This is a genomic window from Mycobacterium sp. DL99 (assembly GCF_004762045.1).
Lineage (GTDB): Bacteria > Actinomycetota > Actinomycetes > Mycobacteriales > Mycobacteriaceae > Mycobacterium.
Genome location: NZ_SJOM01000007.1, coordinates 1,854,339 through 1,909,157, shown reverse-complemented (window position 1 = coordinate 1,909,157; position 54,819 = coordinate 1,854,339). Strand labels below are relative to the sequence as shown.

Sequence of the window (54,819 nt, the reverse complement as noted above, 5' to 3'; positions counted from 1 at the left end):
GGTGTCACCCAATCGCGATAAAACCGGGGTACCACACGCGGGTTTCTCGGCTTTATCTGCTGCTTAGCCGACCCGCGAGGGCTGCCGGGTCCACATCCGGGCCCGCGGTGGCCCATCGACCGCACCAGTCGGTGGCGGCCAGGGCGGCGTATATCTCGCCGGTGCGCTGCTGCAGTCCACCGTCGCGTTCGTAGGCATCCTTGGCGCGGTCGGCCTCGGTGTTGGCCCGGTGCTCGGCCCGCTGTGCGGCCAGCTCCGTCGGGACGTCGAGCAGTACCTGCCAATCCGGCCTGGGAAGTCTGAGGCGGTCGAACTCGAGCTCGCGCACCCAGGCCACCGCCTCACCGTCGGCCCCCTGGTGCAGCCGGGCCGCACTGTAAGCGGCGTTCGAGGCGACATAGCGGTCCAGGATGACGACGTCGTAGGCGCCCTGCAGGTGTTCGATCTCCTCACGCGCGCCGGCCCGGTCGAGCGCGAACAGGGTGGCCATCGCGTAGATCGAATCGGCCAGGTCCCCGTGCGCCCCGTGCAGCGCCTCGGCGGCCAGGTCAGCGGGCACCGAATGGTGATAGCGCGGAAACGCCAGGCTGCCGACGGAGCGGTGATCGGCCTCGAACGCCGCTCGCAGGCCGTTGGTCAACGTACGTTTACCCGCGCCGTCGACGCCCTCGATCGCTATGAGCACAGTGGCAGCGTAATCGGTGCGGCGGGTCAGGTTTTGCCACGGTTAGGCTGCTGAGTCGGAGGCTGCTGCCGGTCGAATTCGGAAAATGGGGGGGTCAGGATGTCCAGCGACCAGACAGCGCAGTTGTTCACGATCGCCGCACAAGACGGTGGCGCTCTGCCGCGGGCGCAACTCTTCCGGGCGTTGGCCGGGAAGGAGATGTACTACGCGGCAACCGCCGTCGAAGTGGACGGCCGACGCAAGTTTTCAACCCCGCTTCGCAGACTCGATGACGGCAGTCTTGCCATGCTCGTCTACTCGTCGAAGAGGCACGCTGAGCTACCGCAACATTTCGCCGGTGCGCACTGGCCGACGCTGCTCGAAATTGCGCATGAATCGCTCCAGGCAGACTGGCTCGTGATCACCAATCTCAAGAACGAGACAGTTGCCATTTCGCGTGAGCACATGCCCGCTGTCATCGCCGATCTGAGGGGTGACGAGCTTGAAAAGGCCATCTCCTGCTCGGTTGATGCCAGACCCGAAGATTGGTTTGAATCTGCGCTGGCCGTTTTGCGCGGACGCGAGCTCTACCTCCATCTGCGAGGCAATGCGTCGCCCGGCGCGCAACAGACGATGCACACTTCTGCGGCGGCTGGGCGAAGCGGTTGGATCTTGGCTTACACAACCCGCACCCGCCCGGGTATCACGTACGGCGGCATCACCTGGGAGAGCCTTGTCGACATGACAAGGGGCACAGCGGAAATCCCGGGAGTTCAGATCGTCAACGATGCCGACGACTGGATCATTCTCGGCCGCGACGTCATCTGAGGCCGACTAATTCGGCCGCTGCTGCGGCGGAACGTAACCCGGTGTAAACCCTCGTTCCTGCACGATGAGGTTCAGGCCGCCGAGCGAGCACTCCTCGATGTCGTCGAAGGCGATGTCCGGTTTCAGGTCGGTGTGGAAGATGGGACGCCCCTCGGCGTCGTAGCCGCCGTAGCCCTTGTCGGCGTAGACGTCGACGTACTTCACGATGCCCATCGCGTCGGCGGCCCGACGCGCATATCCCTCACCACCGCCGGACCAGAGCATGATTCGCGTGTTCTTCATGCTCGCCAGGGTGATCAGCAGTGTGCGGATGCGCTCATTGGCAACGTAGGCATCGGTGATGGTGTTGTCACGCAACGTCCCGTCGATGTCGAAGGCGATGGTCACTTCCTTCATTGCCCTGAGCTCCTTCCATAAAGATAGCCATGCTTAGCATTCTTGTCCGGTGCCGTCGCTCGGTGCCCGAGATCGCCCGGCGATCTGCTCACCCCCGGCTCCACCGACCGGAGCACGTACGAGTACACCGATGAAGACGGCAACAAGGTCACGATCCCCTCGGTCGGCGAATCGATCTTCAACAGCCTCGGTCTGGACGTCAAACTCGGCGCCATCGGCATCTCGGTCAACGGCGAGGCGGTAGGCCCGATCGGGGCCCTGCAAGGCCTTGAAGACCGCCGCCGTCAACGACATCGTGAAGAAGCTGCAAGGCATCGCCCCGGAAACTGAGACCGTTGCCGACAGGGCAGCCACAGCCACGACCGTCGACAACGCAGCTTCCGACGCGGGCGCCGCGGCCACCGAACTGATCCACACCACCTCGAACAAGACGGTGGCGGTGCCACTGCCGAGTCCGGCCGACCAGACCAGCCCCGCAGGCGAGGTCACCGGAACCGACGAAAAGGCCGGGGCACAAACGGAATCAGTCGGCGATGCCGATGCGACGAAGCCGAAGTCTCAGACCGGTGCGAAGGTCCTACGGTCCGGACCGGCACGTCGCTCAACACGCAGCCCAAGCTGGTCAAGGATATCAAGGACGCGGTCAAGAACGTCCGCAACGGATTCAATGGACCCAGCACCCGCCAGTCGACCGAATCCACTTCCAGCTCAAGCAGTTCCAGCGCCGGTGCGTACGGCTCCAGCACGTCCGGTTCGGCACGGGCGGGCTCGGACAGCCCGGCCAGGAAGGACGCCGACAGCAAGAGCAAGCACGACAACAAGAAGTAACCAAGCCGGAGTCACGCCAATCCAGGGGGTGACACCACCAATCCGACGTGTGCGCCGGCCCTGGCGGCACTTCTACCATCGCCTTATGAAGCGCGAGCAGCTCACCGATTTCCTGCGGACTCGCCGTGCCCGGCTCAAGCCGGCCGACGTCGGGTTGGTGGTCGGCGGCAGGCGACGGACCCCGGGACTGCGCCGCGAGGAGGTCGCCCTGCTGGCCGGTGTCGGAACCTCCTGGTACACGTGGCTGGAGCAGGGCCGCGACATCAACGTGTCATCGAGCGTGCTGGACGCGATCAGCGCGGCCCTGCAGCTCTCGCAACCCGAACGCTCGCACCTGTATTCGCTGTCGGGGATGAATCCCCCTCCGGCCGGGGAGCACGCGACCGAAGTCACGCCCGAGCTTCTCCACCTGCTCGAGGCGTGGTCGCCGCGACCGGCGATCCTGCAGGACCGGTACTGGAATCTGCTCGCGGTCAACGAAGCGACTCGGCGGGTGTTCGGCTACGGCGACACCGATCGCAACTGCCTCGTCACGTTCTTCACCAACAGCCGGTACCGCGACATGTACGTCCACTGGGCAGCGGCCGCGCCGGGTGTGGTGTCCGCGTTCCGCGCCGACGCGGCACGGTATCCGGACGATGTCCGGTTCGCCGAGATCGTCGATGATCTCGGCGCGGTCAGCCCCGAGTTCGTCGAGCTGTGGGGACGGCACGACGTGGGTCGCCATTCACAGGCGGTCAAGGCCGTGCTGCATCCTCGGGCTGGCGAGCTGGTGTTCGACAAGACAACCCTGGCCGTCACCGATCTTCCGGGCTGGCACCTGGTGCTGTACAACCCGCGACCCGGGACCGGTACCGACGAACGGCTCGACACCCTGGTGCGGGCTCAATCGCGGAACGGCCTGGTCAATTCGGCAAGTTCGTCGAGGTAGCGCAACGCCTCGGTCTCCGCGGCGGCGGCGTCGCGAAAGAAGACGCAATGGTCGACGCCGCCCTCGGCCAACACCTCGAGCTCGCGTCGGGTCAACGGCGTGATCGTGCTCTGCCGGTCGGGCCCCAGGTAGCCACGTTGGTCGGCACCGATCAGCGTCACCGGAATCCGGTCGCGTCCCCGCTCGTCACCCCGCCGCCGAAGTTCCTGCACCCGGGTCACCAACCCCTCAGGTGTGCCAACCAGATTCGGCGCCCACTCGTCCCCGTATTCGAGTACCCGTTGCAATACGGTGGGACCGTTGCCGCCGACGAGCACCGGTACATGAGGCCGCTGGATGGGCTTGGGCCATGAGTAGATCGGGTGGAAATCGACGAACTCGCCGTGAAACTCGGCCTTCTCGGCGGTCCAGATCTCCTTCATCGCCAGCACCCGCTCGCGCATCAAGGCCAGTCGGGTCCTCGGTTCGGTGCCGTGATTGCGCATCTCCTCACGCAACCAACCGGCGCCGACGCCGAGCTGGAACCGACCGCCGGAGAGCTGGTCCACACTCGCCGCTTCCTTGGCGAGCGTGATCGGATCACGTTGCACCACCAATGCGATCCCGGTACCGAGGAGCAGTCGTTCGGTGACGACGGCCGCCGCCGCCAGTGCCACGAAGGGGTCCAACGACCGGTAGTAATCGTGCGGGGGCAGGTCACCTTCGGGCGGTACCGGCCCGGCCACCGGCAGATGAGTGTGCTCGGCAACGAAAAGTGAGTCGAATCCCCGGTCCTCAAGGGCTATCGCCAGTTTCGTGGGCGCCAGGCCCCGGTCAGTGAGGAATGTGCTGACACCGAACTTCATGCCTCCACCGTGCCGCGCGATCGCCGAGCCGAAAAGGGCTCAGTCAACCTGGGACCGCCACCACCACCCTGGGCGTCAGGGAGGTGCCCCAATGCAAAAGTCCCCGAAATCCTTGGATGACGGGGACTTTCGCATCTGCTCGCGCAGAAAGGGAAATCAGTACCGGTAGTGCTCCGGCTTGTACGGACCCTCGACGTCGACGCCGATGTACTCAGCCTGCTCCTTGGTGAGCTTGGTCAGCGAGCCACCCAGCGCCTCGACGTGGATGCGCGCCACCTTCTCATCGAGGTGCTTGGCCAGGCGGTAGACCTCGTTGTCGTACTCGTCGTTCTTGGTCCACAGCTCGATCTGGGCGATCACCTGGTTCGAGAAGCTGTTGCTCATCACGAACGACGGGTGGCCCGTGGCGTTTCCGAGGTTGAGCAGCCGGCCCTCGCTCAGCACGATGATCGACTTGCCCGAGTCGCCGAAGGTCCACTGGTCGACCTGCGGCTTGATGTTCAGCCGCACCGCACCCGACTTCTCCAGGGCCGCCATGTCGATCTCGTTGTCGAAGTGGCCGATGTTGCCCAGGATCGCGTGGTCCTTCATCGCCTTCATATGGTCGAGCAGGATGATGTCGAAGTTGCCGGTCGCGGTCACCACGATGTCGGCGTTGCCGATCGCCTCCTCGACGGTCACCACGTCGTAACCGTCCATCAGCGCCTGCAGGGCGTTGATGGGGTCGATCTCGGTGACCTGCACGCGCGCACCCTGACCGGCCAGCGATTCGGCACAGCCCTTGCCCACGTCGCCGTAGCCGCAGATCAGCACCTTCTTGCCGCCGATCAGCGCGTCGGTGCCGCGGTTGATGCCGTCGACCAGCGAGTGGCGGGTGCCGTACTTGTTGTCGAACTTGCTCTTGGTGACCGAGTCGTTGACGTTGATGGCCGGGAACGCCAGCTCACCCGCGGCGGCGAACTGGTACAGCCGCAGCACGCCGGTCGTGGTCTCCTCGGTGACACCCTTGACCGACGCCGCGATCTTGGTCCACTTGTCCTTCTCCGTCTCAAAGCGCTTGCGCACCAGGGACAGGAAGACCTTCCACTCGGCCGAGTCCTCTTCCTCGGCAGGCGGGACCACGCCGGCCTTCTCGTACTCCGCGCCGCGCAGCACGAGCATGGTGGCGTCGCCACCGTCGTCGAGGATCATGTTCGCCGGCTCACCCTCCCAGGTGAGCATCTGCTCGGCGGCCCACCAGTACTCCTCCAGCGTCTCGCCCTTCCACGCGAAGACCGGGGTGCCCTTGGGATCTTCGGGGGTGCCGTGCGGCCCGACCACCACTGCGGCGGCCGCGTGATCCTGGGTGGAGAAGATGTTGCAGGAGGCCCAGCGAACCTCGGCGCCGAGAGCCACCAGCGTCTCGATCAGCACCGCGGTCTGCACGGTCATGTGCAGCGAGCCGGAGATGCGTGCGCCCTTGAGCGGCTGCACGTCGTGGTACTCACGACGCAGTGCCATCAGGCCTGGCATCTCGTGTTCGGCCAGGCGGATCTCCTTGCGGCCGAAATCGGCCAGCGACAGGTCGGCGACCTTGAAGTCGATGCCGCCCCGGCTGTCAGCCTTCAACTCAGTCATGTAGAGCCCTCTTCCATTCGTGATTGCTTGCCAGCGCACGGGCACGCCGAAAAGCGACGCCACGTGCAGATACCTCTAGCCTGCGGGCTCGCGGGACAGGCGCTCAATGTGTTTTTGACAGCGGCGGCGCTCTGACAGCTAGGGGGTATCTATGACACCGTAGCGCTCGGCGAAGGGCGTCATGAGTCGGGCCAGGTCACCGGCCACATCGTGGTCCGCTTCGGGCGGCATCGACACGTAACTCATCGCCAGCCGCACGATCGCCCGGGCCAGCACCCCGGCGTCCTCGTCGCTGGCTTTCATCCAGCTGTTCTGGAAGGTTCCGGTCAGCCGTTGCGAGCAGCGGGAGATGATCGGCCCGCTGCCGGTGGTGATGATCTGCAGTAGGTCGGGCTTGGACGCACCGGTGAGCAACGAGATCACCAGCGGATCGGCGGCGGACTCGAGGAAGAACGCGCGGAAGCCCTCCAGAAACGCCGCGTGCACTTCGCCGACGTTGTTGGTGATGGCCCCGTCGACCGCGTCGACGAGGCGGTCCGCCAGGCGCATGGCGTATCCCTCGGCCAAGCCCTGGCGTGAACCGAACTCGTTGTAGATCGTCTGACGGCTGATACCGGCGACCTGCGCCACGTGCGACAGCGTGATGGCCGACCAGTCACGGGTCAGCAGCAGCTCGCGCATGCCATCGAGGATCGAATCCCGCAACAGCACTCGCGATGCCTCCGCGTACGGAATGCGCTGCTTTTCTCGCGGCCGACTCACACGGGCGACAATATCGCTTTCCGGGCCGCTATCGAGCGCGTCGCACGAAGCCGTCAAGGCCGTACGACCTCGACCATGTCGAAATCGGCTTTCGCCGCGCCGCAGTCCGGGCAGCTCCAGTCCTCGGGGATGTCGTCCCACCGCGTGCCCGGGGCGATGCCGTCCTCGGGCCAGCCCTTGGCCTCGTCGTACTCGAAACCGCACTGCACGCAGAGGAACAGCTTGTATGGCTCGCTCACGTCACTACTCCTATCGCCTCGAAATCGATCTTCTCCCGGACGGCACAGTCGGGGCAGCACCATTCGTCGGGCACCTCGTCCCACGGAGTTCCGGCCGGAAAGCCTTCGCGCGGAGCACCTTTGGCTTCGTCGTAGATGTAGCCACACCCGGGGCACCGGTAGGCGCTCATGCCGCGGCACCAGTGCCGGAGGCCCCGTACCGGGCCAAGACCTTCTCCCGCAGCCGCGGCTGGATGTTGACCTTGGTGATGTCGCCGTCGTAATGCTCCAGTACCCGGTGGTCCATCAGCTTGCGCCACAACGGCGGTAGATAGGTGAGCCCGATCAGCGAGGCGTACCCGCTGGGCAGATTGGGTGCGCCGTCGATGCTCCGCAGGGTCTGGTACCGGCGTGTCGGGTTGGCGTGGTGATCGCTGTGGCGCTGCAGGTGATACAGGAACAGGTTGGTCACGATGTGGTCGGAGTTCCAGCTGTGCACGGGTGCGCAGCGCTCGTAGCGGCCGCTGGACATCTTCTGTCGCAGCAGTCCGTAGTGCTCCAGGTAGTTCACCGACTCCAGCAGGCTGAAGCCGTAGATCGCCTGAATCACCATGAACGGGACCAGGCCGACGCCGAAGATCGCGATCAGTACGCCCCAGAACACGACCGACATCGCCCACGCGTTGAGGACGTCATTGGACCAGTGCCATGGTGATTTGTCCTGCCGGCGCAGCCGCTGGGCCTCCAACTCCCACGACGAGCGCAGGCTGCCGAACACGCTGCGCGGCAAGAACTCCCAGAAGGTCTCGCCGAAACGCGCCGAAGCGGGATCCTCGGGAGTCGCCACCCGCACGTGGTGCCCACGGTTGTGCTCGATGTAGAAGTGGCCGTACCAGGTCTGGGCCAGCGTGATCTTGGACAGCCAGCGCTCCAGCGAGTCGCGCTTGTGCCCCATCTCGTGCGCGGTATTGATACCCACCCCGCCGAGCACACCCACCGACAGTGCGATGCCGATCTTGGCCGGCCAGCCCAGCCCACCGTCGAACCCGAGCCAGTGCAGGTCGGACGCGGTGAACAGGTACGCGCCCATCACGACGCTCGCGTACTGGAACGGGATGTAGAGGTAGGTGCAGTACCGGTAGTACTTGTCGTTCTCCAGCTGCTCCATGACCTCATCGGGCGGGTTCTGCCCGTCGGGTCCGAACCGCAGATCCAGCAGCGGCAGCAGGACGTAGAGCAGGATCGGGCCGATCCAGAGCGGCACCTGCGCCGCGACATGCCAGCCGGCCCGATTGAGCGCCCAAACCACCGGCAGCATCACGAAGATCGCCGTCGGGGCGATCAAACCCATGAGCCACAGATGCCGCTTCTTGTCCCGCCACTGCCCGACGTCTGCGACGTCCGGTCCGTTCGAGAGTTCCGCCACCACGATGAGCCTCCTGTTGTGAGAGCTATCACTGCAATGACTTGACTATATGACGCGCGCTGTCGTCTGTCTAGACATTCAACTATCTTTTGTAAAGCGCTGCGGGTGTGCGGCGTCACAAACCGGGCAGGTGGGGTTTCTGGCTGCAGCTCGAAACTGAAGCCAGGGACAAGATCGGCGCTGGATTTGTCCCTGGCTTCAGTTTCGGTGGCTCCTAGGCCGTGCCGCTCAAACTGTGGCGACGTCCCGGCTGGCCAGGACCGAATGCCGCCGGCCGTACGCGAAGTACACCACCACGCCGATCACCATCCAGAGCAGAAACCGGATCCAGGTCAATCCGGTGAGGTTGAGCATCAACCACAGGCACGCCAGGATCGCGGCGATCGGCAACACCGGCACCCACGGCACGCGGAATCCGCGCGGCAGGTCGGGGCGAGTCCGCCGCAGCACGATGACACCGGCTGAGACCAGCACGAAGGCGAACAGCGTGCCGATGTTGACCATCTCCTCGAGCCGTCCCATCGGGAACACCGAGGCGGCGATCGCCACGAGCACACCGACGATCACGGTGATTCGGACCGGCGTCCCATGGCTGCCGGTCACGGCCAGTTTGCGCGGCAACAGACCGTCGCGCGACATCGCGAACAGCACCCGGGTCTGTCCGAGCATCAGCACGATCACCACAGTCGTGAGGCCCGCTAGCGCTCCGATCGAGATGACCTTCGCCGCCCAGTGCACACCGTTGGCTTCGAATGCCGTGGCCAGGTTCGCGTGGCCGTCAGGCGCATCCCGCAGCACGGTGTAGGACACCATGCCCGAGAGCACCACCGACACCGCGACATAGAGGACCGTGACGATGCCGAGTGAGGCCAGGATGCCGCGGGGCACGTCGCGCTGCGGATCGCGGGTCTCCTCGGCGGTGGTCGCGACGACGTCGAACCCGATGAACGCGAAGAACACGATCGAGGCGCCGGCCAGCACGCCGTACCAGCCGTAGTGGCTGCCGGCAGCCCCGGTCAACAACGAGAACAACGACTGGTCAGCCCCGCTGGCCCCCTTGCCGGCCTCGTTCGGCGGGATGAACGGGGTGTAGTTCGCGGCCTTGATATAGAACGCGCCGACGATCACCACCAACAGCACGACCGACACCTTGATGATGGTGATCACCAGACTGAAGTGCGCGGACAACTTGGTGCCGACCACCAGCAGGACCGTCACCAGCGCGATGATCACCAACGCGCCCCAGTCGACCGCCAGGCCACCGAAATCCGCTATTCCGCCGCCGAACCCGAACACCGTGCCCAGGTAGCTCGACCATCCCTTGGCCACCACCGCGGCGGCGACGGCGAACTCCAAGATCAGATCCCACCCGATGATCCACGCCGCGAATTCACCGAACGTGGCATAGGAAAAGGTGTACGCGCTGCCGGCGACGGGCACGGTCGAAGCGAACTCGGCGTAACACAAGGCGGCCAGACCGCATGCCACGGCGGCGATCACGAAGGCGATCGAGATCGCGGGTCCGGTCAGATTGCCCGCTGTGGACGCGGTGATGGTGAAGATGCCCGCGCCGATCACGACCGACACCCCGAACACCGTCAGGTCCCACCACGTGAGGTCCTTGCGGAGCCGCGTCGACGGCTCGTCGGTGTCGGCTATCGACTGCTCGACAGATTTGGTTCGCCGAAGGGCAGACATATGTGGTGTGGCCTCTCATCCTGACCTGGGTCACGCAATGTTCCCACCACGGTGGCGGCGAAACAGGTAGGACTCTCAAACTTCGCCGAACCGTGCCCTCGCCGCCCAGTGGGGTCTACGTCACACTCGGCTCCGATCGTGATACGGTCCCGCGCATGGCTGAGCTCCCCTACTTTGACCTGCTGATCGATGAGAGGCAGGACGGCGGCGAAACCGGCCAGCTGTGGGATAACCAGGTGCACTGGGGCTACTGGGAGAATCCCAAGACCGCCACGGGCACCCGGGCCGACTACAAGGCCGCCATGGAGCAGATGGACCATGTGCTGTTCGCGGCGGGAAAGGTTGCCGACGGACAGAAGCTGCTGGATGCCGGCTGCGGATTCGGCGGAACCATCCAGCAGATCAACGGCACCTACTCCAACATGGACCTCACGGGCCTGAACATCGATCCGCGCCAGCTCGCGGCCGCCGGTGCCCAAACCAAGCCGGTCAACGGCAACAAGATCGGCTGGATCGAGGCCGACGCCTGTCAGCTGCCGTTCGAGGACAACTCGTTCGACCGAGTCCTGGCCGTCGAGTGCATCTTCCATTTCCCGTCCCGTGAGAAGTTCCTCGCGGAAGCGGCGCGGGTGCTGAAGCCGGGCGGTTACCTGGCGGTGTCCGACTTCGTGCCTACCCTGATGTTCTTCGGTAAGACACCGATCTGGATGGCGATCCGCCCCCGGATCGCGAAGTCCTACGGAACGCTCGGCAATGTGCCCCTGCGGGGCTACAAGTCCATGGGCAAGCGTGCGGGCCTCGAACTCACGGCAAAGCGCAACATCCGGAAGAACACATTGCCGACGTATCCCTTCCTGCTCAAGTTCTTCCGCGAGCAGGGCTCAGCGGATGCCCAGAAGACGATGATCGTCGGCACCCGCTGGATGAAGTGGCTGTCCAAGCTCGGCCTCATCCAGTACCGGGTTTACACGTACCACAAGCCCGTCTGACAGCAGCCCGTTCGACCTGAAGCACCTTGACCAGCGGCGCCCCCTCGGGGCGCCGCTTCGTCGTTCGTGCAGTCAGGCGGTAGGCGTGCCGCGAATGATTCGGGTCCGGTTCAGAGGGTGGGCATGAACTCGGCGAGCGCCAGGATCATGAACACCACCAGTGCAAGCCCGATCAGCCCACCCGCGGGAATCATGGCCACGCACACCACAACCCACACGAAAAGCCGCGGCCATTCGAACGGTTGGTTCCCCACCACACCGCCGCGGCGTTCCCGGAGGGTGTGATAGGCCGCCCACACGCCGGCCCCAGCGGCGGCGCACGCGATGATCCGCACACCGTCCGGTGTCGCCAGCAGGGCAACGCTCGCCATGACCGCCACCGCCGTGAGGCGTGCCGTCAGGGCGGTGCGGAGCTCGGCGACCCGCGCGACCGCAGGGCTCCGGTCAGGCTCACCGCGGTACCGCGGTAGCCGTCCCTCGATACCCAACATTCGCCAGATCCACCGCGACCATGCCGTCCGCAGACCAAGGTCCTCGGCCACCCGCCGAACGTCGGCGGCCGATTCCGCCATCATCTGGCGCGACCGGGCACTCCGCCAGAACGCAGACTTGAAGACCCGTCGCGGAACCCCGAACTCCCGGGCAAAGGTGCGCGGCGGCCCGATCATCTCCCCGATCAACCACCGGAGAAAGAACGGGAACAGAATGGCGTACCACGCCTTCTTCAGGCGGGTGACCTTTTGCATTCGCTGAGCCAGAAGGTCGTCGGCAAACGAAATGTGCCGCGCTTCCTCCGCCAGGTGAATGTAGGTGATCTTGTTCAGCAACGGCGGCACATGAGCCGCGCCACGATGCTGCAGAGTCTGCTGGAAGTGCAGCGGCTGTTCACCGCACAGCACTCCGATGAAATGGATGATGTTGGCATAGCCGCCGATAAAGCCGAGGATCGGCCCGATCACCCGCGAGCCGCGCCGCATTCCGGGCACATCCTCGCCGGTGCGGTTGACGAATTCCTGGAACATCTGGATGTGATTACATTCGTCGATCAGCTCATGCAGCAGATATTGGAACACCGGCGACCGATTCGGCAATTTACCGGCGTAGTGCACCACACCGCGAATCAGCATCATCTCGAATTGCAGCGTCACCTTGAGCGTGTTCGCGGTGACCCAACGGCCCATGTCGATGCGGCGCTGCAACGGCTGTTCGGCATACCAGTCCGTCGCCGCGAGCGGAGCGCTCTCCGGGTCCAACTGCCACCGCGGATCGTCGTCCTGCAACGCATTCTCGGGGGCGTCCCAGTCGATGTCGACATGGGGATCGAAGCGTCGACGGACAGTCGCACGAGAGAGGGCCTCCACCCTGTCGAAATAGAGGTCCCCAGTTGCTGTGCCGTCCGCGTCGCTGACCGTTGTCATCGCCCCATCCGTTGATGTGTGAAGTTTCTTGCAGAGGGTATCAATCTGAGAGCCGTATCACGTCTTCAGCCACGGGATTGTGCCACGAGTTGTTGCAAGCCCGTTAGGCGGCCGGTACCAGCACTGACGATGACGTGGGCTTCATCCGCCCCCGCAGCCGACAGATGCGCTCGCGGCGACGACCGAAAGGCAGACAAAATTGACGCCGCCTCTCATTCCGATCCGGTTCACGCCGTGGTCGCAGTACCGTAGCCGTCATATGCGCAGGACTCACGAACTTTCGCCGAATCGAGCCGTTGTCGTTGGAGGGAGCATCGCCGGGCTGTGCGCGGCCCGGGTACTCGCCGACCATTTCGACCACGTCACCGTCTACGAACGCGACGAGCTGCCGGACCAGCCGGTCAATCGCAGCGCCATCCCGCAGGGCCAGCACGTCCATCTGCTGATGGCCCGTGGCGGTCAGGAACTGGAAGCGCTGTTTCCCGGATTGCTCCACGACATGGCGGCCTCCGGCGTCCCGGTGATACGCAACCGCCGCGAGTCGATCCACTTCGACGCGGCCGGCCACGTCCTGGAAACCGGACTGGACGACAAATACACCGCCTACGTTCCCAGCCGTGGTCACCTCGAATGGCAGATCCGCAAGCGGGTCAGCGCATTGGCCAGGGTTGAGATTGCGCACCGAGCCGTCGCGCATCCGCAGTACGACCCGGCGACCGAGCGGGTGACCGGCGTCGTCCTCGATGACGGTGATGTCACGCCGACCGATCTGGTCATCGACGCGTCAGGCCGCGGCAGCCGGCTTCCGGCGTGGCTGCAACAGTGGGGATTCGAGCGCCCACGCGAGGATTCGGTACAGGTGGGCGTCACCTACGCCTCGCACCGCGTGAAGATCCCCGAGGGGATGATGCCGCAGAAGATGGTCATTGTCGGCGCCACCCGAAACCGCCCGTTGGGGATGGGCATGCTTTTCCACGAGGACGGCATCTGGATGGTGACGGCATTCGGGGTGGCCAAGGCCGAACCGCCCCGTGACTTCGCGGGGGTTTGCGCGCTGGCCGACGAGCTGCTGCCGGCCGAGATCAGTGCCGCGTTGCGAGCCGGTACGCCCGTCGGCGAAATGAACCTTCACCGGTACCCGACGAGCAAGTGGCGGCGCTACGAACGGATCGGCAGATTTCCCACGGGGATCCTGCCGTTCGGTGACGCCATCGCCAGCCTCAACCCCACCTTCGGGCAGGGCGTGACGATGGCGGCACTGCAGGCCGACAACCTGCGCCGGGCGCTGGCCGGCGGAATGGACAACGTGATGTGGCGACTGGCGTTCAGCAACGCCAAGACGATTTGGCCCGTGTGGCTGATGAACGCCGCAGCGGACCATACCGAGCACGGGGCGGTGGGCGACCGCCCCTGGTGGTACCGCCCGGCGTACGAGCTGTTCAATCAATTTGTCGCAGCAGCCGAGACCGATCCCTTTGTGGCCGAATGGTTTCTGAGCAGGACCAGCCTGATCGACAGCCTCTATCTGGTGCCGCCGCCCCGCCTGGTCGGCCGTGCCATGCGCAACAACATCAAGCAATGGCTCGCCGAGCGCAGCGACCGTGAGTCCGAGGTCGACGTCGTCAACCCCTCGGCGTGACGGATTCCGGCTAGATCCCGATGGTGACGCGGAACAGTTTCGTCGGCTCGGCGGCAGTCAGCCGGATGGGGCCGTCCTCGGCCGCCACCCACGCTGCCGCGCCCCGCTCCAAGGTCAGCTTGTCGTCGTCGGCGTAGATCACCGCGGCGCCCTCCGTGCACAGCAGCAGCTGCGGCCCGTCGTGGTGGGAGTGCACGTCGATCTCGTCACCGAGGCGGTCACCTTCGACCGACAACACCGATACCGCGAACTCCTGCGCCGGCGTCCGGTAGATGGTCTCCGGCCCTTCCGTGACGGTTTCCGGACGCAGCCGCTCGTCAGGGGTCGGAGTGAAATCCAGCACCCTCAGGAGTTCGGGGACATCCACGTGCTTCGGGGTCAGCCCACCACGCAGCACGTTGTCGGAGTTGGCCATCACCTCGACACCGACACCGTGCAGATATGCGTGCAAGTTTCCGGCCGGAAGGTAGATGCCTTCCCCCGGCCGCAGGCTGATGCGGTTGAGCAGCAGGGAGGCCAGCACACCGGCGTCACCCGGATAACGCTCACCGAGCTCCAGCACGGTCTTGACCTCGGCAGCGAATTTCTTTGCCCCGGACCGGATGTAGTGGACCGCTCCATCGAGAACCGCCGGCACCAGCACGTCGAGGTCGGGCTGCGGAGCGGTGATCCAGGTGGTGAACAAGGCCCGCAACCCGTCGGCACCGGATTGATCGGACAGCAGGTTGATGAACGGGTCGAGGTCCGAGACCGCCAGTGCGCGCATCAGCTCGACCGTGCGGTCGACCGGGCGGAATCCGGCAAGCGCATCGAATTGTCCTAGGGCAACCAGCAACTCGGGCTTGTGGCTCCGGTCGCGGTAGTTGCGGACAGGTGAGGACACCGGGATGTCGAGCCGGTCCTCACGGTCGAAGCCCTCCCGGGCCTGAGCGGCGCTGGGGTGCGCCTGCAACGACAACGGCTCATCGGCAGCCAGCACCTTGACGAGGAACGGCAGTGCGTCGCCGAATCGGCCGATCGCCACACTGCCCAATTGCCCCTCGGGGTCGTCATTAATCGCCTGCAGCAACGACTCTTCACCGTGTTCGGTCTGCAGCCAGGCCGGGTCGCCCGGATGCGCCCCGAGCCAGAGTTCAGCCTCCGGATGGATTGTCGGACTGGGCCTTCCGGTGAAATCAGCGATTGCCGTGCGCGAACCCCAGGCATAGGTCCGCACCGCGCCCCGTAGCAGATGCACTTCTTATCCTCGAACCAGTTTCAAATATACGGCCGTCATCTCCACACGGACAGCCAGAATCGCCAGTTGTTGTTCCGGGCGCCCGACCGGCAGGGTCGTCCCAGCCGCTTCCGGCACGTCCTCGGCACCGATCACGGCGATGTCGTCGAAGCCGCTGACCCGTGCCCCCACCGCTTGTCGTTCGGTGTCGGTGATCAACGCGAATGTACGCATGCGGCGTGGCAGCGGTCCGTCGATCTCTTCGTCATGGAACAACGATCGGGCCGCAGGCACCCCCACTGCCCCGCTGCCCATCGCCGCAAGCACATCACTCAGCCCGGCGGCCGCCACCACTTCCCCGGCCAGGCGCAGCATCGCGGCCGCCCCGTGCCGGGCCAGCGCCAGGGTGGCCGGATTGTCGCCGGCCAGCACGACCGCGCTGTCCGACATCCGCTCGGCCAGCGTCTTCGCCGGATTGGTGAACAGCTCTCGCCCGGCGCTGTTGCGCAGCGCCTCGGCGTCGAGTTCGTCGGCCAGTGCGGCCAGATCCACACGCATACCCGGATCCACAACGTGTAGCGCGGCCAGACCTGCGGCCAGGTACCGGGCCAGCCCGAAGTCGTCGGGCACCCACAGCCGGGGCGCGAGCACTACCGCGCGCCCGGCCGCGATGTCACGCAGCGGCCCCTCATGGGGCGCCACGATCAGAACCCGGGCACCGCGGCGCACACCGGTGGCCGCCGCATTCACCAGGGCCGGATCGCCCGGGTCGTCACCGGCGACGATCACCACGTCCAGTGCGCCGAGCCACGGCGGGGCCTCGGCGGCCACCACGATGGGCGCCGAGATCGACGCGCCGAGCACGGCGGCCAGCATGGCGCCGGCACTCTCGGCCGTACCGCGGCCGGCAACCCAAATCACCGTGCGCGGTGGTTGATCGGCACGCAGCGGGTCGAGCAGACCCTCTGCCGACGCCGCGGCGGTGGCCCGAACCTGGGCGCCCGCCATTGCCGCGGCCCGCAGCAGACCGTTGCGATCGGCGGCGAGAAGTCCGTCACCGTCGCCTAAGTCGACCGTGGCGTCCACGGCGTTCACGGCACCGGCTCGCTCACCTCACGGATCTGTGCCGAAACTCTGTCGACGAGCGCGGCGACGTCCTCGGCGGCACGCGCTTCCACGTTCAGCCGGAGCAGCGGTTCGGTGTTCGACGTGCGTAGGTTGAACCAGCTGCCGTCACCGAGATCGACTGTGACACCGTCGAGGTGATCGATGGAGTGGATCGAGCCGGCAAAGGATTTGAGCACGGCGTCGACGCATGCCGGGGCATCGCTGACGGTGAAGTTGATCTCGCCGGACGCCTCGTACCGCTGGTAGTCCGCCATGAACTCCGACAGCGGACGCTCCTGCTCGCCCAGCGCGGCCAGCACGTGCAGGGCCGCGAGCATGCCGGAATCGGCACCCCAGAAGTCCCGGAAGTAGTAGTGGGCCGAGTGTTCCCCACCGAAGATGGCGCCCGTCTCGGCCATCAGACCCTTGATGTAGGAGTGCCCGACCCGGGACCGTACGGGCGTGCCGCCGCGCTCGATGACCAATTCAGGAACGGCGCGCGAGGTGATCAGGTTGTGGATCACGGTGGCGCCGATCTCGCGTTTGAGCTCACGGGCTGCCACCAGTGCGGTCACCGCCGACGGTGACACCGGACGGCCGAGTTCGTCGACCACGAAGCAGCGGTCCGCGTCCCCGTCGAACGCCAGGCCGATGTCGGCGCCGGAGGCCAAGACGTGGGCCTGCAGGTCGACGAGATTGGCCGGATTCAGCGGGTTGGCCTCGTGATTGGGGAAGCTGCCGTCGAGTTCGAAGAACAGCGGGAGCACGGTGACACCCGGGATCGGCCCGAGGACCGCGGGCGTGGTGTGACCGGCCATGCCGTTGCCCGCATCGACCGCGATGCGCAGCGGCCGCAGCGCGCTGAGATCGACCAGGGACCGCAGGAAGCTGCCGTAGTCGGACAGGACATCGCGATCGGACGTGACGCCTGCCGGGCCGTCGTGCGCCGGCACGCCGGCGATCACCTCGTCGGAGATGATCGAGAGGCCGGTGTCCTTGCCGACCGGTTTGGCCCCGGCGCGGCACAGTTTGATCCCGTTGTAGGCAGCGGGGTTGTGGCTGGCGGTGAACATCGCCCCCGGGCAGTCCAGCAGGCCCGACGCGAAATACAGCTGATCGGTGGAGGCGAGGCCGATTCTGACCACATCCAGGCCCTGGGCGGTGACACCGTCGGCGAACGCTGAGGCCAGCGTCGGCGAACTGGCCCGCATGTCGTAACCGATCACCACCTGTCCCGCACCTTCGGCGCGGACCAGCCGAGCGAATGCACCGCCGACCTCGGACACGAACGCCTCGTCGATCTGGCTGCCGACCAGTCCCCGGACGTCATAGGCCTTGATGACATCGTGAACAGCCGCCGCTGGCCTAGACATATAGCTCCTTGTGAAACGGAATCGTTGGCGCCAGCCTAACCGTCGGGCGGCGTCGATACGTTCACTACTCTTGGCCCGACCGCTGTCTAGTCAGTGGGATCCGGCAACACCCGCAGGTGGCCGCGACGACGTCCGTTGGTCTCCGCGGGACGCGCCGGTGGCACCATCACCGCGCTGGCGCCCAGACCGGTGGAGGGATCGGAGAATCCGGCCACCACCCCGCCCCGGGGAACCGCACCGGGTTGACCTTCGCGGACCGCATCGGCCAGCGCCACCAGATCGTCCTCGTCGGGATGGGTGGGCAGCGGCCCGGCGTGACGGACCAGCTCCCAACCGCGCGGCGCAGTGATGCGGCCGGCATGGCCGACGCACAAATCCCAGGAATGGGGCTCAGACACCGTGGCCAGTGGTCCGACTACCGCCGTGGAGTCGGAGTAGACAAAAGTCAGCGTCGCCACGGCATAGTGCGGGCACCCGGGCCGGCAGCAGCGACGGGGAACATTCACGCCCCAGAGATTACTTTGGACGATCGCTGTGGGCCGCCGGACACGCGCAGCCGTCGGGGCCCCGATCCCGAACCGTTACGATCATCGCCGTGGCCCAGCGCAACCCATGGCGATCGCGCCGCGGCCGCGATATGCGCGGGCCGCTACTTCCGCGCTCGGTTCCCGGCTGGCGCAGCCGGGCCGAGCGGTTCGACATGGCGGTGCTGGAGGCTTACGAACCGATCGAACGGCGGTGGGCGTCGCGGCTGCGAGAACTGGACGTCGCCGTCGATGAGATTCCGCGGATGTCCCCGAAAGACCCGGACAGTGTGCAATGGCCACCCGAGGTCATCGCCGATGGGCCGATCGCGCTGGCACGGCTGATACCTGCTGGGGTCGACGTCAGAGGGAACGCGACCCGGGCTCGAATTGTCTTGTTCCGCAAGCCCATCGAGCGCCGGGTCAAAGGATCCGATGAGCTTGCCGATCTGCTGCATGAAATCCTGGTGGCCCAAGTGGCCACCTATCTGGGAGTTGAACCGTCAGTCATCGACCCAACGATCGACGACGACTGACATCGAGCGCCGCACCCCTGCGATGAAGCGCCCTGCCGGGAAGAGCGTCAGATGATGCCGCGTTTGAGCCGGCGACGCTCCCGCTCGGACAGCCCTCCCCAAATTCCGAAACGCTCGTCATGCGCGAGCGCATATTCCAGGCATGCGTCCTTCACTTCGCATCCCTGGCAGATGCGCTTGGCCTCGCGGGTAGACCCGCCCTTCTCCGGGAAGAACGCCTCCGGGTCGGTCTGTGCGCACAGCGCACGTTCCTGCCATTGGTCGTCTTCGTTTTCCGGATCAACATCAATGTGTTCGGGTACCAAACTCAGCTGAGGACGTGCGGGCATCCCCAGCGGTGTCGGCCCGGCGTTGATGTGCGGTGCGTTGTCTACCGAGCCGAGTAGCCGGTTGTCGAACCGGACCACATGATCGAAATCGCCGCTCTCATAAGACATTATCCCCCGCCTCCTCACTCGGTCTCATAGATCCTAAGTGGAGCCCCACTATTGCGATGTGCGGTCACCCCATTCGAACAGTTGATCGAATCTCGGTCCGCGACACCGGAATCGGTCACCGACCGGGAAATGACACATATGTGATTACACACGTGTTAGCTGCCAGGGTCAAGCGCCGGGACGCGAATTCATACCATCTCGTAATGTCAAATCGGCGCGTCGCGACATCGGCGTGTCCTGCCCGTGACGACGTCGTTTCCATCCGCGCGCCCTCAGAGCTTAGGGTCGGACGTTGTGAAGATCACCGTTCTGGTCGGCGGCGTCGGAGGCGCCCGGTTTTTGCTGGGGGTACAGCACCTGTTGGGCCTCGGCCAGTTCGCCGGGAGCGACAGCAAGCATGAACTCACCGCGATCGTGAACGTGGGCGACGACGCGTGGATGCACGGCGTCCGGATCTGCCCGGACCTCGACACCTGTATGTACACCCTGGGTGGGGGCATCGATCCCGAGCGCGGCTGGGGTCACAAGGATGAGACCTGGCACGCCAAGGAAGAACTTGCCGCGTACGGCGTGCAACCTGACTGGTTCGGCCTGGGCGACCGGGACCTGGCCACCCATCTGGTCCGCACCCAGATGCTGCGCGCCGGCTACCCGCTGTCGCAGGTCACCGAGGCGCTGTGCAAGCGCTGGTCACCGGGTGCGCGGCTGTTGCCGGTCACCGACGACCGCAGCGAGACCCACGTGGTGATCACCGACCCCGAAGACGGCGAACGACGGGCGATCCACTTCCAGGAGTGGTGGGTGCGCTACCGCGCACAGGTGCCCTCACACAGCTTCGCGTTCGTCGGTGCAGAACAGGCAACCGCCGCGCCGGGCGTCACCGACGCGATCACCGAGGCCGACGTGGTGTTGCTGGCACCGTCGAATCCCGTCGTGAGCATCGGGCCGATCCTGCAGATCCCCGGTGTCCGCGGCGCGCTGCGTTCGACGAAGGCACCCGTGGTCGGCTACTCCCCCATCATCGACGGAAAACCGTTGCGCGGCATGGCAGATGAGTGTCTGTCCATCATCGGCGTGGAATCCACCTCGCAGGCCGTCGGCCAGCACTTCGGCGCCCGGTCGGGCACCGGGATCCTGGACGGCTGGCTGGTACACGAGGGCGATGACGCCGAGATCGAGGGCGTGGCTGTGCGCGCGGTACCGCTGCTGATGACCGACCCGCCGACCACCGCAGAGATGGTGCGGGCCGGTCTGGATGTGGCAGGCGTTGCGCTGTGACCACCGGGGTGAACACCGAGCACGGGTCTGCCGACCGGGTCGAGATTCTGCCGGTGCCAGGGCTTCCCGAGTTCCGACCCGGGGATGATCTGGCCGCTGCCCTCGCCGAGGCGACGCCGTGGCTGCGTGACGGGGACGTGCTGGTCATCACCAGCAAGATCGTGTCCAAGTGTGAAGGCCGCATCGTCACCGCCCCTTCCGACCCAGACGAGCGGGACACCCTGCGGCGCAAGCTCATCGACGCCGAGGCGGTCCGCGTGCTGGCACGCAAGGGCCGGACCCTGATCACCGAGAACGCCATCGGACTGGTCCAGGCCGCCGCCGGAGTCGACGGCTCCAATGTCGACTCGAACGAGTTGGCCCTGCTGCCGGTCGATCCCGACGGCAGCGCACAGGCGCTTCGCGAAAACCTGCGTGAGCGACTCGGCGTCACCGTCGCCGTCGTGATCACCGACACCATGGGCCGCGCCTGGCGCAACGGCCAGGCCGATTTCGCCATCGGCGCATCCGGGCTCACCGTGCTGCACGGTTATGCGGGCGCACGCGATCGGCACGGTAACGAACTTCTGGTCACCGAGGTGGCGGTGGCCGACGAGATCGCTGCGGCAGCCGATCTGGTGAAGGGCAAGCTCACTGCGATCCCCGTCGCGGTGGTGCGTGGGCTGGAGCTGACCGACGACGGATCGAACGCCCGCACGCTGCTGCGGTCCGGCGAGGACGATTTGTTCTGGCTCGGTACCGCCGAGGCAATCGAGATGGGGCGCAACCAAGCTCAGCTACTGCGTCGCTCAGTGCGCACGTTCTCCGACGAACCGGTCGACCACGCACTCATCGAAGCCGCCGTCAGCGAGGCACTCACCGCGCCCGCCCCGCATCACACCCGCCCGGTGCGCTTCGTCTGGGTGCAGGACGGTGCCGTGCGGACCCGGCTGCTGGACCGGATGAAGGACCGGTGGCGGGCCGATCTCACCGGGGACGGCCGGGACCCGGAGTCCGTCGAGCGCCGCGTGAACCGCGGTCAGATCCTGTACGACGCCCCGGAACTGGTGATTCCGTTCCTGGTTCCCGACGGCGCCCACAGCTATCCCGACGAGGCCCGCACCCAGGCCGAGCACACGATGTTCACCGTCGCCGTGGGTGCGGCGGTGCAGGCCCTGCTGGTGGCGCTGGCGGTACGCGACGTGGGCAGCTGCTGGATCGGCTCGACCATCTTCGCCGGTGACCTGGTGCGTGCCGAGCTCGATCTGCCTGCGGACTGGGAGCCGTTGGGCGCCATCGCGATCGGTCACGCCGCCGATCCGCAACCGCCGCGCGACCCGGTGCCCACCGACGGCCTGCTGGTCGTGAAGTGAGCGCCGAAAGCCTGCACGCCTCCGCCGTCGAGATGCTGACGCATTGGCAGACAGCCGATCCCGGCCAGGACACCCTGCGGTACGCGGTGCTGTCGTTTCTGGCCGCCCGGCCCGATGCCTGCCTGCGCGCGTGCGTACCCGGCCACATCACCGCCTCGGCACTGGTGGTCGATCACACCGGAACCCAGACGTTGCTCACCTTGCATCCCCGCTTCGGCCGCTGGTTGCAGCTCGGCGGGCACTGTGAGGAAACAGATTCCGACATTCGCTCCGCCGCACTGCGCGAGGCCACCGAGGAGTCCGGCATCACCGGGCTGACCATCGACCCGCAGTTGGCCGCGCTACACGTGCATCCGGTGACCTGCTCGCTGGGCGTGCCGACCCGCCACCTCGACATGCAGTTCGTGGTGCGGGCACCGGAAGGGGCCGAGATCGCCTGCAGCGACGAGTCTCTGGACCTGCGCTGGTGGCCGTTGGATGCGCTGCCGGAGAGCACCGACTTCGGCCTTCAACAACTCACCGACTCTGTCACCGGAACGGTCTAGTCTGGGCCGGTGAACCCGGAGCGCAGGACCATCGTCATCACCGGCGCCAGCGACGGCGTCGGTGCCGCGGCCGCCCGCCAGTTGAGCCGGCGTGGCGACAACGTCGTGGTGGTGGGCCGGTCACCCGGCAAGACTGCGGCGGTGGCCGGCGCGCTCGGCGCCGACTACCTCGTTGCCGACTTCGCCGAACTCAGCCAGGTCCGCGATCTGGCCGCCCAGTTGGTGGATCGGTATCCGCGCATCGACGTGCTGGCCAACAACGCCGGCGGCATCATGAGCGGCACCCGGCAGGCGACCGTCGACGGCTTCGAGAAGACCTTCCAGGTCAACCACCTGGCCCCGTTCCTGCTGACCACCCTGCTGCTGGATCGCCTGATCGACGCCAAGGCATCGGTGATCAACACCTCCAGCGTGGGTAACCGGCTGTTCGGCCACATAGACATCACCGACCTGAACCACGAACGCGGTTTCAAGGCGCAGAAGGCCTACGGCGACGCGAAGCTGGCCAACATCCTGTTCACCAAGGAACTGCACCGCCGCTACCACTCTGCCGGGATCTGCACGGCGGCGTTCCACCCGGGCTCGGTGGCCTCGAACTTCGGCGCGGAGGCCAACAACCCGGCCTTGGAACTGCTCTACCGCACACCGCTGAAGAAGCTCCTCCTAGTCAGCCCGGACAAGGGGGCAGATCAGTTGGTATGGCTGGCCACGTCGACCCCGGGCTCCGACTGGACGTCCGGACAGTACTACGCCCGGCGCAAGCCCGGTCGGCCGAACAAGCAGGCCAACGATCCTGTTCTGGCACAACAGCTCTGGGACCGCAGCGCGGAGATGGTCGGCGTCTAACCGGGCGCCTGCGTGCAGTACGCCCGGCGGGCGGCACGCAACGCAACCGCGGCCTGCTCCGGCGTGGCCGCGTACTGTCCTGCCATCTGGTCGATCACCGCAGATGCGGGCTGACCGGTGTAGAGCAGACGGCACATCTCCCGGCCCACCAGCAGCAACTGGTCGTCATCGCCGGGAAAGACACCTCGTGTGGCCTTGAGATAAGCGTTGTCTTCACCGGTCAGCGGTATCGGCCAGGCCGCCGCCTCCGGCGCGGTGGCTCCGAAAACCCCTCCGAGCACCAACGCCACCGCGAGCGGCGCCACCGCCTTACGTCCCAGTCCGTTCAACATGGCCCTCCCCTTTCGCCCATCGAATCTTAAGGCGCGGCAGAGGTCGGCAAATACACTTCTTGTGTCAACGCCGAGACGACGGCCTGGGATGCGGTGCCGCCAATTCTTGTCAGAAAGCGTAGTTTCGGCGCAGTTCAGACGTCGGTGGAGTACCGGATGCCGCCGTCCGGGATGTTCACCCCGGGCCACACCCTGGCACCGCGCAACAGTTCGCAGCGGGCACCGATGTCGGCCCCGTCGCCGATCACGCCGTCGCGGATCAGTGCCCGCGGGCCGATGCGGGCGCCGAAGCCGATGATCGAACGTTCAATCACCGCACCGGCTTCCACGCGCACACCATCGAAGATCACCGCGCCGTCGAGCCGTGCGCCTGCACCGATCTCGGCTCCGCGGCCCACCACGGTGCCGCCGATCAACAAGGCGCCGGGAGCGACCGCCGCACCTTCATGGACCAGGGACTCACCGCGCTGGCCGTTGAGCGCCGGCGAAGGCGCGATGCCACGGACCAGATCGGCCGATCCGCGCACGAAATCCTCGGGTGTGCCCATATCGCGCCAGTAGGAGGTGTCGACGTACCCGCACACCTTCAGCCCGTCGGCGAGAAGGCCCGGGAACACCTCACGTTCGACCGATACCGGCCGGCCCTTCGGGATCTGGTCGATGACATGCTTTTTGAACACATAGCAGCCGGCGTTGATCTGGTCGGTCGGCGGATCCTGGGTCTTCTCCAGGAATGCCGTCACGCGGCCGTCGGCATCGGTGGGCACACAACCGAACGCACGGGGGTCACTGACGCGCACCAGATGCAGCGTGAGGTCGGCCTGGTGGGTGTCATGTGACTCCAGCAGCGCACCGAGGTCGGCCGCCGACAGCACGTCACCGTTGAACACCATGGCCGTGTCGTAGCGCAGCTTGTCCGCCACGTTGGCGATGCCACCACCGGTGCCGAGAGCCTCTGTCTCGGTGACGTATTCGATCTCGAGCCCGAGATCGGAGCCATCACCGAACGCCTCCTCGAAAACCTCGGCCTTGTACGAGGTGCCCATCACCACATGATTGATCCCGGCCGCGGAGATCCGCGCCAGCAGATGGGTGAGGAACGGAACTCCGGCCGTCGGCAGCATCGGCTTGGGCGCCGAGAGCGTCAGGGGCCGAAGCCGGGTGCCTCGTCCACCGACGAGGACGACAGCGTCCACCTCCGCGGGATTGATCACGTCAGTGCCCTTTCGCATGTTTACGTCGCGAACTACCGACCACCAGGCCCGCACGTGCTGCCAGCGCGCCCCGAATCGTCCACCGTAACGGCGCCTGCCAGGGCGCCGGATACCGATCAGCCAAAAAAGTGTAGGTACTGCGGTGGTGGGCGGCCAAGTTGCGCGCCGGGTCACGGCCGGTGGAGTGGCCCTTGTCGTGCAGCACCTCGGCCGACGGCACATAGACGTTCTGCCACCCGGCCCGGGCGATCCGGTCACCGAGGTCGACGTCCTCCATATACATGAAGTAGCGCTCGTCGAACCCGCCGACGGCGTCGAAGGCCGCCCGGCGCATCAACAGGCACGAACCGGAAAGCCAACCGACTTCGCGCTCAGTGGGATCCTGGCGGTCCTGGCGGTAGGCCGCCGTCCACGGATTCGACTTCCAGAACGGGCCGACCACGGCATGCATGCCGCCGCGAACCAGGCTGGGCTGGTGCCGCGCCGACGGGTAGACCGAGCCGTCGGGGTCACGGACCAACGGCCCGAGTGCCCCGGCCTGCGGCCAGCGCCGGGCCGCGTCGAGCAGCAGATCGATCGAGTGGGGCCCCCACTGCACGTCCGGGTTGGCGACGATAAAAAATTCCGAGCACTCCGCATCCGATATCTCCTCGGCGCCGCGGTTGACCGCGCGGCCGTAACCCAGGTTGCTGCCGGTACGGAGCAGGCGCACGTTCGGGTAACGCTTTTCGGCCTGCTCGGGTGCACCGTCGGTCGAGCCGTTGTCGGCCATGATGACGGTCACCGGCCGATCGGTGGCCAACGCAAGCGAGGCCAGGAAACGGTCCAGGTGCGGGCCCGGCGAGTACGTCACCGTCACCACCACGAGCGGGCGGGCCGCATCCTCAGTCACGGCGTAGAGGGTAGCGGGCCGGACGGGCACTCTTTTCCAACCGCGGCCACCAGGGCTTCCCGCCAATCCCGCAGCGGGGTCAGGCCCGCCTCGGCGGACCGGAGCGCGGACAACACCGTGTAGGCCGGCCGCAGCGCGGGCCGCGGGTGGCGGCTGCTGTCGACCGGCCGGACCCGCTGCGGATCGGCACCGACGGCCGCGAAGGTCTCCCGCGCCTGGTCGAACCGGCTGGCCGGTCCGGCGTTGGCGGCGTGCAGCACGCCGGGCCGCACACCACCGTCGGCGATCTGCAGCAACGCCGCGACCAGGTCACCGGTGTAGGTGGGCGACCCGATCTGGTCGGCGACCACATCGACCGGGCCGTCCCCGGCCGCCAGCCGGCGCATGGTCGCCACGAAGTCGGCTCCGTCGCCCCCGCGGTACACCCAGGCGGTGCGGACGACGTAGGCATCGGGTTTGGCGGCCAGCACCGCGTGTTCCCCGGCCAGTTTGGTCTGGCCGTAGACGTTGACCGGTCCGGTCTGGTCGTCCACCTCATACGGGGTGCGACGCTGCGCGGACGCGCCGAACACGTAATCCGTGGAGATGTGCACCATGTCAGCGCCTGCCTGTGCACACACCGTGGCGAGGTTGCCCGGACCGGTGGCGTTGACGGCGTAGGCCCTGACCTGGTCGGTCTCGGCGGTATCCACCTGCGTGTATGCCGCGCAGTTGATCACCACATCGCCGGGCTCGACGAACCCTCGCACCGTGTCAACGTTGGTGATGTCACATTCGGCAGAGGTCAGGGCCAGCACGTCACGACCCTCGCCGCGTCCCTGATCAGCCAATACCCGGCCGACCATGCCGCCGGCCCCGGTGATCACAATCCGTTGCGCCATGCGCCGAGTCTGGCACGCCGGTCGCCGTTACCCGGCTCACGCCTGCGCCGCAAGTAGCCTGGGCAGGTGCCTATCCCCCTGCTTCGCTCCATCGCTGTCGCCACGGCGTCGGCCGTGGTGCTCGGAACGGGGGTGGCCTGGACCCAGATCCGCTCGTTCGAATCCGGCATCAACCACATCAGCTCGGCGGCGCTCGGCGGGGGCGGCGACGACGGCGCCATCGACATCCTGCTGGTCGGTATGGACAGCCGTACCGATGCACACGGCAACCCGCTGTCGGCCGAGGAGCTGCAGACGCTGCGCGCCGGAGACGACGTCTCGACCAACACCGACACCATCATCCTGGTGCGTATTCCGAACAACGGGAAGTCGGCCACCGCCATCTCCATCCCGCGCGATTCGTATGTCGAAGCGCCGGGCTGGGGAAAGATGAAGATCAACGGCGTGTTCGGCGACGTCAAGCTCGACCGGATGAAGCAACTCGTCGAGGTCGAGGGTGAAGATCCGGCCGTCGCCGAGCCCAAGGCCACCGAGGCCGGCCGCGAGGAGCTGATCAAGACGGTCGCCTCGTTGACCGGCGTCACCGTTGACCATTACGCCGAAATCGGGCTGCTCGGCTTCGCATTGATCACCGACGCCCTGGGCGGCGTCAACGTCTGCCTCAAAGATGCTGTCTACGAACCGCTTTCGGGCGCCGATTTTCCCGCCGGCTGGCAGAAGCTCGACGGCCCGCAGGCGCTGAGCTTCGTCCGCCAGCGCCATGATCTGCCGCGCGGCGACCTCGACCGGGTGACCCGGCAGCAGTCGGTGATGGCGTCGCTGGCCCACGATGTGATCTCCAGCAAGACGCTGTCCAGCCCGGGCACGCTGAGCCGGTTGAAGGAAGCCGTGCAGCGGTCGATGGTGATCTCAGACGGCTGGGACATCATGGATTTCGTCGAACAGCTGCAGAAGCTGGCGGGCGGCAGCGTGGCGTTCGCCACCATCCCGATCCTGCGTGAGGACGGCTGGAGCGACGACGGCATGCAGAGCGTGGTCCGGGTGGATCCCGCCGATGTCCGCCAGTGGGTGTCGGGCCTCTTGCAGGATCAGGACGCGGGCAAGACCGAACAACTCAGCTACTCGCCGGACAGCACCACTGTCGAGGTGGTCAACGGCACCGACATCAACGGCCTGGCCGCCGCGGTGTCACAGGTGCTGAGCAACAAGGGATTCGTTCCGGGCGCGACCGGCAATCACGAAGGTGTCGCGCCCGCGTCCAGCCAGGTGCTGGCCGCCAAGGCCGACGATCTCGGTGCCCAGGCGGTGTCGAAGGATCTCGGTGGGTTGCCGGTGAACGAGGATTCGTCGTTGCCGCCGGGCGCGGTGCGGGTGGTGCTCGCAGCGGATTACACCGGACCCGGCTCCGATGGCATGGATCCGTCCGCGGGCATCGTGGATCCGGCCGCGGCCACTGACACCTACAGCGACACCGGCGAACAGAGCCCGCCACCACCGCCGTCGCCGATCCTCAACGCGGGTTCGGACGATCCCAAGTGCGTGAACTGATCGTCCTCGAGTAAAACCAGGGGTTATGAGCACAGTCAGCGCCGCGGTGCTGGATCCGTTGTTGGCAGCGGATCCGGCGGGGCCACGGATCACCTATTACGACGACGCCACCGGTGAACGGATCGAGCTGTCGACGGTAACCATGGCCAACTGGGCCGCCAAGACCGCCAACCTGTTGCGCGACGAGATGGGGGCCGGCCCGGGCACGCGGGTGGCGGTGCTTCTGCCCGCGCACTGGCAGACCGCAGCGGTGTTGTTCGGGATCTGGTGGATCGGAGGTGAAGTCGTGCTCGACGGCGAAGCCGACATGGCGCTGTGCACCCGGGATCTACTCGATGACGCCGACGACGCGGTCTCCGGTGGCGAGGTCGCGGTGCTGTCGCTCGACCCGTTCGGCAAGCCCGCCCCGGATCTGCCCATCGGGGTGACCGACTACGCCACCGCGGTGCGCGTGCACGGCGACCAGATCGTGCCCGAGCGCGTTCCCGGTCCGGCCCTGGCCGGAAAAACGGTCGCCGAGGTACTGGACGCGGCCCGGAATGCCGCGGCCACACAGGGTTTCACCGACCGCGACCGGGTGCTGTCCACCGCATCGTGGGCCACCCCGGATGAGCTGATCGCGAATCTGGTCGCGGTCTTCGCCGCCGGGGCGTCACTCGTGCAGGTGGCCAATCCCGATGCGGGCGCACAGGAACGGCGTCGCACGACGGAGAAGGTCACCCGCGGCTAGCTTCTTTCGCCGACCAAATGCCCAATGGCCAGTTATTGCACGGCCTTTCGGCGAAAGTGTGCGTTAACTGGCCACTGGGCGGTGTTGGATTACTTGAGCAGGGCGCGGCTCATGACCACGCGCTGAATCTGGTTGGTGCCCTCGTAGATCTGGGTGATCTTGGCGTCACGCATCATCCGCTCGACCGGGAAGTCCACGGTGTAGCCGGCGCCGCCGAACAGCTGCACCGCATCGGTGGTGACCTCCATGGCCACGTCGGAGGCGAAGCACTTGCTCGCCGCGGAGATGAACCCGAGGTTGGTCTCGCCACGCTCGGCGCGCGCGGCAGCGTGGTAAACCATGAGGCGCGCGGCCTCCAGCTTCATCGCCATATCGGCCAGCATGAACTGCACGGCCTGGAAATCGGCGATGGCGGTACCGAACTGCTTGCGGTCCTTGGTGTAAGCGATCGCCGCGTCCAGCGCGCCCTGGGCGATACCCACGGCCTGCGCACCGATCGTCGGGCGGGTGTGATCCAGGGTCGCCAGTGCGGTCTTGAAACCGGTGCCCGGCTCGCCGATGATCCGGTCGCCCGGGATGCGGCAGTTCTCGAAGTACAGCTCGGTGGTCGGGCTGCCCTTGATGCCGAGCTTGCGCTCCTTGGGGCCGACGCTGAAGCCCTCGTCGTCCTTGTGCACGACGAACGCCGAGATGCCGTTGGCACCCTTCTCCGGATCGGTCACGGCCATCACGGTGTACCAGGTCGACTTGCCGCCGTTGGTGATCCAGCACTTGGTGCCGTTGAGGATCCAGTCATCACCGTCGGCCTTGGCGCGGGTACGCATGCCCGCCGCGTCGCTACCGGCCTCGCGCTCGGACAGCGCGTAGGAGGCCATCGCCTCACCGGAGGCGAGCGACGGCAGCACCTGCTTCTTCAGCTCGTCGGAGCCGCGCAGGATCAGGCCCATCGTGCCCAGCTTGTTGACGGCGGGGATCAGCGACGCCGAGCAGTCCACCCGGGCCACTTCCTCGATCACGATGCAGGCCGCGACCGAATCGGCGCCCTGACCGCCGTACTCCTCGGGCACGTGAACCGCGCTGAAACCCGAGGCGTTCAGCGCCTGCAGGGCCTCCTCCGGGAAGCGCGCATTCTCGTCGACGTCGGCAGCGTGCGGGGCGATTTCCTTCTCCGCCAGCGCCCGGATCGCCGCCCGAAGCTCCTGGTGCTCTTCAGGCAACTGAAACAAATCGAAAGATGGGTTACCGCCCCAGCCGGCCATGATCTTCTCCCTAGCTTTCAGCTCTCGGCTCTGTTGGATCAATCGTTGCGCGGACTGCACATCGAGTACATCGTCCTGCTACTTTTGGTACCCAGTACCATAGCATCGGCACTCAGTACCATGAAAGGTGCACTCATGCCCGACCTGCCAAGCACCCGGGAGCGCCTGGTGAGCGCGGCATTCGACCTGTTCGAGGAACGTGGGTACGAGGCCACCAGCGTCGATGACATCGCGACACGGGCGGGGGTGGGACGCACCACCGCGTTTCGTCAGTTCGGATCGAAAGAGGCGTTGATCTTTCCCGACCACGAGGCGTTGCTGCGCCGCGCCGACGAGAGGTTGTCGACGGCGCCTGCCGAATCGCTCCCCGCCGAAGTCATCGCGGTGGCAACAACGTCGGTCTTCGAGAACTATCTCGCCGAGGGCGAGCGCGCCCGTACGCGCTATCGGCTCACCCGCTCGGTACCTGCCCTGCGCGACTTCGAAACGGCCGTGGTGTCGCGCTATGTCCGGCTGTTCACCAAACACCTGCGGACCGCGCAGACCGCGGATTGGACGGCGGACCTGCGCGCCGAGCTATTCGCGAACGCCGTGGTCGCTGCGCACAACCATGTTCTGCGCCGATGGCTGCGCGGCGACTCGGCCAACCCGCGGTCGGACCTGGCCGAAGCGCTGGCCGCGACATGGCCGATCTACCGGGGCGGCGCCGGCCGCACCGCGGTTGTGGTGATGTCGACCGATGAACCGATCGAGTCCCTGACCCCCCGCATTCGCGGGCTGATCGGAGATTGACTGCACGCGCGGGCTGTTACCCGCGCGCTTCGTTCAGCCTTCGCCCAACAGGCGATCGCGCAGTGCGGCGTCCTTGGCCAACACCATGGTTTCCAGGTCTGCCTGGAATTTCACCATCCGGTCCCGCAGCGCGGTATCGGACGAACCGAGGATCCGCACGGCCAGCAGGCCCGCATTACGTGCTCCGCCAATGGAAACCGTGGCCACCGGCACTCCGGCCGGCATCTGCACGATGGACAGCAAGGAGTCCATGCCGTCGAGGCGGGCCAGTGGCACCGGAACTCCGATCACGGGGAGCGGTGTTGCAGACGCCACCATGCCGGGCAGATGTGCGGCTCCTCCCGCTCCGGCGATGATCACCTCGACACCCCGGTCCGCCGCGGTCGTGGCGTAGTCGAGCATCCGTTGCGGGGTGCGGTGTGCGGACACCACACCGACCTCGAACGGCACCTCGAACTCGGCGAGCGCGGTGGCCGCGTCGGACATCACCGACCAGTCGCTGTCGCTGCCCATGATGAGTCCGACCCTGGGGCCATTACTTTCCGGCATGTTCATCCCATCCGTCAGTCCACTCGCCGTGTGACAACCAGTGCGCTGCCCGCACCGCACGCTCACGAAGTTCGTCCATGTCCGTGCCGATGATGTTGACGTGCCCGAGCTTGCGGCCGGCCCGTTCGCCCTTGCCGTACAGGTGCACCTTCGCGTCGGGCATCCGCGCGAAGAGGTGGTGCATCCGCTCGTCCATCGACATCGTCGGCGTCTGCGGCGCCCCGAGCACGTTGGCCATCACCGCAGCGGGCGCGATCGCCGAGGTGTCGCCCAGCGGGTAGTCCAGGACCGCCCGCAGATGCTGCTCGAACTGGCTGGTGACCGCGCCGTCCATGGTCCAGTGCCCGGAATTGTGCGGACGCATGGCCAGCTCGTTGACCAGCAGCGTGCCGTCGACCGTCTCGAACAACTCCACCGCGAGCACCCCGACCACGCCCAGCTCGTTCGCCACCCGTAGGCCGAGTTCCTCTGCGGCCGAACCGAGTTCGTCGGACAGGCCGGGCGCCGGGGCGTACACCTCGACGCAGACGCCGTCGCGCTGCACGGTTTCCACCACCGGCCAGGCCGCACCCTGCCCGAACGGCGAGCGGGCCACCAGCGCGGCGAGTTCCCGGCGCATCGCGACGCGCTCCTCAGCCAGCACGGCCACCCCGTCGGCCAGGTAACCGGCCACCACCTCGCGCGCGGCAGCCAGGTCGTCGGCCATCACCACGCCCTTGCCGTCATACCCGCCGCGCACGGTCTTGATCACCACCGGACCGTCGATCTGCCGCACGAATTCCTCGACGTCGGCGACCGAGGTGATCTCGGCGAAGCGCGGCACCGGGGCACCCAGGCTCTGCAGCTTGCGCCGCATGAGCAGCTTGTCCTGGGCATGCACCAGCGCCTGCGGCGGCGGGTTGACCGTGACCCCTTCGGCCACGAGCGTCTCCAGGTGTTCGGTCGGCACGTGCTCGTGGTCGAACGTTATTGCCGTCGCCCCGTCCGCCGCCCGGCGCAGCGCATCCAGGTCGGTGTGGGAGCCGATGACGACGTCGGGAGTGACCTGCGCGGCGGATTCGTCCGGCCCGGCGGACAGCACCCGCAGGGTCTGCCCGAGCGCGATGGCCGCCTGGTGCGTCATCCTCGCGAGCTGGCCACCGCCGATCATCGCCACCACAGGTGGATTCTTGGGAGTTGTCGGCACGCCCTCTATGGTGTCATGCGCGGATTCATGTCCTCGTCGTGACCGGTGCATTGACCTGCGGTTAAAGTCCGGCATCCGCAGCGATGCGGCATCGAACGGCGCATTTACGTACACTGCCTAGCTGTGTCCTTCGCCGATGCGACAATCGCTCGATTGCCGCGATTCGTCCGTCCCTATGCCGAGCGGCATCACGAACTGATCAAGTTCGCGATCGTCGGCGCGACGACGTTTGTCATCGATTCGGCGATCTTCTTCACCCTCAAGCTCACGGTTCTTGAACCCAAGCCGGTGACCGCCAAGATCATCGCCGGCGTCGTCGCGGTCATCGCGTCCTACATCCTCAATCGGGAATGGAGCTTCCAGAACCGCGGCGGCCGCGAGCGCCACCACGAGGCCCTGCTGTTCTTCGCGTTCAGTGGCGTGGGTGTGCTGCTGTCGATGCTGCCGCTGTACTTCTCCAGCTACGTCCTGGGCCTTCGGGTTCCCGAGGTGTCGCTGACAGTGGAGAACATCGCCGACTTCATCTCGGCCTACATCGTGGGCAACCTGCTGCAGATGGCGTTCCGGTTCTGGGCATTCCGCCGCTGGGTGTTCCCCGACGAGTTCGTCGACAAGCCCGACCTGGCGCTGGAATCCACGCTCACCGGCGGCGGATTCGCCGAGGCGTTCGAGGATCATGCCGAACACAAGTCCGCCACCGTGACGCCGCTGCGCCGGCCGAGTCGCCGCGCGAAGGCGCGTCAGCTCGGTGACTCTTCGGACCCCAGGGTGTCGAAGACTTCGTGATACCGCGGGGGTGACCCCAAACGAATCGATGCGCCGGTTCATCGGCGGTCGAGCTGCGGGAAGAGTGTCTCCCGCGCCAGCAGCAAGATGGCCGCGGCGATCGGAATTGCCAGTAGTGCACCGACGATTCCGAGCAACGCCGCACCGAGCAGGACAGCGACGACGGTCACCAAGGGCGGCACCTGCACGGTCCGCCCGATGATCCGTGGCACCAGCAGGTAGTCCTCGACCAGTCGCAGCGCAACGAAGAACACGACTGTGGCGAGTGAAACGGGCACCGACACCGTCAAAGCCACCAGTGCGACGACGATGCCGGCGATCGTCGATCCGACAATCGGGATCAGGTCCAGCACCGCGACCAGCACGGCGAGCAGCAGCGGGTAGGGCACCCCAAAGGCGATCAGCCAGATGAAGGTGAGGACTGCGGTGATCACCGAGATCAGGATGTTTCCCAGTACATATCCGCCTACCTTGGCGAGAATCTCATCACCGATCAGGATCGTGCGGGGACGCCGGGAATTGGGTGCCAGCCGATAGAGCGACGCGCGGATCCGGGCGAAGTTGGCGAGGAAGTAGGCGGTGAGGACCAGCACGATCATGGCTCCGCTGACGGCGCTGAACACGAACTCCCCGGCACCGACGATCCCGCCGACGACGTTGGGAACGTTTCCGCCACCGAGCGCCTCCTGGAGCTTGTCCTGGAGGTGGAATCGACTGTTGAGCTGGTCGATGGCGGGGTAACGCTGCTGGAGGTGGTGCAAATAGTCCGGGCTGTTGTGGACGAGTGCGGTGCCCTGGGCAACCATCGGCGGAATCGCGGCAGCCAGAAACCCCGCAAGCATGCCGAAGGCCACCAGAAAGACCAGGGCCACAGCTGCCCAGCGAGGAATACGGTGTCGCACCAACCAGGACACGGCAGGTTCGAGACCGATCGCGAGAAATGCGGCGATGACGATGAGGACCAGAACCCCGCGGGCGGTGATCAGCAACTGGATCCCGCCGTAGGTGATGGCCACCCCTGCCGCGGCGACCATGCCGATCATGAATGGTGACTTGCGATTGAACCTGGGACCAGCCTCACCCAACGGATGGGCGGGTGAGCTGATCCGCGCCGCGTCTTGCTCTGCGGCGACGATCGCCTGACCCTCGGCCTCGGTGTGGGGTTGCCCGACGGCATTGTTGTGCGCCGTCGGCCCCACAGCCGTTGACGGCGAATCGCTTTCAGGTTCAAGCATCGGAACCTCCAGCACCTTGGCGAAGTGCGCGCTCAGTCCCGCATCATTCCCGTCAGTTCTTGAAGGCGTCCTTGACCTTCTCGCCGGCCTGCTTGAGGTTGCCCTTGGCCTGATCCTTATGGCCCTCGGCCTGGGTTTCCCTGTCGCCGGTTGCCTCCCCGACCTTCTCTTTGGCCTTCCCAGCCAACTCTTCGACCTTGTTCTTAGCCTTGTCGACGGCGCTCATGTGTTTCTCCCGATTGTTGCGCTGGCCATGCCGCGGATTCGCGACACGGAATGGCGCAGCGTGCGAACGATATTCGTCACGCTGCCACCACGGGATACCCATCCCGGCAATGTCTAACCACACCCTCGGGAGATCGGCGATGACCATCGCGGTTTCGCGACTGGTCAATGCGGGTATATCAGGGCCACACAAAGTTGAGCTGCTGGCGACGACGAATTGATCTTGCCCGGCCTCTTCCATCTACATCGAAACCAGGTGAACACCATGATCGTTCTCGGAGTCATCCTTCTCATCGCAGGATTTCTGCTGAAAATCTCTCTGCTGTGGACCATCGGGGTCGTCCTCCTGATCATCGGCCTGGTGCTGATGGTCATGGGAAGGGCGGGACATGCCGTCGGCGGCCGCAGTCATTACTACTAGACCGCCACCCGGGCGGCATACCCAAGTACATTGGGGAACAAGCTCATTCGCCTTGGTCAACCGGCACCCGGCACACCGTCGCGCTCGGCGACAGATGCTGCGCTATGGGTATCGAAGACCTCGATGACGACATCGCGGTCGCGGTAGCTGCCGATCGAGATGAGCCCCGGCGTCGCCGCGATGACCCTGTTGGCCTGATCACCGGTGAGCGGATAGTCAGCCACCTCGTGACGCCAGTGTGCCGCTATCACGGTTGCACCTCGGGCCAACTGCGGACACTCGCGGCGGAGCAGCCCGGCCAGCGACTCCTCCTCCAGGTAGTACGCCACTTCCGAGAGCACCAACAGGTCGAAAGGTCCTGGCGGCCAATGACCGTCGAGCGAGCCTCGCGACAGGGTGACACGATCCCGCATCCCGTCCCGGCCGCCATCGGCCCGCAGTCGCACATCGGCGATGTCCAGGGCGGCTCCCGCCACATCCATCGCGGTGACGTGATCGCAGCGCTCGGCGAGCAACGCCGTGAGAGTGCCGATCGAGCAACCCGGCTCGAAGGCATGCCGATAGCGCCGCTGCGGCAGCATCGCCAGCGTGATCGCGTACTTGCGTTGCTCATACCAGCGGGTGGCCAGTCGCCACGGGTCCGCCGAGGTCGCGTACATGCGGTCGAAGTACGAATCGGGCAGGCGCTCCGTCATCGGAACACCATCTCCCCGACCGCGAGCAGCCGAGGCAGCACGAACGGCGGCAGCACCGGGCCCGCGCCCGGTGCCTGCGGGAGGAACTGGCTGCGAAAGCATTGCGCCGCAGCTTGTTTACGCCCCACGGCGGAGGCCGTCAACGGCACCATGAGTGCCCGATCCCACGACACTGCGGAGTCACCGGGCGTGGCCCAGTGCCACATCCAGACCGGGTACTCCAACAGAACCGCCGCGGTGCGGTGCACGGCCGTGGCAGCAGCCCGTCCAACCGCCTCGTGATCGGGGTGCCCGTCACCGCGCCACGTCGTTGCACACCAGGTGCCCGGCGGGCACGCCTCGAGTATCCCGGTCAGCAGATCGGCAAGTGAGTCTTGGTGGCCGGTGAGTTCACCGTCGGGCAGTGCGAGGCTGACCGGCTCCCCCACCCCGAGAATCCTTGCGGCCTTTCTCACCTCGGTGCTTCTGGTGCGCTCCAGCCGGATACGGTCGAATGGGCTGAGATCCTCATGGGCGGCCCCGCCGTCACTGACGGACACCACCCGTACATCGATACCCCGCTCCGCCAGCAGCGCCATCGTCGCCCCGAAGCCAAGGGTCTCGTCGTCGGGATGCGGTGCGACCACCACCAGGGCAGGGCATGTCGCGAGGTCCAGCTCCCTGAAGGAGCGGTCCCAGGTCGTCCAGGCGTGACCCGGGGTGCCACCACAGCTCAGCGGCCTTGACCCGAACCTCGCGGCATTGCCGCACTGTTCAGCGGGCTCTGCGGCTGTCATCGGCGCGCCCCCGCCAGCTTCCCGAGCGCGGCGAGGTCACGCTCAGCGTGGCTCTGCCGCACATAGATCGTCAGATCCGCGACGCGACGTGCGTGCTGGGCATCCTGGCACAGCGGCGCGGGCCCGAGTGCGCGGCCAGTGCGGGTAATCGCCTCATCCACAGCGGTTTCGGCGACGGCGCGGGTTCGCCGGGCCAGTAACTGAGCGGACCCGGACCGGTCGAAAGGGTCAGCATCGGTCGCCTCGGCCGCCGCGACCAGCATCGCTTCGGCTGCAGCGATCGCGGCGTCGACAGCCCCGAGGTGGGCCAGCACGTGGGTATCAGCAGCTCCGCGGGCGACGCGTTCGTATAGGGGCGCGGCGACCGCGCGGGCAGCACCGACCCAACACGCCGCGACACCGATTGCACCGTGCCAGAAGCCGGGGCGATCCAGATAGTCGCCGGGATTACCGACGGGCACCGCACGCGCGTCGCTGAATTGGACCGAGCGGGTGTCGCTGGCCGCCATGCCGGGATTCCTCCAGGTGCTGGGCAACGGGCTCACCCCTTCGCTGCTCGTCGTCACCGCGTACAGCGCGCGTCGGCCGTCGTCGCGGCGGGCCGTCACCAACGCGTGTGTGCAGAGGCCCGCCCCCGAGCACCACGCTTTGGTGCCCGACAGCTTCACCGTGTCTGTTTCACCGTCTCCGGCGATGTGCGCATTGAGCACCGCGTCCGGATCTTCGGCAGCCCACACCGCCCACAGCTCGCCTGCCGCAGGCGGTTTCGCACCCAGCTCGTCGAGGATCGCGACGGCATCGACGTGAGCCTCCGCGAGTCGTCCGGCGACGACGTCGATCTCCGTCAGCTCCGCAAGCCGTTGCCAACGCCGCTCCGTCGCACCGGAACCCGGCAGCGGCAGGTCCAAACGGCCTGACTCCAGCCAGCTCCGAACCAAACCGGCCGTCATGCGGAACCCCTTTCGGCCGAACGAAATACCGACCGCGACACATCACGGAGGTAACCGGCGAAGCCGCCGGGCGCCCGGCCGTTTCGGCGCGCTGACGTGGTCACCGACAGGGTCGAGTCCCGTTCTATCCGGTAGCCGGCGGTCTCGAACCTTTCGACCAATTCGACGTCCTCGCCGGTGGCCAGAGGCCGGAAGCCCCCGAGTGCCCAGTATGCGTCGGCACGAAAACCCATATTCGCGCCATGGATGTGGCTGTGCCACTTGGTGCCCCGCACTCTCGACTCGTAGGAATGCACGTAGCGCCGGACCAACGCCGCGGGGTGATGCCGCCAGTCCGCCACCCGCACGACGCCCAGCACCATGGCGGCCGCCGACGCGGTCTGACGCAGCAGCCAGTCGGGGTCCACCTGGCTGTCGGCGTCGGTCGTGGCGTACCAGGCGCGGGGGTCTTCGACGTGGTTGCACAGCGCATGTGCATAGGCGAAACCGGCGGCCCGACTCGCGCCGACGTTGCCCGCCTCCACGCTGACGAAGTGGAGGTCGTGACCGAACTCGCCCGCCAGCTCTTTGCTGCCGTCGTCACAGGAATCAAGGACGACGACGGTCAGCACCGGCATCGGGCAACAGGCCGCGGCGGTGGTCACCGCACGCAGGCAGCGGGGCAAAAGCGCGGCTTCGTTGTGGGCCGGAATAACGACGATTGCCTGATCGAAAGCGGTCGCCAATTGGTTCACCCGTGCGGTCATGGCTGATAGGTAGCCATTTTCGCCGGGTTTCACACCCGGCCGCGCGAGGGCGCGTCAGCTCGGTGACTCTTCGGACCCCAGGGTGTCGAAGACTTCGTGATACAGCAGTGAATGCACCTGTTCCACGCGCGGAATGTCGTGGAATTCCAGGGGATCCTGCGACGCCGATTCGATAATCAGGGTGCCGGTGCGCAACATCCGGTCGGTCAGCCCATGGCGGAACTCGACGCTGTTGATCCGTGCGAGCGGGATGTCGATGCCCGAGCGGGTCAGTAGGCCGTGCCGGAACATCACCCGCCGGTCGGTGATGACGAAGTGCGTGGTCAACCAGTTCAGGAACGGCCAGACCGTCAGCCAGCCGACCACGATGAGCCAGATCGCGCCGATCACGATGAACAGTACGTTCTTGGCCGTTGCCTGCCAGTCCATGGTGTTGACCACGGCGGCGACGAACGCAGCTGCCGCGGTGATCAGGATCAGGACGAGTACCGCACCGATCAGACGTTTCCAGTGCGGATGCCGATGCAGCACCACCTGCTCGTCGTTGGCCAGCACATTTTCCGGGTAGCCCACGGCAGCACTCTACGGCTCGTCGGGGCGCAGGTGCGTGATGTCGCCTGCCGACACCGTGACCCGTTCGGTCCCGGTGTCGATGATCAGCCGCCCGAGCTCGTCGACGTCGACAGCCGTGCCCACCAACGTGTTGTCCCCCGGCAGGATCGCGCGGACCCTACTGCCGATGGTGACACTGCGTGCGCGGTAATCGGCGGCCAGCTTCGGATCGGAATTGCGCCAGCCGGCGAATCGGGCGGCCAGATGCCGGAGCAACGCCTGAGCCAGCGGGTTGCGGTCCACTGTGCCCGCGCCGAGCTGCGACAGTGAGGTGGCACGCGGGTCCGGGGCCTCGTCCGAGGTCATGGTCACGTTCAGGCCGAGCCCGACGACGACGACCGGCGCCGGCGATGCCACCTCTGCGAGGATGCCGGCCAGCTTTCCCCCACCGGGGCCGACCAGGACGTCGTTCGGCCATTTCAGGCCGACGCGCACGCCCGTGACCTCGGCAACGGCGTCGACGACGGCGACGCCGGTGGCCAGAGGCAGCCATCCCCAGATATCCGCGGGTGCCCCTGACGCGTCGACCCCGACCGACAACGCCAACTGCGACCGCGGCGGCGCCGACCACTGCCTGCCATGCCTGCCGCGCCCGGCGTTCTGGTACTCGGCCAACAACACCGCGCCGGCGATCTGTTCACCGGCGGCCGCGCGTGCCAGCAGGTCGGCGTTGGTGGATCCGGTTTCGTCGACGATGTCGAGTCGGTGCCAGGGCGCGCCCAACGATCCCCGCAAGGCGGCGACATCGAGCGGTGGGCGGTTCGGCTGACGATCATCCATGGGCCGTCAGCTTATTCGCATCGGTGACGGGCTACCGCTTGGCCATATTCTCGGCAACCTCCTGATGCCAGAGTTCATTGGCGTGCGTGGTGTCGACCTCTTGCTCGAAGCGATCGGTCATGTCGGGCGTGACATCGGCGACGTCGACGTAGAACTGCTCATACCACCGGCGATGGTGGTAGACCGGACCGTCCTCCTCGGTCAGCAACGGATTGTCGATCCGGGCCTTGTGCTTCCAGATCTCGACGTCCTCCATGAAGCCGTCGCCGAAGGTCCGGCTCATCGTGGCTGCGAGCTTCTCGGCCTTGTCCGCCGACAGCGCGGGATTCTGCTGGACCGCGACACCCCACTGCAGCACGAAAGAGTTGTGCGTGACCGGGTAGTGGCAGTTGATCAGGGCGATCTCGACGGTGAAGTCCGGGGCAAGATCGTTGTGCAGCCAGTTGATCATGTACGCCGGGCCGAAATACGTTGCCTCCGAACGCAGGTAGGTGCCGTCCCAGAGTTCCCTGGTGGCGTAGTCCGGACGCGGCTTGGACTCCATGAACTGGCTCGCGGTGTGGCCCTCGATGACGTTCTTGAAGTACGTCGGGTAGGCGTGGTGGATGTAGAAGAAGTGGGCCATGTCGACGTTGTTGTCGACGATCTCGCGGCAGTGCGACCCCTCGATCAGGATCGAATTCCATTGCCACGGCGACCAGATGCCGTCCTCGTAGCCCTCGATCGTGGGCGGGATCAGCTCAGCGGACCCGGTCGAGCCTTCCGGGTCGTGCCAGACCAGCAGCTGACCGTTGACCTCACGGGTGTCCCATTTGCGGGTGCGCGCCAGCCGCGGGGTGCGCTTCGCGTAGGGCACTAGCTTGCACTTTCCGTCGCCGCCCCAGCGCCAGTCGTGGAACGGGCAGGCCAGGTTGTCGTCCTTGACTGATCCCATGGACAGGTCGCCGCCCATGTGCCGGCAGTAGGAATCGAGCACATGCAGTTCGCCGGCGGAGTCGGCATAGACGACGAGCTTGGTGCCGAAGGCTTCGATGCCGTGCGGCTGCCCGTCACGGAACGTTTCAGCGAGCCCGACGCAGTGCCAGCCGCGGGCGAACCGCGTCATCTCCGCGCCGGTGTCGATTTCCCGGATGTCACTCATGAGAGCCTCCCACGTCCCTGCCTAGCATGTCTTTGACCGCCAGGTGGCTGAACAGCATGCTGGTTCCGATCGGATTTCCGCCGCCCGGATAGGCCGTGCCGCTGGGGGCGGCCATGGTGTTGCCCGCGGCATACAGACCGGTGATGACCTGACCGTCGGTGTCGAGTACCCGGGCCGCGATGTCGGTACGCAACCCGCCTTTGGTGCCGAGATCGGAGATGCCGAACGCGGCGGCGTGGAAGGGCCCCTTCTCGATCGGGACCAACGGTGACGCGCCGCCGGAGAAGGCCCGGTCGTACGCCTCGTCGCCGCGGCCGAAATCCTCGTCCGATCCGGCGGCGACGAAGGTGTTGAAGCGCGCCACGGTGGCGGCCAGGTTCGCGGCGGGGACGCCGATCTTGGCGGCCAGCTCCTCGAGGGTGTCGGCGGTGTGCCACAACCCGGCGTCGATGTAGCGCTGGGTGTCGACCATCGAGACATTCGTGGCCTTGACCGGGGGAACCTCGCCTTCCCGGTCGTCGTAGATCATCCAGTACGGCAACGTCATCGAACCGTCGGCCAGTCGCGGCAGGATCGCGCGGCCGATGCGGTCGTAGGCCGCCGACTCGTTGACGAAGCGCTGTCCGTTCTGGTCGACGAAGATGCCGCCGGTGAACCAGAGCGCGAACGCCGAGCGTCCGTCGGGATGCGTCAGGCCCGGCGACCACCAGGCCTGCTCCATCAGGTCGACGTCGGCGCCGACGGCCATCGCGGCCCGATGCGCGTGGCCCACATTCGCCGGCGGTCCCATGGTGTCGCGGGCGACACCCGGTACACCGTGTTCACGGCGCAGTTCGTCGTTGCCTTCGAAACCGCCGGCGGCGAGCAGCACGCCGCGGCGGGCCCGGATGGCCTGTCGCTCACCGTCGGTTTCGACGATCGCGCCGGTCACGGTCCCATCCTCGACGACCAACTCCACCAGCGGGGCATTGAGTCGAAGCGACGCATTCGGGTACTGCTCAATGGCTTTCAGGAACCGGGCGATCAGGGCCCGGCCGCCGATGAAGTAGTCATCGGGCTGCTCGGCGCCGAGGCGGTCGGCATCGAGCGGGCCGCGCACCAGCTCGCGCAGGTGCGGGGCCTTCTCCACCTTGAGGGGCCGGGCCGCGATGTGGCGTTGACCGTCGGTCCTGGCCTTGGGCGCCTTGCCGAAATAGTCGGGCCACGGCATCGGCGCGAACTTCAGATTGTCATCGGCCTCGAGGTATTCGATCAGTCCGGCGCCGCCGCGGACATAGGTGTCCTGCAGCTCCCGCGGGGTCCGGTCGCCGACGACGGCGTGGTAGTACTCGAGCGCGTCCTCGATGGTGTCGTCGGTGCCGGCCCGCTTGAGCACCGGGTTGCACGGGAACCACACCCCGCCGCCACCGGAATACGCTGTGGTGCCACCGAATTTATCGCTGGCCTCAACCAGGATCACCGACAGTCCCTCGCGTGCTGCGGTGTAGGCGCCGGCCACGCCGCCACCGCCGGACCCGGCGATCAGGACGTCACACTCGTCGGCCCATTTCATAGGTAACGCTGCCTCCCGTACTGCGCGAACTCTGCGTCCAGCGACTGTTTGTCATCGTCGCCCATGGCCTGATACCGGGGCATGCCGCGTCCCGCCCACCGGTACACCACCTCGTCGGTGTGCCAGCGCTCCTGCTGCAGTTCACGTTTGAGCACCTTGTTGGACCCGGTGACCGGCAGGTTCTTCGACACCCGCAGGAACCGCGGAATTCCCTTGGTTCCCAGGTCATCCTGGTCGGCCAGGTAGGACACGAATGTCGAGGCGTCGAAGTCGTCGGGGTCGGCCACCTCGATCGCGGCCATCACCTGATCGCCCGAACGCGGATCGGGCACCGCGTACACACCGGCTGCCACCACCTCCGGGTGGCGGCGCAGGACCCGCTCGATGTTGAGCGCCGAGGTGTTCTCACCGTCCACCCGGATCCAGTCGCCGCGCCTGCCGGCGAAGTAGATGAACCCGTCTTCGTCGAGGTAGCCGAGATCCCCTGTCCAGTACCAGCCGTTGCGGATGCGTTCGGCGTTGGCCTCGTCGTTCTTGTAGTAGCCCTCGAACGTGCGGGTGCCGAACTTGTCGACGATCTCCCCTACGGCGTCGTCGGGGTTGAGGACGCGGCCGTGCTCGTCGACAACCGCTGGGACACAGTCGTTCAGCGATTCGGGGTCGACGATCGCCACCCCTTGATGCGCGGGCCGGCCGAGCGCGCCGGCAGGCATGTCGGGGGCGAGCACCACTGCCCCGCCACCTTCGCTCGATCCGTAGCCCTCGAACAGTTCGGCACCGAAGCGACGACGGAACTCGTTCTGGTCATCGGGCGACGCCTCGGTGCCGAAACCGCGGACCAACGGGTTCTCGGCATCGTCGGGTTGTTCGGCGGTGGCCATCAGGTAGCCGAGCGCCTTGCCCACGTAGGTGAAGAACGTCGCGCCGAAATACCGCACGTCCGGTAGGAATCCGGAGGCCGAGAACGCGGGCGTGAGACACACCGTCGCACCCACCGACAGCGCCGGCGCCCACAGCGCCATGATCGCGTTGCCGTGGAACAGCGGCATGCAGCAGTACTCCACGTCTTCGCGCGCATGGCCGAACTTCTCCGCGGCCGCGTAGGCGATCCGGGCCAACCGGCCCTGGCTGCAGATGACGGCCTTGGAGGCACCCGTCGTCCCCGAGGTGAACAGCAGCAGCATCCGCGAGTCCTCGCCGACGCCCGGTGCCAACGCCGGGGTGACCCGAAGCGCGTCGACCGCCTCGCGGTACCCGGGAGAGTCGACCACGAGGAACCGATCGGGTTCCAGGCCGAGGTCCAGGCCACGCAGTCGCTCGGCACCTGCGGTATCGGTGACGATCAATTGGCAATCGGCATGGCGGATTTCGGCCGCCATCTCAGCGGCGCCACGGGTCGGGTTGATCCCCACGATGGTCGCGCCGACGAGTGCGGCACCGCCCAACCAGAACAGGAAGTCCGGCACGTTGTCCAGCAGGACGCCGATGTGAAAGGGGCCTTCAATTGGGCATGAGCCGCGGAGCTCCGTCGCGTACGCCCCGCGCGCGGCGGACTCCGCGACCACTTCGTCCCAGGTCCAGTCGCGGTCGCGGGTGCGCAGGCCGAGATGCTGATCGCCGACCCGGTCGAGCAGCATCTGGCCGATCGAGTCACGCACTGGGTCAGGCATGAGCTTCGGCGGCGGCGCGCTTCTGGTCGATGTACTTCTGCGGCAAGTCTTCCTGGCTCAGCCTGGTCACGCTGACCGGGCCGGTCTGGTAGGCGTCCTCACCGACGATCAGGCCGTCGGCGTCGATCGGCCAGTTGATCAGCTGACGGAACAGCAGCAGGTAGTCGCCGTCCGGATCGTCCACCTCGACGCCGATCGCCTGGGCGGCCGCACCCGGATAGATCATCTTCATCCAGCCTTCGGTCATCACCAGATCATCGTCGACGGCAAGGCGATCGATCTCGAAAACGAGGTGGTTGGCGCCGCTGGCCATGAATGCCTCGTAATAGGCGCGCACCCCCTCAGTGGTCTTGGGGCCCATATCGGAATTGGCGTACCAGAAGTGGTAGTCCGGATTGGGGCTCAGAGTCGCCATGAGCCGTTCCATATCGGGCTCGGCCTCGGCCTTCATGTGCTCGAGAACGACGCTGAGCACCTGACGGTGCCGCTCGTTGGTGGTGACGGCGAGACGTTCTTCCACGGGGACCCAGGTCTTGGTCGGATCGATGATGGCCATATCGGCCTCCTTGCTTGTTTGGGCTGCATCGCAATCTTGGCCAATGCCGTGATGCCCGTCACCCGCCATACGTCGGCCGATTTCGCCAATTCATCCGACAGTTGTCGGTCGGGTGCGGGCACCGGACGCCGAGACTGAACTGAGGGACAAAAAAGGGCCCACATTTGTCCCTGGCTTCAGTTTCGATGCGTCCACTAGAGCAGGTCCGCATCGGCCAGTTCCGCCGACGAGATCGCGATCCGCCGGACCATGAGGACCAGGGTGCCCAGAAAGCGGTCGACGGGATCCTCGAAATACCACCCCATCGCGGCCTGCACCCGCGCCAGCCGGGCCGCGACCGTGCTGTGGTGCACGTGCATTTCGGCGGCCGTCCGCCGCAGCGAGCCGTAGACGAAGAACGCCTCGGTGGTCTGCACATCGAGATCCCCGGCAGGCGTTGACGCAATCTCGTTGATACGGGCCACATCTCGATTACGTCGCACCCGGTCGATCGGAAGGTCGGCCAGCAGTTCCAGCGAGCTCAGCCGCTCATAGGCCACCACGCGCCTGCCGAATCCGGTCGACGACGCGAACCGCAGTGCGCGTACGGCCTCGTGCCATGAGGTCGAGGCACTGAATGCGCTGCCCACCGATCCGATTCCGATCCAAGGGCCCGACGCCGTGCCGATGTTCACCACGGCCGGAAACTGTTCGACGATGAGGCGCTCCAGACGATCCGAGAGCTCCCTCATGTCGAACGATCCCTGGCACACGATGGCCGTCGCGTTGCCGATCACCGCCGACCGCACCGTCGGCGCGGCCAGTTCACCGGTGATGAGGCGCACCGTCTCCCGCGGCGAATGCCCCGATGCCGCCAGCACGCACGTCGGCCTGGTCTCGTCGAGCCCCAACAACCGGATCGCCCGGGCACGGTCCTCGCGATGTTCCTTGGCCGACAGCACGACCTCGAGCAGCGCGGGATCACCCAGATGCGGAGTGCCGCTCACCCCGGTCCGCGCCGCGACCCGGCCCACCAGTCGTCGCAGCCGGTCGAGCAGCACCTCGTCCAACGGGTGCCCGGATCCGTCGCGTTCCACCCAGACGACCGTCTCGTGCTGATCCGATGCCCCCGCGGCCCCGTCTTCGATCGGATCGAGGTGTCCGGACGCGTCATAACGGACGACGGTGCCGCCCGGCCAACGGACACCCACGGGGCACCCGGCGATCAGTGCGGCAAACCGTATGGCCGCGTCGGCATTGGCCTCCTGCTCCTCCAGCGCGTCGAACTGCGCGACGAGCCGCAGCACCGATGCGGGATCGGTGCCCAGTTCGGACAGCACAAGCGGCCCGGTGGTCATGGTCGAGAGCGTAGGCCCACGGCCCGCTGCGGCGGCAGGCCACAGCACACAACGCCCACCGCAGTGACGCGCGCCACGTCCACCTCTCTTAGACCAGTCTTAGGGTTACCGATAACATCGTGACTCATGACGAGCGTTACCGAGCCGTCCGCCGAGCACCAGGTGGACATCCACACCACTGCAGGCAAGCTGGCCGATCTGAAGAGGCGGGCCGAGGAGACGCTGCATCCCGTCGGCGAAGCTGCCGTGGACAAGGTGCACGCCAAGGGCAAGCTGACCGCCCGCGAGCGCATTCTTGCCCTGCTCGATGAGGGGTCGTTCGTCGAACTCGACGCGCTCGCCAAGCATCGCAGCACCAACTTCGGCCTGGAGAGCAACCGGCCGCTGGGCGACGGCGTGATCACCGGCTACGGCACCATCGACGGCCGCGACGTCTGCATCTTCAGCCAGGACGCCACCGTGTTCGGCGGCAGCCTCGGTGAGGTCTACGGCGAGAAGATCGTCAAGGTCCAGGAGCTGGCCATCAAGACCGGCCGTCCGCTGATCGGCATCAACGACGGCGCCGGCGCCCGCATCCAGGAGGGTGTGGTCTCCCTCGGCCTGTACAGCCGGATCTTCCACAACAACATCAAGGCCTCGGGTGTCATCCCGCAGATCTCGCTGATCATGGGCGCCGCGGCCGGTGGCCACGTGTACTCCCCCGCGCTGACCGACTTCATCGTCATGGTCGACCAGACCAGTCAGATGTTCATCACCGGGCCTGACGTCATCAAGACGGTCACCGGCGAGGACGTCACCATGGAGGAGCTGGGCGGCGCCCACACCCACATGGCCAAGTCCGGCACCGCGCACTACGTCGCCTCCGGCGAGCAGGACGCCTTCGAGTACGTCCGCGATCTCCTGAGCTTCCTGCCCCCGAACAACTACGCCGAGCCGCCGCATTACCCGGTGGCCGCGGCGCAGGGCTCGATCGAGGAGACCCTGACCGACGAGGACATCGAGCTCGACACGCTGATCCCGGATTCCCCGAATCAGCCGTACGACATGCACGAGGTCATCACCCGCCTCCTCGATGACGATGAGTTCCTCGAGGTGCAGGCCGGGTATGCCGGCAACATCCTGATCGGCTTCGGCCGGGTCGACGGCCGCCCGGTGGGCATCGTGGCCAACCAGCCGACCCAGTTCGCCGGCTGCCTCGACATCAACGCCTCGGAGAAGGCCGCCCGGTTCATCCGGACCTGCGATTGCTTCAACATCCCGATCGTCCTGCTGGTCGACGTTCCCGGCTTCCTGCCCGGCACCGACCAGGAGTACAACGGCATCATCCGGCGCGGCGCCAAGCTTCTCTACGCCTATGGTGAGGCCACGGTCGCCAAGGTCACCGTCATCACCCGCAAGTCCTACGGCGGCGCGTACTGCGTGATGGGTTCCAAGGACATGGGCGCCGATGTCGTGGTGGCCTGGCCGACGGCTCAGATCGCCGTGATGGGCGCCTCGGGCGCGGTGGGCTTCGTGTACCGCTCCGAACTGCGGGACGCAGCCAAGAACGGCGAGGATGTCGACGCGCTGCGCCTGGAGCTGCAGCAGACCTACGAGGACACTCTGGTCAACCCCTACATCGCCGCTGAGCGCGGTTACGTCGACGCGGTCATCCCCCCGTCGCACACCCGTGGCTACGTGGCCAACGCCCTGCGGCTGCTGGAGCGCAAGATCATCCAGATGCCGCCGAAGAAGCACGGGAACATCCCACTGTGAGCGGGGCGAGCGAGGGAACCGTGGCGGAGCAGGCCGACGTCGCCGCCGACGAGGGCAAGGCGGACCACCAGGCACACATCAAGGTGCTGCGCGGTCAGCCCACCGACGAGGAGATGGCCGCGCTGATGGCCATCCTCGGCACCGCCGGTGGCGGCGTCGAAGGCCCCGTGGTGCGCGACCGCAACCTGTGGGGGCATCCGGTGGACAAGCTGCGCTACTCGATCTTCAGCTGGCAGCGCATCACGCTGTGGGAGCGCACCCACATGCGGCGCTAGATGACCCGGGTCGTTCTGGGTTCGGCATCGACGGGCCGGCTTGGCGTTCTACGCCAGGCCGGCCTCGATCCGTTGGTGGTGGTGTCCGGTGTCGACGAGGACGCCGTCCTCGTGTCGTTGGCCGACGCCCCACCCGAGCAGGTGGTGAGCGCACTGGCCGCCGCCAAGGCCGACGAGGTGTTCACCCATCTGCCGCCGGCGATCGCCGGAGACTGTGTCGTCATCGGCTGCGACTCGATGCTGCTTCTCGACGGGCAGCTGTGCGGCAAGCCAAAAGACGTCGATACCGCACGGCGGCAATGGCAGGCGATGTCGGGCCGGACTGCTCAGCTGCATTCGGGCCACGCGGTGCTTGTCGTGCGTGACGGAGCCGTCACCCATCGCATCGCCGATACCGGTATCACCGCAGTGCATTTCGGCTCACCGACCGACGCCGACCTGGACGCGTATCTCGAAAGCGGCGAACCGCTCGGTGTCGCAGGCGGTTTCACGATCGACGGGCTGGGTGGCTGGTTCATCGACGGCATCGACGGCGATCCGTCCAATGTGATCGGCCTGAGTCTGCCACTGCTGCGCCGGATGCTTGCCGCGGCCGGGGTGTCGATCGCCGATCTGTGGAAAAGTTCTGCGCAAGACTGATCGTTCGCCCACTTACGATGGCAGTCGTGCCAGCTTGGGTGGGGACCGCGCGACGTGGGCTGGTCGCTGTGATCGCCGCCGCGGTGATGACAATCGGCATTCCCGCGGCTCACGCGTATCCCCCCGGGTTTCCTGACCTCGACAAGTTCGTGGCAGTCGATGCCGGGCCGTTCACGCACAGCTATGACTACGGCCGGGGCGGCAAGGGCAGCACCGTGTCGTTCGGCACTCCCGATGGGGTGTACTGCAATTGGCAGCAGTCGAACGATGTCGTCAAGCACCCGGAAATCAACTGCATCGGCAATGTCCCCGGTGTTCCTTCTCATGTCGTCGACCGCGACGAACCAGGATGCACCGAAGTGCGATTCCAGGGCGACTGGGTAGGTGGGGCCGACACGTACGGATTTCTCCACAGCTATGCGAGCAGTGGCAGTTGCCCGAAAGCGGATGTCGCCCGGCCATCCACCGTGCTCAAGCCAGGCCAGAAACTGACCTCGTCGAACATCACGTGTGCGGTCGCAGAGGGCAATGTGACCGCATGTATCGATCCGGTCGTCAACCGTGGGTTCATGTTGACCCCGGCGGGAAGCTGGACGTTCTGATGTCGCGGCGGCGCGGGTTGTGGCTGGTCGTCGGCACGTTCGTGGCCGTGGTGGTCGTGGCCATTGCGGCCGGCCTCGCCGTACCGAAAATCCAGGGACACACCGACTCGATCATCACCACCCCTCCCACGAAAACCAATGATGTACCGAAGGTTTCGCGGGCTGCGCCCGCGGACGAGCCGGGTCAACTCGTGGCCTTCGGGCTCGATCGCGCGCTGGTTCCCGGATGGCAGGTCACCGCCGGATCACTGGGCCTGCCCGCAGACACCTCGATCGGTGGCCGCCCATTCGCCACCCGTGGGCATTTCGCGTACTTCCTCGCGGACTGCGCCGAGAACTGCACTGCCAAAACCTGGCTGTTCGGGATCGATACCCACTCGGGCGAAGCGCTTTTCGCGCCGGTGGAATTGCCAGATTTTCCCGGCAGCAGGTTCGGGACCTGCATGCGCAACGGTCCGGCGAGGGCCCTGTGCCTGCCGTACGGACAAGGCCATGACGGCAAGACCGGAGTGACAGTGGTCGATCTTGACCGGGGTGCGGTCAGCTTCACCGGCGATGCCGAATTCGATGGTGGCTTCGACGGTGTGGTGGCGACGGCCGCCGTGGGCGGACACCCCATCTGGCTTGCCGCGAGCGCTCCCGGCGAGGGACTGCGCGGCATCGGGGAGCACGCCGAGTTGACGTGGTTCGTGCCAGGCGATGGAGCGGAACCCAACAAGCCGCAATCGAGCGGCACCTCGGCGACAGTGGCGGTACAGCTGGCGAGTACGAAAGACCCGGCATACCGCGTGTTCTCGGTGTCCGACGGTCACGAACTCACCCCGACGCCACCTCCCGGCACCGCACTCAAGCGCGCGGTTACCTACCCGGCCGGCTTTGCCTACCAATTCGAGAGCGGTCCGACGGCTGGGGTGCTGTTCTACGACAACACCGGCCGATTGCTGGCCCGTCGAGAACTCACGGGTTACGGCGTCTACGCCATCGATTCCGTGCTGATCGCGATGGACCGGGACGTCTTTCGGGTTTTCCAGCCGGACGGAGGAGAAGTCGCGACGATCCCGGTCACGCGCAACACTCCATCGTCGTTCCGCAACGTGGGTTCGCAGCTGTACGTACCGATCTCGGACAAGCCGAATGACCATCGCTGGCAGCGTTGGGATCTGGCCACCGGGGCGAGCGGTCAGGCCTGCGGTGTGGACCTCGCAGACTACGTCGCAGGCAAGGCATCGGTCGTCCTGACAACCACGGACAGCCCCAACGGGATCAATCTCGTAGCCACCGATATGGCCACCTGTCGGGTCCTGTGGCGGCAGCCCGTCGACTACAACGGGGTTTTCCAGGTCGGTGACGCTCTGGTCGGGTACCGCTTCGATCAGCTCACCGGGCTGCGAGCACCGTAGAAGCACCCGAAAAGTTCGTTGTCACAACGCCTTCCACAGCGCCGATTCTCTTCGACTGAGGCCGGCCGACTCGATGTCGGCACCACCGTGGTGAATTCCACCGGCGCACAGTGACCAAATTGCAACCTTCTCAGAGGCGGCACGCCGCGCCGACGTCCCGAATAGTCTCAACTACGGGTTGACACTGGGCCGATGCCAGTCGAAGAAACAATGTGGGATGTTCGCGTAGCACGCGACTTCGAGACATGCGATCTGGAGCGGCTGCGCGCCGCATTCGCCGACATCATCTCCAAGCGCCTGTCGCCGGGTAAGCGACTGCTGCGTGTGGTGACCTGGTCTCAGAACGGCGGCTCGCTGTTCCGCGCCAACAATGGCGCCCGCCGCTTCGCCGTGGCCTACGAGGTGGCATTCACCGCCTAGGTGTCGATCAGCACCGGCCGTCGACCCGTCGACAGTGCCACGGCGCCAATATCCGGACCGACGGTACGCTCTTGGTGTGCCGCTGCCTGCTGATCCCAGCCCCACCCTTGCCGAGTACGCCCATCCGGAGCGCCTGGTCACTGCCGATTGGCTGGCCAGCAACCTGGGTCGGCCCGGTTTGGCCATCGTCGAGTCCGACGAGGATGTCCTTCTCTACGACACCGGCCACATCCCGGGCGCGGTCAAGATCGACTGGCATCTCGACCTCAATGACCCCAATGTGCGCGACTACATCAACGGTGAGCAGTTCGCCGAGCTGATGGACCGCAAGGGCATCAGCCGCGACGACACCGTCGTCATCTACGGCGACAAGAGCAACTGGTGGGCGGCCTACGCACTGTGGGTGTTCACCCTGTTCGGCCACCCTGACGTGCGCCTTCTCGACGGCGGGCGCGACCTGTGGGTTTCCCACGGTCGTGACACCACCCTTGAGGTGCCCACCCGGCAGTCCAGCGGCTACCCGGTGGTGGAGCGCAACGACGCCCCGATCCGCGCCTACCGGAACGACGTGCTCGACATCCTCGGGAAGCAGCCGTTGATCGACGTCCGCTCACCCCAGGAATACACGGGCGAACGCACCCACATGCCCGACTACCCGGAGGAGGGCGCGCTTCGCGGCGGGCACATCCCCACCGCGAAGTCGATCCCGTGGGCCAAGGCAGCCAAGGACAGCGGTCAGTTCCGCACCCGCGCCGAACTCGAGGAGCTCTACAGCTTCCTCAACCCTGACGACGAGACGGTGGTGTACTGCCGGATCGGTGAGCGCTCCAGCCACACCTGGTTCGTGCTGACCCACCTGCTCGGGCTGCCCGGTGTGCGCAACTACGACGGCTCATGGACCGAATGGGGCAACGCGGTTCGGGTCCCCGTGGCCGTCGGCCCGGATCCAGGTGACGCCCCGAGCGCCTCATGAGTTCGATGCCGGACTCCCTGGCGGAGGTTGTCTCCGACTTCCAGGAGGTGACCGGCCAGGACAAGTTGCAGCTGTTGTTGGAGTTCGCCACCGAGTTGCCACCCTTGCCGACTCACCTCGAGGAAGCGGCCATGGAGCCGGTTCCGGAGTGTCAGTCCCCGCTGTTTCTGGACGTCGACGCGTCCGACCGGGAGAAGGTTCGGCTTTACTTCAGCGCTCCCCCGGAGGCCCCCACAACACGCGGGTTCGCGGCGATCCTGGCCACCGGCCTGGACGGCCAGTCCGCCGATGACATCCTGGCGGTGCCCGACGACTTCTACACCGCGCTGGGCCTGGCCGCGCTGATCAGCCCGCTGCGTCTACGCGGAATGTCGGCGATGCTGACGCGGATCAAGCGGCGGCTGCGCGCGGCCTGAGCGCGCGCTCAGGGGTCTGTCCGGAGTTCCTCAGAGAGTTTGGGGACGACGTTGCCCGGCGCCGCCGGCCGGATCTCGGTTCCGTTCCGATCGACGATGGCCGAGTCGGTGACGACCGGCAGTGCCACCGAACTGTCGACGAACCGTGACGTTTCGTGAACCTCACGACCGGCGCCAGGACGGCAGCCTTCGGACTTCGCGAGGTCGCCGAGTTCTTTGGGCGCCCAGATCAATTCGGGGTTCACGACCGGTGGCGCGTCCCACGCCGGACTCGGACCCGCCGAGGTGTAGCACGGGTAACTGTCCCTGTGGTTCATGTGGCTTATCGCCTCACGCACCGATTCGCCAGGCGCCAGGTAATACACCGTGATCGTCGCGCCGCGCTCCCTCTCCTCGGCGAAATAGCCGATCACCGGCAGCTGGCCGCGGTTCTCCGGCGCGGGGGCGACAAAGGCCGCCTCAGCCGCCTGCTGCTGCTCCTGCGCTTCGCGGCGGTTCTGCCGCTGGAAGTGACTGTGAATGGTCGACGCACCCAGAAACAGCGCCAGAAGGATCACGAAAACCCCGCCCGCCCGGGTCATCCCGTAGGCAGTGTCGCTCGGTTCGTTCGCCTCCGGATCCTTGAACTTCCACGACTGGGTGACCCACCAGATGCGCTTCGGTGAGGTCGCCATGGCCCCGCCCACCAACACGCCCACGACAATGACCAATATCCCCGCGCCCACGGGCCAACGGTAATAGCGTCGGACTGTCCCCCGAGACGGGAATTTCGCACGTCAGCAGGATCGATGTGTCCACCGACAGATTTCAGCCAAAACCTACTCATCGGTAACCGATACCGGATTGGGAAGCCTCAAGGTGCGGCGCATAAACTGCCCGCGATAGATTCTTAAAGACGTTTCTTAGAGAACTGCCGAGGAGGCACCGTGGCCAACCACGCCAGCTCAAAGATCTCCAAGGTGCTGGTCGCCAATCGCGGGGAGATCGCGGTCCGGGTGATCCGGGCCGCCAAAGACGCTGGACTTGCCAGCGTGGCCGTGTATGCCGAGCCGGACGCCGATGCACCGCACGTACGGCTCGCCGATGAAGCTTTCGCCCTGGGGGGTCAGACCTCAGCCGAGTCGTACCTGGTCTTCGAGAAGATCCTGGACGCCGCCGCGAAGTCCGGCGCCAACGCCATCCACCCGGGTTACGGCTTCCTGTCGGAGAACGCCGACTTCGCCCAGGCCGTGCTCGATGCCGGACTGATCTGGATCGGGCCGAGCCCGCAGTCGATCCGCGATCTCGGTGACAAGGTCACCGCGCGCCACATCGCGGCCAAGGCACAGGCACCGCTGGTGCCGGGCACCCCGGACCCGGTCAAGGATGCCGACGAGGTCGTCGCGTTCGCCGAGGAGTACGGCGTCCCCGTCGCGATCAAGGCCGCCTTCGGCGGTGGCGGTCGCGGCATGAAGGTCGCCCGCACCCTCGAAGAGATCCCCGAGCTGTTCGAGTCGGCGACCCGTGAGGCCGTCGCCGCGTTCGGCCGTGGTGAGTGCTTCGTCGAGCGCTACCTGGACAAGCCGCGCCACGTCGAGGCCCAGGTCATCGCTGACACCCACGGCAACGTCGTGGTCGCAGGCACCCGCGACTGCTCGCTGCAGCGCCGCTTCCAGAAGCTGGTCGAGGAGGCCCCGGCCCCCTTCCTGACCGACGCGCAGCGCAAGGAGATCCACGAGTCCGCCAAGCGCATCTGCAAGGAGGCCGGCTACTACGGTGCCGGCACCGTTGAGTACCTGGTCGGCCAGGACGGCCTGATCTCCTTCCTGGAGGTCAACACCCGTCTGCAGGTGGAACACCCGGTCACCGAGGAGACCTCGGGCATCGACCTGGTGCTGCAGCAGTTCAAGATCGCCAACGGCGAAGCCCTGGACATCACCGAGGATCCGACCCCGCGCGGCCACTCGTTCGAGTTCCGCATCAACGGTGAGGATGCCGGCCGCGGCTTCCTGCCCGCCCCCG

At 66.4% G+C, this 54,819-nt stretch carries 60 protein-coding genes (1 of these 60 cut by a window edge); 23 read left to right on the top strand and 37 right to left on the bottom strand.

Annotated elements, in window-relative coordinates:
* Positions 1 to 52: 52 nt before the first annotated feature.
* Positions 53 to 685, bottom strand: coding sequence for a dTMP kinase (locus EYZ64_RS09630; protein ID WP_135453239.1), 633 nt, complete (start codon positions 683 to 685; stop codon positions 53 to 55).
* Between the two features lie 99 nt (positions 686 to 784).
* On the opposite strand from EYZ64_RS09630, the gene EYZ64_RS09625 reads away from it, so the two are divergent.
* Entirely contained in the window at positions 785 to 1,492 is a 708-nt protein-coding gene (locus EYZ64_RS09625) for a hypothetical protein (RefSeq protein WP_135453238.1), read from the top strand.
* A gap of 6 nt (positions 1,493 to 1,498) precedes the next feature.
* On the opposite strand, the gene EYZ64_RS09620 is transcribed toward EYZ64_RS09625, so the two are convergent.
* Entirely contained in the window at positions 1,499 to 1,888 is a 390-nt protein-coding gene (locus EYZ64_RS09620) for an HAD family hydrolase (protein ID WP_135453237.1), read from the bottom strand.
* Between the two features lie 33 nt (positions 1,889 to 1,921).
* Entirely contained in the window at positions 1,922 to 2,377 is a 456-nt protein-coding gene (locus tag EYZ64_RS09615; protein ID WP_135453236.1) for a hypothetical protein, read from the bottom strand.
* A 424-nt stretch (positions 2,378 to 2,801) separates the two neighbouring features.
* Here EYZ64_RS09615 and EYZ64_RS09610 point away from each other — a divergent pair, with 424 nt between their 5' ends.
* Positions 2,802 to 3,647 carry a helix-turn-helix transcriptional regulator gene (locus EYZ64_RS09610; protein WP_135453235.1) on the top strand — a complete coding sequence of 282 codons (846 nt, stop codon included), beginning with the start codon at positions 2,802 to 2,804 and terminating at the stop codon, positions 3,645 to 3,647.
* Here the strand turns inward: EYZ64_RS09610 and EYZ64_RS09605 are convergent.
* The 7 genes from EYZ64_RS09605 to EYZ64_RS09575 all read right to left on the bottom strand — a co-directional run bounded on the left by EYZ64_RS09605 (position 3,602) and on the right by EYZ64_RS09575 (position 10,213).
* Entirely contained in the window at positions 3,602 to 4,492 is an 891-nt protein-coding gene (locus tag EYZ64_RS09605) for an LLM class F420-dependent oxidoreductase (RefSeq protein ID WP_135453234.1), read from the bottom strand. The genes EYZ64_RS09610 and EYZ64_RS09605 overlap by 46 nt on opposite strands.
* A gap of 156 nt (positions 4,493 to 4,648) precedes the next feature.
* Positions 4,649 to 6,109 (bottom strand): adenosylhomocysteinase, encoded by a 1,461-nt coding sequence (gene ahcY / locus EYZ64_RS09600; RefSeq protein WP_135453233.1) that lies wholly within the window; start codon positions 6,107 to 6,109, stop codon positions 4,649 to 4,651.
* A gap of 138 nt (positions 6,110 to 6,247) precedes the next feature.
* The gene (gene alkX, locus EYZ64_RS09595) at positions 6,248 to 6,871 is read right to left on the bottom strand and encodes a TetR family transcriptional regulator AlkX (protein ID WP_135453232.1); all 624 of its coding nucleotides are present in this window, start codon (positions 6,869 to 6,871) and stop codon (positions 6,248 to 6,250) included.
* A 53-nt stretch (positions 6,872 to 6,924) separates the two neighbouring features.
* The gene (locus EYZ64_RS09590) at positions 6,925 to 7,110 is read right to left on the bottom strand and encodes a rubredoxin (RefSeq protein WP_135453231.1); all 186 of its coding nucleotides are present in this window, start codon (positions 7,108 to 7,110) and stop codon (positions 6,925 to 6,927) included.
* Positions 7,107 to 7,280: a rubredoxin gene (locus tag EYZ64_RS09585; protein WP_135453230.1), complete on the bottom strand. Its 174-nt coding sequence runs from the start codon at positions 7,278 to 7,280 to the stop codon at positions 7,107 to 7,109. The genes EYZ64_RS09590 and EYZ64_RS09585 overlap by 4 nt, the downstream gene beginning before the upstream one ends.
* A complete protein-coding gene (locus EYZ64_RS09580; protein ID WP_286175272.1) occupies positions 7,277 to 8,440 on the bottom strand; it encodes an alkane 1-monooxygenase in 1,164 nt (387 codons plus the stop codon). Before EYZ64_RS09580 ends, EYZ64_RS09585 begins: the two co-directional genes overlap by 4 nt.
* A 303-nt stretch (positions 8,441 to 8,743) precedes the next feature.
* Positions 8,744 to 10,213 (bottom strand): amino acid permease, encoded by a 1,470-nt coding sequence (locus EYZ64_RS09575; protein ID WP_135453228.1) that lies wholly within the window; start codon positions 10,211 to 10,213, stop codon positions 8,744 to 8,746.
* Positions 10,214 to 10,368: 155 nt separating this feature from the next.
* Here EYZ64_RS09575 and EYZ64_RS09570 point away from each other — a divergent pair, with 155 nt between their 5' ends.
* Complete coding sequence (locus EYZ64_RS09570) at positions 10,369 to 11,202, top strand: class I SAM-dependent methyltransferase (protein ID WP_135453227.1); 834 nt, start codon at positions 10,369 to 10,371, stop codon at positions 11,200 to 11,202.
* Positions 11,203 to 11,312: 110 nt separating this feature from the next.
* On the opposite strand, the gene EYZ64_RS09565 is transcribed toward EYZ64_RS09570, so the two are convergent.
* Positions 11,313 to 12,620: an AurF N-oxygenase family protein gene (locus EYZ64_RS09565; RefSeq protein ID WP_135453226.1), complete on the bottom strand. Its 1,308-nt coding sequence runs from the start codon at positions 12,618 to 12,620 to the stop codon at positions 11,313 to 11,315.
* 259 nt (positions 12,621 to 12,879) lie between these two features.
* Here EYZ64_RS09565 and EYZ64_RS09560 point away from each other — a divergent pair, with 259 nt between their 5' ends.
* Entirely contained in the window at positions 12,880 to 14,259 is a 1,380-nt protein-coding gene (locus EYZ64_RS09560; protein ID WP_135453225.1) for an FAD-dependent oxidoreductase, read from the top strand.
* A 10-nt stretch (positions 14,260 to 14,269) separates the two neighbouring features.
* Here EYZ64_RS09560 and manA read toward each other — a convergent pair whose 3' ends face one another.
* From manA to EYZ64_RS09540, 4 genes are all read right to left on the bottom strand, one after another.
* The gene (gene manA, locus EYZ64_RS09555; RefSeq protein ID WP_135453224.1) at positions 14,270 to 15,496 is read right to left on the bottom strand and encodes a mannose-6-phosphate isomerase, class I; all 1,227 of its coding nucleotides are present in this window, start codon (positions 15,494 to 15,496) and stop codon (positions 14,270 to 14,272) included.
* A 3-nt stretch (positions 15,497 to 15,499) separates the two neighbouring features.
* Positions 15,500 to 16,570, bottom strand: coding sequence for a TobH protein (locus EYZ64_RS09550; RefSeq protein WP_135453223.1), 1,071 nt, complete (start codon positions 16,568 to 16,570; stop codon positions 15,500 to 15,502).
* Positions 16,567 to 17,955: a phosphomannomutase/phosphoglucomutase gene (locus tag EYZ64_RS09545; protein ID WP_135453222.1), complete on the bottom strand. Its 1,389-nt coding sequence runs from the start codon at positions 17,953 to 17,955 to the stop codon at positions 16,567 to 16,569. The genes EYZ64_RS09550 and EYZ64_RS09545 overlap by 4 nt, the downstream gene beginning before the upstream one ends.
* A gap of 86 nt (positions 17,956 to 18,041) precedes the next feature.
* Positions 18,042 to 18,461, bottom strand: coding sequence for a DUF3499 domain-containing protein (locus EYZ64_RS09540; protein ID WP_135453221.1), 420 nt, complete (start codon positions 18,459 to 18,461; stop codon positions 18,042 to 18,044).
* A 131-nt stretch (positions 18,462 to 18,592) separates the two neighbouring features.
* On the opposite strand from EYZ64_RS09540, the gene EYZ64_RS09535 reads away from it, so the two are divergent.
* Positions 18,593 to 19,015 carry a metallopeptidase family protein gene (locus EYZ64_RS09535; RefSeq protein ID WP_036388738.1) on the top strand — a complete coding sequence of 141 codons (423 nt, stop codon included), beginning with the start codon at positions 18,593 to 18,595 and terminating at the stop codon, positions 19,013 to 19,015.
* Positions 19,016 to 19,062: 47 nt separating this feature from the next.
* Here the strand turns inward: EYZ64_RS09535 and EYZ64_RS09530 are convergent, their stop codons facing one another.
* Positions 19,063 to 19,452, bottom strand: a complete 390-nt coding sequence (locus tag EYZ64_RS09530; RefSeq protein ID WP_135453220.1) for a WhiB family transcriptional regulator — start codon at positions 19,450 to 19,452, stop codon at positions 19,063 to 19,065.
* Between the two features lie 294 nt (positions 19,453 to 19,746).
* On the opposite strand from EYZ64_RS09530, the gene cofD reads away from it, so the two are divergent.
* The 4 genes from cofD to EYZ64_RS09510 are packed head-to-tail and all read left to right on the top strand — an operon-like array spanning position 19,747 to position 23,473.
* On the top strand, positions 19,747 to 20,730 hold the full coding sequence (gene cofD, locus EYZ64_RS09525) for a 2-phospho-L-lactate transferase (protein ID WP_135453219.1): 984 nt from the start codon (positions 19,747 to 19,749) through the stop codon (positions 20,728 to 20,730).
* Between the two features lie 8 nt (positions 20,731 to 20,738).
* Positions 20,739 to 22,082 carry a coenzyme F420-0:L-glutamate ligase gene (locus EYZ64_RS09520; protein ID WP_167858090.1) on the top strand — a complete coding sequence of 448 codons (1,344 nt, stop codon included), beginning with the start codon at positions 20,739 to 20,741 and terminating at the stop codon, positions 22,080 to 22,082.
* Between the two features lie 32 nt (positions 22,083 to 22,114).
* A complete protein-coding gene (locus EYZ64_RS09515; protein ID WP_135459916.1) occupies positions 22,115 to 22,627 on the top strand; it encodes an NUDIX hydrolase in 513 nt (170 codons plus the stop codon).
* A 9-nt stretch (positions 22,628 to 22,636) separates the two neighbouring features.
* Positions 22,637 to 23,473: an SDR family NAD(P)-dependent oxidoreductase gene (locus tag EYZ64_RS09510; RefSeq protein WP_135453217.1), complete on the top strand. Its 837-nt coding sequence runs from the start codon at positions 22,637 to 22,639 to the stop codon at positions 23,471 to 23,473.
* On the opposite strand, the gene EYZ64_RS09505 is transcribed toward EYZ64_RS09510, so the two are convergent.
* The 4 genes from EYZ64_RS09505 to rfbD all read right to left on the bottom strand — a co-directional run bounded on the left by EYZ64_RS09505 (position 23,470) and on the right by rfbD (position 26,792).
* Entirely contained in the window at positions 23,470 to 23,805 is a 336-nt protein-coding gene (locus EYZ64_RS09505) for a DUF732 domain-containing protein (RefSeq protein WP_135453216.1), read from the bottom strand. The two genes, EYZ64_RS09510 and EYZ64_RS09505, sit on opposite strands and share 4 nt — an antisense overlap.
* A gap of 134 nt (positions 23,806 to 23,939) precedes the next feature.
* Entirely contained in the window at positions 23,940 to 25,037 is a 1,098-nt protein-coding gene (gene manB, locus EYZ64_RS09500; RefSeq protein ID WP_502702947.1) for a mannose-1-phosphate guanylyltransferase, read from the bottom strand.
* Positions 25,021 to 25,911, bottom strand: coding sequence for a glycosyltransferase family 2 protein (locus EYZ64_RS09495; protein WP_167857765.1), 891 nt, complete (start codon positions 25,909 to 25,911; stop codon positions 25,021 to 25,023). The genes manB and EYZ64_RS09495 overlap by 17 nt, the downstream gene beginning before the upstream one ends.
* Complete coding sequence (gene rfbD / locus EYZ64_RS09490; protein WP_135453214.1) at positions 25,908 to 26,792, bottom strand: dTDP-4-dehydrorhamnose reductase; 885 nt, start codon at positions 26,790 to 26,792, stop codon at positions 25,908 to 25,910. The genes EYZ64_RS09495 and rfbD overlap by 4 nt, the downstream gene beginning before the upstream one ends.
* 66 nt (positions 26,793 to 26,858) lie before the next feature.
* Between rfbD and EYZ64_RS09485 the strand changes: the two genes are divergently transcribed.
* Complete coding sequence (locus EYZ64_RS09485; RefSeq protein ID WP_167857764.1) at positions 26,859 to 28,340, top strand: LCP family protein; 1,482 nt, start codon at positions 26,859 to 26,861, stop codon at positions 28,338 to 28,340.
* A 25-nt stretch (positions 28,341 to 28,365) separates the two neighbouring features.
* On the top strand, positions 28,366 to 29,070 hold the full coding sequence (locus EYZ64_RS09480; RefSeq protein ID WP_135453213.1) for a TIGR03089 family protein: 705 nt from the start codon (positions 28,366 to 28,368) through the stop codon (positions 29,068 to 29,070).
* A gap of 89 nt (positions 29,071 to 29,159) precedes the next feature.
* On the opposite strand, the gene EYZ64_RS09475 is transcribed toward EYZ64_RS09480, so the two are convergent.
* Complete coding sequence (locus EYZ64_RS09475) at positions 29,160 to 30,329, bottom strand: acyl-CoA dehydrogenase (protein ID WP_135453212.1); 1,170 nt, start codon at positions 30,327 to 30,329, stop codon at positions 29,160 to 29,162.
* A gap of 135 nt (positions 30,330 to 30,464) precedes the next feature.
* On the opposite strand from EYZ64_RS09475, the gene EYZ64_RS09470 reads away from it, so the two are divergent.
* Positions 30,465 to 31,121, top strand: coding sequence for a TetR/AcrR family transcriptional regulator (locus tag EYZ64_RS09470; protein ID WP_135453211.1), 657 nt, complete (start codon positions 30,465 to 30,467; stop codon positions 31,119 to 31,121).
* 33 nt (positions 31,122 to 31,154) lie between these two features.
* On the opposite strand, the gene purE is transcribed toward EYZ64_RS09470, so the two are convergent.
* Both purE and EYZ64_RS09460 read right to left on the bottom strand, forming a co-directional pair.
* Positions 31,155 to 31,670: a 5-(carboxyamino)imidazole ribonucleotide mutase gene (gene purE, locus EYZ64_RS09465; RefSeq protein WP_167857763.1), complete on the bottom strand. Its 516-nt coding sequence runs from the start codon at positions 31,668 to 31,670 to the stop codon at positions 31,155 to 31,157.
* A complete protein-coding gene (locus tag EYZ64_RS09460; protein WP_135453209.1) occupies positions 31,657 to 32,907 on the bottom strand; it encodes a 5-(carboxyamino)imidazole ribonucleotide synthase in 1,251 nt (416 codons plus the stop codon). Before EYZ64_RS09460 ends, purE begins: the two co-directional genes overlap by 14 nt.
* Before the next feature lie 72 nt (positions 32,908 to 32,979).
* On the opposite strand from EYZ64_RS09460, the gene EYZ64_RS09455 reads away from it, so the two are divergent.
* Complete coding sequence (locus EYZ64_RS09455) at positions 32,980 to 33,642, top strand: GtrA family protein (protein ID WP_135453208.1); 663 nt, start codon at positions 32,980 to 32,982, stop codon at positions 33,640 to 33,642.
* A 38-nt stretch (positions 33,643 to 33,680) separates the two neighbouring features.
* On the opposite strand, the gene EYZ64_RS09450 is transcribed toward EYZ64_RS09455, so the two are convergent.
* Positions 33,681 to 34,877, bottom strand: coding sequence for an AI-2E family transporter (locus EYZ64_RS09450; RefSeq protein ID WP_135453207.1), 1,197 nt, complete (start codon positions 34,875 to 34,877; stop codon positions 33,681 to 33,683).
* 52 nt (positions 34,878 to 34,929) lie between these two features.
* A complete protein-coding gene (locus tag EYZ64_RS09445) occupies positions 34,930 to 35,103 on the bottom strand; it encodes a CsbD family protein (protein ID WP_135459913.1) in 174 nt (57 codons plus the stop codon).
* Between the two features lie 264 nt (positions 35,104 to 35,367).
* Here EYZ64_RS09445 and EYZ64_RS32005 point away from each other — a divergent pair, with 264 nt between their 5' ends.
* Positions 35,368 to 35,523: a DUF6131 family protein gene (locus tag EYZ64_RS32005; protein ID WP_167857762.1), complete on the top strand. Its 156-nt coding sequence runs from the start codon at positions 35,368 to 35,370 to the stop codon at positions 35,521 to 35,523.
* Positions 35,524 to 35,579: 56 nt separating this feature from the next.
* On the opposite strand, the gene EYZ64_RS09440 is transcribed toward EYZ64_RS32005, so the two are convergent.
* The 11 genes from EYZ64_RS09440 to EYZ64_RS09390 all read right to left on the bottom strand — a co-directional run bounded on the left by EYZ64_RS09440 (position 35,580) and on the right by EYZ64_RS09390 (position 46,338).
* Positions 35,580 to 36,218, bottom strand: coding sequence for an SAM-dependent methyltransferase (locus EYZ64_RS09440; RefSeq protein WP_135453206.1), 639 nt, complete (start codon positions 36,216 to 36,218; stop codon positions 35,580 to 35,582).
* A complete protein-coding gene (locus EYZ64_RS09435; RefSeq protein WP_135453205.1) occupies positions 36,215 to 36,994 on the bottom strand; it encodes a PIG-L deacetylase family protein in 780 nt (259 codons plus the stop codon). The genes EYZ64_RS09440 and EYZ64_RS09435 overlap by 4 nt, the downstream gene beginning before the upstream one ends.
* On the bottom strand, positions 36,991 to 37,944 hold the full coding sequence (locus EYZ64_RS09430; RefSeq protein WP_135453204.1) for an acyl-CoA dehydrogenase family protein: 954 nt from the start codon (positions 37,942 to 37,944) through the stop codon (positions 36,991 to 36,993). The genes EYZ64_RS09435 and EYZ64_RS09430 overlap by 4 nt, the downstream gene beginning before the upstream one ends.
* Positions 37,941 to 38,690, bottom strand: coding sequence for a glycosyltransferase family 2 protein (locus tag EYZ64_RS09425; protein ID WP_135453203.1), 750 nt, complete (start codon positions 38,688 to 38,690; stop codon positions 37,941 to 37,943). The genes EYZ64_RS09430 and EYZ64_RS09425 overlap by 4 nt, the downstream gene beginning before the upstream one ends.
* A 54-nt stretch (positions 38,691 to 38,744) precedes the next feature.
* Positions 38,745 to 39,263: a PH domain-containing protein gene (locus tag EYZ64_RS09420; protein WP_135453202.1), complete on the bottom strand. Its 519-nt coding sequence runs from the start codon at positions 39,261 to 39,263 to the stop codon at positions 38,745 to 38,747.
* Between the two features lie 9 nt (positions 39,264 to 39,272).
* Positions 39,273 to 40,082, bottom strand: a complete 810-nt coding sequence (locus tag EYZ64_RS09415) for a biotin--[acetyl-CoA-carboxylase] ligase (protein ID WP_135453201.1) — start codon at positions 40,080 to 40,082, stop codon at positions 39,273 to 39,275.
* A gap of 31 nt (positions 40,083 to 40,113) precedes the next feature.
* Positions 40,114 to 41,223 carry a 3-ketosteroid-9-alpha-monooxygenase, oxygenase component gene (locus EYZ64_RS09410; RefSeq protein ID WP_135453200.1) on the bottom strand — a complete coding sequence of 370 codons (1,110 nt, stop codon included), beginning with the start codon at positions 41,221 to 41,223 and terminating at the stop codon, positions 40,114 to 40,116.
* Positions 41,216 to 42,775, bottom strand: coding sequence for an FAD-binding protein (locus EYZ64_RS09405; protein ID WP_135453199.1), 1,560 nt, complete (start codon positions 42,773 to 42,775; stop codon positions 41,216 to 41,218). Before EYZ64_RS09405 ends, EYZ64_RS09410 begins: the two co-directional genes overlap by 8 nt.
* Complete coding sequence (casI, locus tag EYZ64_RS09400; RefSeq protein ID WP_135453198.1) at positions 42,772 to 44,445, bottom strand: steroid-22-oyl-CoA synthetase; 1,674 nt, start codon at positions 44,443 to 44,445, stop codon at positions 42,772 to 42,774. Before casI ends, EYZ64_RS09405 begins: the two co-directional genes overlap by 4 nt.
* Entirely contained in the window at positions 44,438 to 45,001 is a 564-nt protein-coding gene (locus EYZ64_RS09395; protein WP_135453197.1) for a nuclear transport factor 2 family protein, read from the bottom strand. Before EYZ64_RS09395 ends, casI begins: the two co-directional genes overlap by 8 nt.
* A 194-nt stretch (positions 45,002 to 45,195) precedes the next feature.
* Entirely contained in the window at positions 45,196 to 46,338 is a 1,143-nt protein-coding gene (locus EYZ64_RS09390; RefSeq protein ID WP_135453196.1) for a PucR family transcriptional regulator, read from the bottom strand.
* A gap of 126 nt (positions 46,339 to 46,464) precedes the next feature.
* Between EYZ64_RS09390 and EYZ64_RS09385 the strand changes: the two genes are divergently transcribed.
* The 8 genes from EYZ64_RS09385 to EYZ64_RS09350 all read left to right on the top strand — a co-directional run bounded on the left by EYZ64_RS09385 (position 46,465) and on the right by EYZ64_RS09350 (position 52,818).
* Complete coding sequence (locus EYZ64_RS09385; RefSeq protein WP_135453195.1) at positions 46,465 to 48,093, top strand: acyl-CoA carboxylase subunit beta; 1,629 nt, start codon at positions 46,465 to 46,467, stop codon at positions 48,091 to 48,093.
* Positions 48,090 to 48,368 carry an acyl-CoA carboxylase subunit epsilon gene (locus EYZ64_RS09380; RefSeq protein WP_135453194.1) on the top strand — a complete coding sequence of 93 codons (279 nt, stop codon included), beginning with the start codon at positions 48,090 to 48,092 and terminating at the stop codon, positions 48,366 to 48,368. Before EYZ64_RS09385 ends, EYZ64_RS09380 begins: the two co-directional genes overlap by 4 nt.
* Positions 48,369 to 49,007, top strand: coding sequence for a Maf family protein (locus EYZ64_RS09375; protein ID WP_135453193.1), 639 nt, complete (start codon positions 48,369 to 48,371; stop codon positions 49,005 to 49,007).
* 26 nt (positions 49,008 to 49,033) lie between these two features.
* Positions 49,034 to 49,609 (top strand): hypothetical protein, encoded by a 576-nt coding sequence (locus EYZ64_RS09370; protein WP_135453192.1) that lies wholly within the window; start codon positions 49,034 to 49,036, stop codon positions 49,607 to 49,609.
* The gene (locus EYZ64_RS09365) at positions 49,609 to 51,009 is read left to right on the top strand and encodes a 9-bladed beta-propeller domain-containing protein (RefSeq protein ID WP_135453191.1); all 1,401 of its coding nucleotides are present in this window, start codon (positions 49,609 to 49,611) and stop codon (positions 51,007 to 51,009) included. Before EYZ64_RS09370 ends, EYZ64_RS09365 begins: the two co-directional genes overlap by 1 nt.
* 192 nt (positions 51,010 to 51,201) lie before the next feature.
* Complete coding sequence (locus tag EYZ64_RS09360) at positions 51,202 to 51,429, top strand: hypothetical protein (RefSeq protein WP_234927067.1); 228 nt, start codon at positions 51,202 to 51,204, stop codon at positions 51,427 to 51,429.
* A gap of 76 nt (positions 51,430 to 51,505) precedes the next feature.
* Positions 51,506 to 52,402, top strand: coding sequence for a sulfurtransferase (locus tag EYZ64_RS09355; protein ID WP_135453190.1), 897 nt, complete (start codon positions 51,506 to 51,508; stop codon positions 52,400 to 52,402).
* Entirely contained in the window at positions 52,399 to 52,818 is a 420-nt protein-coding gene (locus tag EYZ64_RS09350) for a SufE family protein (RefSeq protein WP_167857761.1), read from the top strand. Before EYZ64_RS09355 ends, EYZ64_RS09350 begins: the two co-directional genes overlap by 4 nt.
* Before the next feature lie 8 nt (positions 52,819 to 52,826).
* Here EYZ64_RS09350 and EYZ64_RS09345 read toward each other — a convergent pair whose 3' ends face one another.
* Complete coding sequence (locus EYZ64_RS09345) at positions 52,827 to 53,543, bottom strand: DUF6199 family natural product biosynthesis protein (protein ID WP_135453189.1); 717 nt, start codon at positions 53,541 to 53,543, stop codon at positions 52,827 to 52,829.
* 201 nt (positions 53,544 to 53,744) lie between these two features.
* On the opposite strand from EYZ64_RS09345, the gene EYZ64_RS09340 reads away from it, so the two are divergent.
* Positions 53,745 to 54,819: the 5' portion of an acetyl-CoA carboxylase biotin carboxylase subunit gene (locus tag EYZ64_RS09340; RefSeq protein ID WP_135453188.1), read on the top strand. 719 nt of this gene lie beyond the right edge of the window; 1,075 of the gene's 1,794 nt are visible here — the first part of the coding sequence; its start codon is at positions 53,745 to 53,747; the stop codon falls past the right edge of the window.

What these genes read in the sequence shown, in the direction of transcription:
- EYZ64_RS09610 (WP_135453235.1), top strand. Translation starts at nt 2,802, where the DNA reads ATGAAGCGCGAGCAGCTCACCGATTTCCTGCGGACTCGCCGTGCCCGG.
- EYZ64_RS09430 (WP_135453204.1), bottom strand. Translation starts at nt 37,944, where the DNA reads ATGACGGCCGGTTTGGTTCGGAGCTGGCTGGAGTCAGGCCGTTTGGAC.
- EYZ64_RS09415 (WP_135453201.1), bottom strand. Translation starts at nt 40,082, where the DNA reads ATGGATGATCGTCAGCCGAACCGCCCACCGCTCGATGTCGCCGCCTTG.
- EYZ64_RS09605 (WP_135453234.1), bottom strand. Translation starts at nt 4,492, where the DNA reads ATGAAGTTCGGTGTCAGCACATTCCTCACTGACCGGGGCCTGGCGCCC.
- EYZ64_RS32005 (WP_167857762.1), top strand. Translation starts at nt 35,368, where the DNA reads ATGATCGTTCTCGGAGTCATCCTTCTCATCGCAGGATTTCTGCTGAAA.
- EYZ64_RS09530 (WP_135453220.1), bottom strand. Translation starts at nt 19,452, where the DNA reads ATGTCTTATGAGAGCGGCGATTTCGATCATGTGGTCCGGTTCGACAAC.
- EYZ64_RS09470 (WP_135453211.1), top strand. Translation starts at nt 30,465, where the DNA reads ATGCCCGACCTGCCAAGCACCCGGGAGCGCCTGGTGAGCGCGGCATTC.
- EYZ64_RS09435 (WP_135453205.1), bottom strand. Translation starts at nt 36,994, where the DNA reads ATGACAGCCGCAGAGCCCGCTGAACAGTGCGGCAATGCCGCGAGGTTC.
- EYZ64_RS09575 (WP_135453228.1), bottom strand. Translation starts at nt 10,213, where the DNA reads ATGTCTGCCCTTCGGCGAACCAAATCTGTCGAGCAGTCGATAGCCGAC.
- EYZ64_RS09390 (WP_135453196.1), bottom strand. Translation starts at nt 46,338, where the DNA reads ATGACCACCGGGCCGCTTGTGCTGTCCGAACTGGGCACCGATCCCGCA.
- EYZ64_RS09425 (WP_135453203.1), bottom strand. Translation starts at nt 38,690, where the DNA reads ATGACCGCACGGGTGAACCAATTGGCGACCGCTTTCGATCAGGCAATC.
- EYZ64_RS09360 (WP_234927067.1), top strand. Translation starts at nt 51,202, where the DNA reads ATGCCAGTCGAAGAAACAATGTGGGATGTTCGCGTAGCACGCGACTTC.
- EYZ64_RS09460 (WP_135453209.1), bottom strand. Translation starts at nt 32,907, where the DNA reads ATGCACCGGTCACGACGAGGACATGAATCCGCGCATGACACCATAGAG.
- EYZ64_RS09565 (WP_135453226.1), bottom strand. Translation starts at nt 12,620, where the DNA reads ATGACAACGGTCAGCGACGCGGACGGCACAGCAACTGGGGACCTCTAT.
- EYZ64_RS09505 (WP_135453216.1), bottom strand. Translation starts at nt 23,805, where the DNA reads ATGTTGAACGGACTGGGACGTAAGGCGGTGGCGCCGCTCGCGGTGGCG.
- EYZ64_RS09410 (WP_135453200.1), bottom strand. Translation starts at nt 41,223, where the DNA reads ATGAGTGACATCCGGGAAATCGACACCGGCGCGGAGATGACGCGGTTC.
- EYZ64_RS09405 (WP_135453199.1), bottom strand. Translation starts at nt 42,775, where the DNA reads ATGAAATGGGCCGACGAGTGTGACGTCCTGATCGCCGGGTCCGGCGGT.
- EYZ64_RS09535 (WP_036388738.1), top strand. Translation starts at nt 18,593, where the DNA reads ATGCGCGGGCCGCTACTTCCGCGCTCGGTTCCCGGCTGGCGCAGCCGG.
- rfbD (WP_135453214.1), bottom strand. Translation starts at nt 26,792, where the DNA reads ATGGCGCAACGGATTGTGATCACCGGGGCCGGCGGCATGGTCGGCCGG.
- EYZ64_RS09395 (WP_135453197.1), bottom strand. Translation starts at nt 45,001, where the DNA reads ATGGCCATCATCGATCCGACCAAGACCTGGGTCCCCGTGGAAGAACGT.
- EYZ64_RS09580 (WP_286175272.1), bottom strand. Translation starts at nt 8,440, where the DNA reads ATGGGTTTGATCGCCCCGACGGCGATCTTCGTGATGCTGCCGGTGGTT.
- EYZ64_RS09375 (WP_135453193.1), top strand. Translation starts at nt 48,369, where the DNA reads ATGACCCGGGTCGTTCTGGGTTCGGCATCGACGGGCCGGCTTGGCGTT.
- EYZ64_RS09625 (WP_135453238.1), top strand. Translation starts at nt 785, where the DNA reads ATGTCCAGCGACCAGACAGCGCAGTTGTTCACGATCGCCGCACAAGAC.
- EYZ64_RS09620 (WP_135453237.1), bottom strand. Translation starts at nt 1,888, where the DNA reads ATGAAGGAAGTGACCATCGCCTTCGACATCGACGGGACGTTGCGTGAC.
- EYZ64_RS09515 (WP_135459916.1), top strand. Translation starts at nt 22,115, where the DNA reads ATGCTGACGCATTGGCAGACAGCCGATCCCGGCCAGGACACCCTGCGG.
- EYZ64_RS09475 (WP_135453212.1), bottom strand. Translation starts at nt 30,329, where the DNA reads ATGGCCGGCTGGGGCGGTAACCCATCTTTCGATTTGTTTCAGTTGCCT.
- casI (WP_135453198.1), bottom strand. Translation starts at nt 44,445, where the DNA reads ATGCCTGACCCAGTGCGTGACTCGATCGGCCAGATGCTGCTCGACCGG.
- EYZ64_RS09385 (WP_135453195.1), top strand. Translation starts at nt 46,465, where the DNA reads ATGACGAGCGTTACCGAGCCGTCCGCCGAGCACCAGGTGGACATCCAC.
- EYZ64_RS09450 (WP_135453207.1), bottom strand. Translation starts at nt 34,877, where the DNA reads ATGCTTGAACCTGAAAGCGATTCGCCGTCAACGGCTGTGGGGCCGACG.
- EYZ64_RS09480 (WP_135453213.1), top strand. Translation starts at nt 28,366, where the DNA reads ATGAGCACAGTCAGCGCCGCGGTGCTGGATCCGTTGTTGGCAGCGGAT.
- EYZ64_RS09585 (WP_135453230.1), bottom strand. Translation starts at nt 7,280, where the DNA reads ATGAGCGCCTACCGGTGCCCCGGGTGTGGCTACATCTACGACGAAGCC.
- ahcY (WP_135453233.1), bottom strand. Translation starts at nt 6,109, where the DNA reads ATGACTGAGTTGAAGGCTGACAGCCGGGGCGGCATCGACTTCAAGGTC.
- EYZ64_RS09445 (WP_135459913.1), bottom strand. Translation starts at nt 35,103, where the DNA reads ATGAGCGCCGTCGACAAGGCTAAGAACAAGGTCGAAGAGTTGGCTGGG.
- EYZ64_RS09560 (WP_135453225.1), top strand. Translation starts at nt 12,880, where the DNA reads ATGCGCAGGACTCACGAACTTTCGCCGAATCGAGCCGTTGTCGTTGGA.
- EYZ64_RS09440 (WP_135453206.1), bottom strand. Translation starts at nt 36,218, where the DNA reads ATGACGGAGCGCCTGCCCGATTCGTACTTCGACCGCATGTACGCGACC.
- EYZ64_RS09365 (WP_135453191.1), top strand. Translation starts at nt 49,609, where the DNA reads ATGTCGCGGCGGCGCGGGTTGTGGCTGGTCGTCGGCACGTTCGTGGCC.
- manB (WP_502702947.1), bottom strand. Translation starts at nt 25,037, where the DNA reads ATGCGAAAGGGCACTGACGTGATCAATCCCGCGGAGGTGGACGCTGTC.
- purE (WP_167857763.1), bottom strand. Translation starts at nt 31,670, where the DNA reads ATGCCGGAAAGTAATGGCCCCAGGGTCGGACTCATCATGGGCAGCGAC.
- EYZ64_RS09545 (WP_135453222.1), bottom strand. Translation starts at nt 17,955, where the DNA reads ATGTCTAGGCCAGCGGCGGCTGTTCACGATGTCATCAAGGCCTATGAC.
- EYZ64_RS09350 (WP_167857761.1), top strand. Translation starts at nt 52,399, where the DNA reads ATGAGTTCGATGCCGGACTCCCTGGCGGAGGTTGTCTCCGACTTCCAG.
- EYZ64_RS09570 (WP_135453227.1), top strand. Translation starts at nt 10,369, where the DNA reads ATGGCTGAGCTCCCCTACTTTGACCTGCTGATCGATGAGAGGCAGGAC.